We start from the raw sequence: 56516 nt of genomic DNA, 5'->3' as shown, positions 1-56516 counted from the left end.
GGGTTTCAGTGCCTCCGGTGTTTTCGGTGAAGCCGAGACTGATGTTGGCCTGGTTGAACAGCGCATCCGGCGCCGTGCTGGGTGAAGTTGCCGCCACGCCCAACATGTCACTTTTGAGTTCATGTCGATGCGCACGGAACATATCCAGTTGCCAACTGCCGACCGAGCGCCCGCCATCGATCCCTCGCCCCTCATCGAGCATCCGAATGAATTCGCCACGCCCTTCAGGACCACGGAACGTCAGCGAGCCATCGCCACTGGTCCATCCGCCTTCAGCGCCAACCCGTGCCGCCTCGCTCGTCAGTGCGCCCGATTGTTGCGCGTGGTCCCATAACCAGGGCCAGTCACTGCGACTGAAAACGCTGCTGTTCAGCAGGCCGTATCCGCCCGGGTTGAGGATCGTCGTGGTCTCGAACACAGGTCGTCCCAACGGCGTGCTGTCGAACCGCCCAACCGGCCACCAATTGCCTGCGCCATCGCTGCGCAGATGCCACCAGTCACCCGAGCCCATCAGCACAAAAAACGGGTAACCGGCAGCGGCCAGGTGCGTGTGAAATCTGATTTTGTCGGTGCCGGAGGCGCGGACCATCAAACGGGTAGCCGCGTTGTCGACCCGGCGAACGATGACGTCGCGAGTACCCAGTGCGGCATCGGCGGCCGGCAGACTGATGGTCGTCACACCACTGCTGGCATTGACCAACACAAGGCCCAATTCACTGGCCGTCAGTCCTTTAGAGGTCGATACATTGATCACTGAGGAGCCCATCGGACTGGCCAGTGCCAACAGCGCCTGCAAGGCCTTGAGCAGTTGGCGATTGTCGCCTTCGGTGGGCACGAGTCCTGCGCTGGAAACCACATTGAGTATTTCCTCTGTGACGGCATTGCCCCACACCGCCGGAATCAACGACCCCGGCGTACCTGCCACCGGGTTTTCATCGACGAAGCGACCATCGACCAAGCCGACGCTGGGAACGCTTTTTGGATAATCCATAGGTCTTCTGTTCCTCTGAAATAACAAATGAACCGTGCCCCGAGCGCTGCAAGTGCAACCTCGTCCACGGTTTCTTCCTAAAAAAAGCCCACAGTGAAGTGGGCTGTTCTGAAGCAGATTGACGTCCTAACTGACCTGTTGGCTGACCAATTCGCGGATCGCGACAATGGCCTCATCGGCAACAATGCGAGCCAGATCGATCTTGCCCTTGGACGCCTGCGCGCGGATCTGTGCTTTAGCCTTCAGGCGCAAAGTCCGCAGCGTCAGCAAGTGGTCGGTGAGCTGTTCGGCTTTGCCGAGAATCTGCTCGGCGGCCTGTTTCGCCGTGCGACCTTTGACGACCCAGGCAGCGACCGACAGCGGCACTTCCTTCTTCGGGTAGCCTGCGTCCTGATAGGCCTGAGCGTCGGCGGCGGCCTGGGCGTATTCCATGGCTTTGAGCGGATCGCCGGCCAGCACAGTGCGGGCGCTGTCGGCGGCGGTATCGATTTTGGCGCACAAGCGTTCAGTTTCCTGCTCATCCTGAGCAGCCTGTTTATCGCCGTTCACTACCCATTTATCACCATCCCAATCATGGGCGGCAGACGGTTGAGGAAGGCGCATTTCGCCATCGAACTGATGAAGTTCCTGAATAACGATCATCGAATAAGCTCCCACGACAGTTGGACGTTCACGGCTTCACTAAAGTTGATCGGGATACCGGCGCTGTAGTCGGTCAGCGGATGACTCTTTATGCCCATGCTCAGCAGCAGTTCATCGCTGTCGGCAACGGTCTGCCCCAAAGTGTGCTCTGCCTGGAAGCTTTGCCAGACCGAACGCAACTGCGTGTGGTCAAAACTGGCGGCCAGGGTCGATACCGTGACGTCATTGAGGACATTGTTGGTAAACAGTACGCACGGATAGAGCGTCGCCGGATTCCAGCCGCCAGCATTGTTGGCACTCCCCGTCGAAACCGGTGACAGGTAGGAATAGTTGCCGCCGGCCCATCCTGCGCCCGGAAATCCCATAGAGGTGACAGCGGTCGAGGACGGCGTCGGGTTACCCACCACCAATCGCGCAGCACGTGCATGAGGATCCAGTGGTAGAAATACCGCCCCCGTACCGTTGACCGTCTGCGTCCAGCTCAAGCGTGCCCGGTTGTAGATCGGGCGCACCGTCGGCACTGAACCCGGTGCACCGGTGGCGACCCAAGCCAAGCACATGTCCAGCACCGAACTCTGGAAACCACCACCGGCAGCACCGTTGACCGTGCCTTTCAGGCCATCAGGCGTCACGTCATGGATCGTCCCGCGCTGGGTGTAGAAATTCAGCACACCGTCAATCAATTGCGCCCGCAGAAAGTAACTGGAACTGGGCAACAGATCGGCACTGCTCCAAGTCGTGGTCACACAGGTACGCGAGCGTCCTAACTGCCCCGCCACCACTTCCTGGCCGATGCTGAGGTAAATCCCTGCCGGCACCGACACCCGCCCACCACTGGTCGAGGCCGCCGCCGGTGTGATCGGCATGCGGGCATCCGTCGTGGCAACGGTTGGCAAAGGTAATGCCGACAGTGGCAACGCCAGATCCTGATTCCAGCCCTTGGAAGTCACCGACTGAATCGCCTGCAACAACTGATCGTATTTCTTCTCGTCCGGAGTCAACCCGCCTGCGTTGATCACGTTGAGAACTTCCTGCGTAACACTGTTGCCCCACCTCGCCGGAATCAACGACCCCGGCGTCCCCATCAACGGGTTTTCATCAACAAACGTCCCATTCACCAACCCGGCACTGGGCACACTTTTCGGATAATCCATCCCCCTACTCCCTAGTCATAATTAATGTGCACCTTGGTATGCGCCGGGGCGCTGCGGTGGATCAGGCACTCCAGCGCCGAGCCCGGGTTGACGCCGAAGCGTTCGCCCCAGTAACTCGCGCCGAAACGCCGACCCAGCAGCAAGCGGCCGCCGGTGTTGAGCGTCCACATGAACTGCGCTTCCCAGGTGCCCCAGTGCGCCGCACCGAAACGCGAGCGGCCCATGCGCGGGGCTTCGAGTTCGGTGATGGTGGCGTTCGGGTAGCCCTGGGTTCTGGCGATCTCGAGGTAGTAGCCAACCGCTTGGCTGCCGACCGCCAGCAAGCGGCGGCGCACGGCCAGGCGACGGTCATCGAACAGCGGCGTGGCGCCCAGACAGGGGTCAGGCAAGTTCATTACCCGCTCCCAATCCGGCACCAACTCACTGACGCCGGCCGGGTCCATCTCGTTGAGCAGATCGGCGGCGCGGGCGTCGAGTCGGGCCAGTTCCAGGGCAATGCCTTCGAGGACTTCCTCCAGTTCCGGCACCTGCTCCGGGTCCCAAGCGGGACCCGCGGGAAGCAAGGCGCGCAGTTGCGCCTGGTATTGCGCGGCGGTTCTTATGCCCCCCATACGCAACCTCCGAAAGTCAGCAGTTCGCTCTTGCCGGCAGGCACGTCAGCCGCCGGTGAGGTGAGCGTGTGGTCGTACTCGCCGCCGGCGCTGCTGATGGCTTCGCGGATATGGCTGATCAGCAGCGGTACGCCGAGATCGGCCTCGCGGTTGTGCAGATCGCGCAACTGCGCTTCGACCGCCGCGCGCACCGCCGTGGTGTCCGGGTTCACGCTGAGGCTATAGACCACCGGCACCTGAATCGGCCGCTGCACATGCACCTCGGCGGTGACCGGGCGCAGCGGCTCGATGTAGGCCAGAACCTGCGCCAGTTGCTCGTCGTTAGGCACCGGTTGCGGATCGTCGTCACGCATGATGAACACACTGACCGTACCCGGCCCCAACAGGCCGCCACGGCACCACGCACGAGTGACGCCGGGGCATTCCAGCGCCCAGGTTTCATAGTCCTGCGCCGAACCGCCGTGGGGGATGACCCGATAGGAACGGATCACCCGCGAGCGCAGCGACTCGAGACTTTCGCGCGCCACGCCGCCGCTGAGTCCCGGCGCCAGCACGATGAAGCTGCTGCCGACGATGCCGGCAATCGGTTGCACCGGCGTCAAAGCCAATCCGGCATCGGCATTGCCCAGGCTGCCGGCGTCAAGCGCGGCGATGGTGGTGCTGTTGAGGCCGTTGCTGGTAGTGCGCGCGGCGGTGACTTTGTAGGTGCGACCGTCGCTCGATTGCAGCAGCGTGTCGACGTCCAGCACCGCGCCAGCGCTGGCGGTGAAGCTGACGCTACCGCTGGCCGTTTGGGCGACTTTGCGCGGCTGGTTCAGACGCAGTGCGGCGATCCGTTCCAGGGTCGATTCGTCGGCCTTGTCCGGGAGGATCTGCTCGGCGATCCAGTCCAGGTAGCCATACAGGCCATAGGCGGCACCACCGAGGGTTCGGGCCAGCACTTGCGCATCGGACTGGCGCAGCGAATCGCTGGCCAGGTCGCTTTGGGTGCGTTTGATCAGCACCGGCAGCGAAGGGGTTTCAAACGGCATAGATCACCTGCCAACTGTTATCAGGGTTGATGTCCAGGCGCTCGCCGTCGGCCAGGGTCAGGACCGTGCGCAGGTTCAGGCGCTGGGCGTCGAGGCGTTCGCTGATGATGTCGATGGCGCTGCAATGGCCGTCATCGATCAACCATTGCAGCGCCTCGCGGGCATAAAACTCGGCGTCCATCTGGGTTTGCCGGGTCAACTTGACCCGGCGCAGCAGCCACAGTCGCGAGCCGATGCGGTCGTCGGCCACGGAGGGGAAAGTGTCGCCCCACCAGCCGAAACGTTCCTCGTCATCGAGGGCATCGTCATCGGCGGCACGGCGCCAGGTGAACAGGCTGATCAGCACCGATCGGGTCAGTGCTGCGTGGAGGTTCTGGCTGATGAACATTACTGACCTCCCGCCGGCACGCCGGTCTGGCCACTGCCTGCCTGGACGCCGACGTGCACGTGTTTGATCTGGCTGATGCCGCCCGCGACCTGGTCGCCCTGGGAAACGATCTTGCCGGTCTGGGTCAGGGTCGGTGTGTCGATGTTCACGGCGGTGCTGGCGCGAATGTTTAGCGTGGCGGTTTGGATGTCGATGATCCGCCCGCGCTTGAAGTGAATCCTGTCGCCTTCGTCGGTGTAAATCGCCACTTCGCCGGCGGCCAGGGACTGGAGGCGATAGCGGCGGTCGGCGACCACCAGGACGATGGCGTGGGAGCGATCACCTCCCAAAAAAGTGGCGATACCCTCGGCGCCGGCCAGTGGATTACTGGTGAAGCCGTAGGGTTCGAAGTGTTCCATGTCGTCGTTCACTTCGCCGGCGGTAAGGCGCATTTGCAGCGATTGCAGCTTGGATGCCGAGTTGGCGAGCACGACAGTGCCGCGCGCCAGGAGGCGTGTCAGTAGGCTCATTGGGTTTCCTTTAAATCAGGACCGACGCAGACCACTGTGGGAGCGGGCTTGCTCGCGATAGCGGCGGGTCAGGCGACTACAGTGGTGAATGCTCAACCGCTTTCGCGAGCAAGCTCGCTCCCACAGGGTTCGGTGTCAGGCTGAGGTTTTCTTCGCTGGAGTGGGATCGGGATCGAAGGTATGCGGCGGTGCCACTTGCAGCGTTGTCACCGAGCCCTGCGCCGACAGCGAATACGTGACTTTGGAAATCAGCATGTCGCCATCAAAGCCGAGCACTGGATCTTTCACCCGCACCAGCGTGTTGTGGCGCCACAGATCGCCGTTGGCCTGACGCCAGCCCTGCACCTGATAGGTGGTGGTCTGTGCACGGCCCATGCGGGTGGCGCTTTCCCATTGGGCACGCTGCTGCGCCAACTCAAAGGTCAGTTGCGTGCCTTCGTTGATCACCGTGGTGCGGCGACGTTTGAAGGTCAGGTCGGCAGCAATCGATTCGACTTCGCTGACCGCCGCCCCGCTCTTCTTGTCCGAGCCTTTTTGCTGGCCGATCACCCGGTATTCGGAGAACACCTGGCTGTGATCCATCGGTGCGTTGGCCGAGAGAATATTCTTGCCCAACTCCAGCACATCACTGGCCCGACCGCCGCTGCCGGGCTTGGCCAGCACCAGCCGGCCCTGCTCGTCATCGGTGGAAAACACCCGCAGCAGCGAGAGCAAACGGTCGATTGACTGAAACACCGTTTCACCCGGCACGATGGTGTGTTTGGCCAGTCGTGCTGTCTCGGGTATCTCGTTGACCACCGACTGCGAATAGCCCATCGCCAGCGCCTCGACAATGCTCAGCAGCGGTTGCTCCTGCCATTGACCCGGGCGATTGATGGCCGCGCAATCGACCAGATCCTGGGTCTTCGAACTGCCTTCGATGGTCAGACTGATCTGCCGCCCGTCATAGCGGATCGGCGCCTTGAAAACGTAGCCGGTGAGCACCAGATCGTTGCCGATCTTCACCTCGCACGGGTCGCCGGGCTTGATCGGTTTATCCACCGTTTGCCCTGGCCATTGCCAGGTGATGTCGAGTTTGAAGGTACGGAACTGGCGCTCCAGATCAGCCGTGACTTCCACGCTTTTCCAGCCGCCATATTCCAGATTGTTGACCGTCAGCGTGACGCGGTTATCCATCTCGCTCATGGTTCACTCCCCGGGGACTTTCACTTGGTTGGGTGAGAACCCGGGATGATTCGTCGGGTTGCGCTGCTGGATTTCCAGGGCCCGCGTGGCATCGCCCAGGTACTTGTAGGCGATCACCAGCGCCGGCGCGCTTTCCTGAATGGTTTTAGTGACAACCCGTATACCCGAGGACGCAACGGCCTTGAGGTGGGTGACCAACGCATCCTGCAAATCGCTGGCTACCTGGTGATGCGCAGGGCTGGATTTGTTCTTCGCCAGATCCAGCGTGCTGACCAGATTCTTCAGCATCGCCAGCGTATCGTCGGTGGACGGCACGTCCTGATGAGTGATCGGCTGGTTGGCCTGATTGTTAACGGAAGGCGTCGACGGTGTCTTCACCGGTTTGGTGGCCACCGGCATCGACGCGACAAATTGCGCCACTTTGACCAACAGCGTGTCCTGCACCAGATCGGCCACGGCTTGCGCGGCGGCGGTGGTGTCCTTACCGGTGGTGAGCTTCGGCGCATCGGCCTTGCGGATGTCTTCGAGTTGTTGGGAGACATCGGCAATCAAGCCACGATAGCCCTCCTTCGCGAAGTCCTTGAGCGACTTGATATCGCCCAGCAAGCCTTTGAATTCCGCCGCTACTTCCTTGGGCAACTCCTTGACCGCTTTGACCAGATCGGTGATCTGCCGGTACTGCTCGATCAGCGGTTTGAGCTGTTCCTTGATCACGCCATACACCTCGGTGAGGCTGTTGCGCAGATTGGCGATGCCGATCCGCGCCGCCTTGATCAGGGTCATCGCCTGTTCAAAGCGCGCCACCGCCGAACCCAGCAACGTATCGGCTTTGGCCAACAGGACCTTTTGTGTGCTGACGGTCGCGGTCGGGAACGGCAGTGGCTGATCGGGGTAGAACTTCAGGGCGAAGGTCACCAACCCGCCGTCCTGGCGGGTGTGGGTCATGTCGCACTCGCCGACCTTGACCTGCAACCGCCCCAGCCACGGATGCACCAGTTCACCACTGCCCTGCTCCAGGGCCTTGAGCAGCTTGTCGCGCTGCTCCAGGCAATCGGGGCCGACAATGAACGCCGTCAGATCATGGGTCTTGGCCTGCTGGCCCAGGTCCTCGAAAAACGGCAGGTCGCGTTGCGGATATTCGTGCAACTGACCTTTACGACCCACCGGGGTTTTCGCCTGGTCGATCCAGAAACCGACACCGCGAAAGGATGCCGGCAACAAGCGGTCACGCCAGTTCATTGGAACCTCCTGCAGAGAGCGAGCGATAGCCGATGCGCGAAGAGAGCGCCAGCCCCGGTTGATTGGTTTGCGGTTGATCGGTGCGCAGGCCGGCCGGCGCATTTTCGAAGCGCACGGTCAGGCCGCCCTCGAGTTGCGTACGGTTGTTGGCGGCACTTTGCTGGATCAGGGCGCTGGAGTTTTGCGTCAGGGAGCCGGCCTGCAATGCACCGTTCGCCGCCGGCGTCGGGCTCGCACCAAAGAACGCCGGCGCCAGTTCACCTTTGCCTTCGGCATTGGTCTGACGCTGTGCTTCGGTCAGGCCTTCGACTTTTCCGGTGACCTTCGCCACCAGCCCGGCGAAGCCGCCGTCGAAAAGCTCCTTGATCGGTGCGATCACGGTTTGCAGCTTCTGCCACAGCTCGCCGAACCACTCGGTGATCGGTCCCCAGTTCTTGATGATCTGCCCAAGCGGTGTCCACTCGAACATGCCATGCAGAAACGCCAGCACCGGTGCGGCCAGCGCTTGCAACACGCCCCACAGTGCCGAAAACACTTCGCTGATCGGCTGCCAGTTGGCCGCAATTTGCGTCATCGGCGACCACTCGAACACGCCGCTGAAGAAATTCTTGACCACTTGCGCCGAGGCTTGCAGAGCGGCCCACAGCGGATCGAAGAACGCACTGATGGCGCCCCAATTGTTGATGATCATCCCAAGCGGCGAGTAGTCGAACAGCGTGCCGAAGAAATCCTTGATGACCTGGGCCGCCGGCTGAAGGGCCGTCCAGGTCGAACTGAAGAAACCGGTGATAGCGCCCCAGTTGTTGATGATCATGCCCAACGGCGTCCAGTCGAACAGGCCTTTGAGGAAATCAATCACCGGCACCGTCAGGGCCTTGAGCAATTCCCAGATCGCCGAGAACAGACCGGTCAACCCGGCCCAGTTGTCGATGATCATCCCGTAAGGTGTCCAGGAAAAAGCCGTTTTCAGGTAGCCCACCACCGTCGAGGTCACGGCTTCGATGCCCTCCCAGATACTGGAAAAGAACCCGGTAATCGGCCCCCAATTGGCGATCACCATGCCCAGCGGCGTCCAGCTGAACACCTTGCCGAGCACCGCCATCGTGCTCGCGGCGACATTTTTGATGCCGCCCCAAAGGTTGACGAAGAACGCAGAAATCGGCGTCCAGTTGGCAATGATCAAACCGGCGGCCAGGGCAACACCCATGGCAATCAGCATGATCGGATTGACCTTGAGCACCGAGCTCATCAGATCAAAAACCTGGGTCGCCCCGGTGACCGCCGTTTGCATTGCCGAGAACGCGATGGCGGCAGTCGCCAGCGTCTCGACCAGTTTCGGGTTGTCGGCAACCAGGCGCCCTACCCCCGTCAACAATGGCTCCAACCCCACCACCAACGCGCCAACAGCAGGGGCCAATGCCGCGTCAATGGAGGCGGAAACCTTGCTCATCGAATCGCTGAAGACATTCATCGATTGCGCAGCGCTTTGGGGAGCATTCGGAATATCGACGCCTTTTGCAGCCTCACCGACCTCGGCCAGCTTGCCCTTGAACGCGTCGGACGCCTTGATCCCGTCCACGAACGGCGTGATCACACTACCGCCCTTGAACAGACCGCTGATATCCAGTTTGCCGAGGCCGGCCCGTTCAAGGTTGTTTTTGAAGCTGTCGACCTTCGAAACGAGGGCTTTGAGCTTGGGTGACAGTTCATCGATGCCGGTCAACAGCACCGATTTTTTTATCGTGTTTTCGTCTGCCATCACTGCACCTGCTGCATCGCATTGATCCGTTGCGCGTGCTCCAGCGATTCGCGGAGCACATCCAGTGGCCTGGCCATCATCTGTTCGGGGTCAACCTTCCAGAACCAGGCCAGGTCATAGGCGACTGCGATCAGGTCGGTGATGGCTCCGACGCCGCACTCATGAAAAAACTCGCGACAGCCCAGCTCAATGCGTTGAGGTCAGCCAGGTCCAACTGGTTGACCGACGACGGCGGAATACCGGCGCAGACCGCGATGTATTTGGCCGCGACGTCCATGTCGAGGCTGACCTCTTCGCTCTTGTCGATCTTGTACGGCAGCGCCTTGATTGCCCGTACCTCCTGCACCGTCGGACGGCGCAGGTTGAGTTCGGTCAACGGCTCGCCGTGAGCTTCGATCGCAACCTGAAGCTTCACGGCGCCGCTCATTGCCAGGTCCCCTTGATGCCTTCGAACTTCAGTTCGATGGTGGCGTCATCGCCTTTGGAAACCGGCTCTTCGATCAGATAGGCGCCAGCCAGTACGTAGACTTTGCCGTTGCTGAATTCGCAGGTGACGGTCATGTCGGTGCCAGCAATCAGTTGCTTGAGCGGGAAGTCCGCGGTGTGCAGCGCCGTCACTTTGAACGACGGTGCGACGTCGGTTTCCTTGTAGAAACCCGGTACGACGGTTTCGCGTTTGGTGGACATCAGTGGGGCTTCGCAGCCGCCATTGATGGTCAGTTGAGCGCCGTCCACTTTGACGTAGCAGGTGCCCGCAATCAGTTGACCCATGGTGTTTCTCCCTTCAAATAAAAAGCCCACACGGGGTGGGCTGAAATCACATACTCAAACGCGGTTATTAAGCGGCGTCGTCGTACTGCAGGCGGAATTGGTTGAGCAGTGCGAACACGCGCAGACCGTTGATGTAATCCGGCGGGAACAGCACGTTGACCCGGCTCGGGTCCTGCACGTCGCGCTCGACAATCAGGTGCTCGGCGAACAGCTCGGCGTTTTCCACGTGGCCTTCCAGTTCGAGCTTGGCGTACTGGGCAATCAGTTCACCGCGAATGGTGCTCGGGGTGACGATGGGCTGGCCGGCGCCGAAACGGGTGCCGTCGGAAGCCAGTTTGTGGCGACCGTATTTGCTGGTGATCACGCTTTGCAGGCGACGTACGATAAACGCCGACTGGTGCATGGTTTCGCTATCCAGATAGGAGTTGTCGGCTTGGCCGTAAGCGTTCTTCTGATAGGTGGTGATCGAGCGCTGAATGCGCACGTAGCCACCTTCGTAGTACGCGGTGGCGATGCCGTAGTTGAGCAGCGACTGACGCTCGGTCAGGGTGAAACGTTCGCTGGCCGGCGCCGGGTCGAGACCTGGCAGGCTGCCGCTTTGCGTCGGACGGCTGGCGTCGGCGGAGATGAACACTGAAGTGCGTGCAGCCAGTGCCGCAGCCTGAACCCAGAACGGTTGTGGAACGCCCGGCTCCAGCGCCTGAATGGTCATGTGCTGATCGTTGCGCACCTGGCCTGCAGCAACCAAGGTACCGATGGTGCCGCGCTTGGCGCTGTAGACGTGACCGAACAATTGCTTGGCCCAGGACCAACGACCGGTGCTGTCATCCATGACGGCTTGCCAGGTGTTGAGGGTCGACAGGTCCGAGAACGGCATGCAGATGAACTCGAACGGCTCATCGCCCAGCGCTGCCACGGCATCCACTTGATCCGGCACACCGACGCCGCCGGTCATGGCAGTGACGGCGGAGGTCAGGCCGACCGGGGTTTCTTCGCCATTGCTCTTACCCAGGCGATTGAATTGCAGGCTGATGTCGTTGCCGCTGTCGCCGGTCCATTTGGCGCTCAGGGTCACGACGCCTTCGACCGCAACAGCGGACACCGGCAGGTCGGCCGACGCATTGATTTTCAGCGCCAGCGCGGTGGCCGCTTGAGCCGCAGTGAAACCGCTGACGATGGCCGCTTGAACGCGAACGCCGCCGACGTACAGGTTGAGCACACCGCTTTGAGTCGCTGCGCCGGTCAGGGTCACCACACCTTTGGCAATGCTGCCGGTGGTGTTGTGCAGCGGCAGGCACCAGATCTCGCCGATAGGGTCAGTCTTGCGCCAGGTTTCGTACATCGAGGCCAGCATCGAACCTTGGCCGCCAATGCTTTTGGCCAGCGCGACGCTGGACACCAGCACCAGTTTGCCGACATCGGCCGGTGCGATGTTGTCGTTGACCTGAGCGACGATCAAACGACGCATGGCCGACGACGCGCTATTGGCTGCCGAATTGTCCATCTCGGCGTAGAACAGCGGAACACGAATGTCCGCGGGGATGTTGCTGAATCCGATCGCCATTATTTGGCTCCCTGTGGTTTTGCCGCTTTCACGGCTTTGGTAGTGATATCGCCATCGGCCAAACGTCGACGCCACCAGGCGTTGTCCGGCACTTCACGGCCCTCGAGGGGCAACAGATCGCCCGCTTCCGGGTCCGGCACGACACGGCCTGGGGCCGGCAGCACGGTGATGCGTTCGCTCATGGGGTTACATCTCCAGAGAAAGTCAGTTCCAGGCGCCCGTCGGGCCCTGGGCGTTTCAGATGGGGGTCGGCCGGATCGATCGCATCGACCCGCACGGTGACCCCGGTAAAGGACGACAAACCGTCCAGTTCACGCTCGTGCCAACTCTCTGCGGGCTGCCCCGGCAGATTGCGGCCAAGCTGAAATTCGGTGAAAAAGCGCAAGCGGTACAACGCGCGGCTGCTGCTGATGGAAAGCAGTTCGCCGCTTTCGTATTCGATGGCGTCGTAGCCCGCTCCAGGCTTGAAACCCACCAGTGCGCGCCACAGTTCGGCACGCAGGTCGTGCAACAGATCCAGCGCTTTTGTAGCGTCGGTGGTGTCGAGCACCAGGGTCACTTCGAAGCGGTCGCGGATCGGTTGGGTGGTGAGGTTTTGTGCGGTGCTGTTGCTGGCGAGATCGGCCAGTGGTGTGACGTGGGCCGAAGGTGTCGGCAGATTCGGGTCGCCTTGCAGCAACGCCAGATCGACGCCTACCGAAATGTGATTGGCCAGGGTTGGGCATTGCTCACGCAACTGCGTGAGGATCGGAGTGATCTTCATGGAGGTGCTCCAGAAATTAGAGGAGTTAACGCAGAACCCAATGTGGGAGCGAGCCTGCTCGCGAAAGCGCTGGGACAGTCACTATCAATGTTGGACATGCCGGACTCTTCGCGAGCAGGCTCGCTCCCACGGGATGTTGTGCAGGGATCAGGCTTTGGGGTCGAGGCCGGTTGCTTCGATCAGGCAGCGATAGCTTTCCTCGCGCTTGCCACTGGCGGTGACTTTTTGATCGACCAGCGACCGCGCATGAAGTCTGGCCAGGTGTCATCCAGCACCAACAGGCCTTCGGCGGCCAGCAGCGGATCGCCCGGGCAGGTGACCTTCAGCGTGTATTTCTCGCGCAGCATCTTGCGCACTTCGGCTTCGCCGATGGCTTTGGCTTCTTCTTCACTCGCCTGTTTCTGGCGAATGACCTTGTAGGGTGCGGAACCGGTGATCACCTCCTGCAGCTTGCCGACAGCACCGTCCCAGAAGCAGGTCTTGCAACCCTGGTTCTGGGTGCGAGCGGTCTCTTCCAGTGTGGCGCTGATGAAAGCGTGATCACCCGGTCGATTGTTGCTGGTCACCGACAACCTGACGTCCGGTATCACCTGACCCGACAATGATTTGAGCTGCGCCGGTTTCGCCAGTACGTAGAGGTCGTTGTAGGGTTTGGCCACCGCGTCGTATTTGCTCGCCAGGCGTGTGATAAAGCCCATGTCGGTTTCGTTCGACTGGTCGACATGGGCAATCCTGATCAGCGCCAGTTCGGGATCGACGCGCGGTGAAAATCCGTGCCGCAAGACCAGCTCGCGAAACAGTCCGCCAAGGGTTGTCGGGCCATGACTGGCCGTGCGCCGCTCCTTGAATCCGCTCTCGTCCTTGCCACTGAAAGGCGCGGCCGTGGCGACCAGCGTCAGGCGTAACGGGAACAGCGTCGGGGTCAATCGAGTCACCTTGAACTGGCCCTTTTCGACCAGCCCGGACTCCAGATAGCCAACCCGCAGGCCGATGGTTCCGCCCAGGGTCGGCAAGCCTTCGAGGCCTTCCAGGTCGATCACCAGTGTCAGCTGATCGGACTCCATCCCGGCAGCATCAATGTGTTCCCAACTGATCAGGCGCTGGTTCAGCAGCGCATGGTTGGCCCCGTAGATTTCGATCGCCGGTGTAAATCCCTGTGCCATGCAACCTCCTTAGTCCCAGGCCAAAACCGGTTTGATCGCAGCGGGTCTGCTGTCGAGTTCGGGCAGCGTTACCCAGACGCCCGCCGGCAAAACCGGGCCGTATTCGGCCAAGTTCGAATTGAGCTTCCACAACGCTGCTTCGGCCTGATCGTCTGAGCGACCGGCCTCGCGGTAGAGCAACAGATTGACCGAATCACCGGCCACGCTTCGGACCTTACGCATTGTTGAACTCCGCTAATTCGAGTACCCACTTGATCACCATCGCGGTGCCGTCATCGATGACCTCGCTCTGGTTTTCCTGAACGCTGGTGATCCGCCACAAACCCCAGTTGCGACCGATGCCGTCGATCAACGGCAGCGGTATTCTCAAGGCTTGCAGCGCACGCAGTTCATCGAGCCGTTCCATGGCCACGGCGTACATCGAGGTGCCGCCAATGGTCAGGGTTTCGGGCTTCTGCCCGGTCTGATGAGACTTGGGTTTGCTAGTAAGGATCGGCAATTCAGTCCAGCCACCATCGGATTTTCGCGCCAGCGTGCTGTAGGCAAATTCGCGGGACAGGCCGAAGATGAAACTGCCAAGTGCCATTTGTTGTTTCATCAGGCGACTCCATCGGTGAGGGCTGCGTCACGGCGGGTGGCGAGGGGGTTGGTGCTTATCACCGGAACAAACTGGCTGTTGAAATGGTTTTGCATGACCTGCGAGATCATTGCGCCAACCTTCTCGGAACTGGCCACTTCGCTGCCGCTGATCTGTATCGACGGCGCATAGGTGATTTGCTGGTTTTGGGTCTGCGCGCTAGACAGGTCTTTCGCAACCTGCGCCGGTGGCGCGAGTTTGTCCTCAGGCGGTGTCGCCAGTTGCTCCCCCAGATAGGATCCGAGCATTCCACCCAAGGTCCCACCAATGAAAGTACCGATGCCCGGCGCAATGAACGTGCCGATGGTGGCGCCAATAGCGGTTCCAGCCAGTTCGCCGGCGGCGCCTTTTACCGCTTTATCATCGCCCTCTCGCCAGCCTTTCAGCCCCGTGTACGCAGCATGAGCGATGGCCAGTGGCGCACCGACCTTGACGAAGGGCATTGCTTTGGCAATCGAAGGCATGGCCCTTGCGCCAACCCCCTCAGCCAGAGAAGCGAGTTTGACGGCCGGCCCTTTTAGTTTGGAGCTCAGCTTGCTGCCAGCGATGTCATCGCCCCAGAGCTTGAGCCCGATTTTCACCTGATCAAAAAGCGGCGCGACTTTGGCCGTCATACCTGCCAAGCGACCTCCTCCGGTGACGCGTGGGACAGTCGCACGAGCCGGTGCTCTGACCAGTGAGCGTCGACCGGGTCCACGACCTGGGCGTTTCTTGCCCCGGCGTCCATCGCCATCGTCATCGCCGGTAATTGCGTCGGCAATATCAGTCGGTAATCGCGTCGTCGCCAGACGCAACAGCTTTTTGGCAACCAGGTCGAGCACCGACGCCACGCCCAACTTCAACGCGCCGCCCACAAACGGTAAAGCTGCAACACCAAGCAGAACCAGGCCGGCAGTGAGTGCCGGAAGCGCCTCTACTGCGGCGCTCACACCCTTGACCAGCGACGTGAGAACCACCGCCGCGCCATCGGTTAAAGGAGCCAAGGCGTTGCCTAACCCTGCGGACAACCGATCAAGGCTCGCATCCAGTGCATTCCATCGCGCTTGCGATGTATTCGATTGCGCCAGCGAGGCCTGATTAAGCGCGCCCCCCTCTTCACCATGAACCGAACTCGCATAGCTTTGTTTGTCTGCAACCAGAGAAAACGCGCGTTGCACTTCACCGGTGTTCTCCAACAATTGAATAATCGGCCGGTCGACTGTGAACAGCGTCTTTGACAAACCCAATTGTTGACCAGGATTTTGCTGTTTAAGTGCTTCAAGCACCTTCTGGATTGTGTCAGGGGCATTGGCTTTCATATTGGCAGCCAGGGTTTCTGGATTGAACCCCAACTGCACCATCGCCGCCTGTTGAGAGGGCGTGGCCTTATCCCCCAAGGCCAGGGTCGTGGTGATTTTTTCGAACGCCACTCCGGCATCCGCCCGATTGACGCCTGCATTGAGCAACGCCGCAGAAAACGCTGCCGATTCCTCGACTGACAATCCGGCCCGTTTTCCCGACGCACCGTAACTGCCGAGAATCGCGCCGATGTCAGCCATCGGAGCACTCAGGCTAGCGCCGAGCACAGTGACGGCGTCGGCCAAATCGAGCGTTTGTGGTCGTTCAAGGCTCATCGAGGTACGCCAGCCGATCAACATATCGGCGGTGTCCAGTGCCTTCATTCCAAACGCTGTTGCGGTGACGCCTGTGTCTCGGGTGAAGTCCACCAGGTTTTTTCGCCCGGCAACCGGATCAACGTTGCCCTTGCCATCGAGCGGACGCCCCACCCCTGCCCTTGCGGCGGCGAGCTTGACGTCGATCAGATCAAGGGCGGTGGTTCCGCCCGCGGCGACTTTTCCTTCAGTGGCCATTTTCTCCAGCATGACCAACTGAGATTGACGCTGATGATTATCAAGCCCTTCAACCCGGCCAAGCTTCGTCATCGCAGCGTCGAGCTCGATGGTCGTTTGCAAACGCTTAGGCGGAAGATCGCCAGCATCCGCGCTTCGCGGTGTTCTTTGCTCACTGCCAGCGGCCGCAGCGCCCAATTGCGCTTGGCGATCATTCATTGCCTGTTGCAACGAGCGCTGCGAGGTCAACACCTCGTGTATCGATCCCAGCACATCCCTGAGCTGGATCTGTTCTGCCGTCAAATTGCGCAGCTCGACGGTGGCATCGATCAACGCCAGACTCAGCCCGGCAAACCCACCGTCAAGCCTTGCCGCAGCAGCCGGTTCAGCCCCCGCCCCAGACAATGCCGTAGACGTCAGGGCCCCTTGATTGACCTTCGCGAACGTCAACGCATAGTTATCATCTGCCATGCCGCTCTACTCCTGTTTCACGCCAAGGCGAGTGATCGCTATGTCGTAGCGGCGCAACGCCTTTTCGGCGTCCCATTCCAGAATCTCCGCCTCACTTACCGGGTAAATGAGCGGGACGATATCGAGGATTACTTCGATGTCGCGTTCCGAAAGTAGGCCGCCGGCTGGTTTAAAAAATCGTCTATGCGCACCTGCAATTGCGTCCAGTCCGGGACGGTCAGTTGGGCCAGATCGGGGATCATCAGGCCAGCGCAATGAGCAGTGATGAACTCGGCGCGTTCCTTGGCCGTTTTCAGTTTTTTCATCACTTTGGTGGCGCGCAGCACGGGCATTTCCAGGCTCAGCGAGGTGACGGTGCGGCCGGTGACAGCAAGCGGTTGCAGCAGCTGGATCTGATCGGGATCGGCGGATTTTTCCGCGTCTTCGACCTGATCGAGGAAGTACGCCGTCGGACGGGTCGACATCTCGTGCACGTACTGGGCGATGCTCACATAGTCCGGGCGCTTGAGCTGGTCGAGTTCCTTGACCGACAGGCCGGTGGCGAGCAGCGCCAGTTCGAAGAACTGATCGTCTTCGTCATCACCGGCACGTTCCAGCGCTTCTTTTTGCGCGGCGTAGAACAGCGGTTTGAGCTGGATCTGTTCGATCTGCGAGCCGTCATCGCCAGTGATCGGCGACAGCAAATCATGCTTGGGTGGCATCCACGACATGAATGAATTCCTTGGTGATTCTTGAGAGGGGTGTTGCATAGGTAGGCCAGTCAACCGGCCTCAGTGTGGGAGCGAGCTTGCTCGCGAAAGCGGTGTGTCTGGCACATAAATGTTGAATGCGCCGTCGCCTTCGCGAGCAGGCTCGCTCCCACAGGTTTTGCGGTGCAGTGAGGGATTACGGCATCAGCACCGCACGGCGGGCATCACCGAGGATGTCGACGCCGTTGAGCACGAACTTCTGGGTGCGCACGTCGATGTCGATCACCGGCACGCCGTTTTCCAGGCGGTTGTAGGTGCGGCAGGACAGTTCGAGGTTGGTTTTGGGTTTCTCACCCATCTTCACTGCGGTTTCTTCCAGGGATTTCAGCTTGCCGCCGACGGTGTGGTAGGTGAACCAGGTATTGCCGTCCTGGTCCTGACCGGCTTCACGCACGTTCAGCAGGATGTCGTCGCCCAGCTTCACACCCAGTGCGAGCATGACTTCTGTGCCCATGCCTTGCAGGGTCAGCTTGGCGTTAAGGGCTTTGCCGCCCTTGGCCATTTCTTCGACGATGAAGCGGCCGCCACGCATTTCTTCCACGTCGAATTCGATCTTCGGCGGAGTGAATTCCTCAACGGTCGCCGACAACGGCAGGCCTTGCAGGGTGGCCGCGATGGCCTGTCTTACGCGGTTGGTAAACATTAGAGAACGTCCTCCAGGAACTGCTCGATGATTTCATCGCGGGCGTTGAGTTGATAAACCATGTGTTCGTTCGGCGCGTAGCGGCCGTAGTCGATGACCACGTACCAGGTGCCGTTCTTGTACTTCTCGACGCTGTTGAGTTCCGGGTGCAGATAGACGCTGCCGCCAGGAATGGTTTCGTCGGCGACCAGGGTCTGCAGCCAGTCGTTGATGCGCTTGACCTCTTGATCCATGAACGACTTGGTGAGGTTCTTGGCCATGGCTTTCTGGCCGGCCTTGACCAGCTTGCGGCTGATCGCATCTTCCAGACCGACGTAGCTGATGAACTTGCCGGTGATCGAGCGGTTACCCAGCAAAGAGAAGCCGCCGAGCACGGTGCGGGCGTAGTAGCTGACGCCGTAGCGGTTAAGCAGATCGCCTTCGGTGGAGGTGTCGAGAATGTTGTACTCGACGACCCGCGACACGTCTTCGGCATAGGTCACCTGGTTGCCCGGGCTCTCCCATTGCTTGACCTTGGCCAGCGCGGCAATCGCCAGGCTGGAAGGCGACAGAAAGACGTTTTTCTTCGCCGCTTTCGAATACACGGCCGGCATGTTATGCACCACCAGGCAACGGTCGAAACCGAGGTCGGCGCCGCCCAGCTCCTGGCTGTACAGCACTTGATCAGCGACCGAAGCGTCCTTGCCGTCCAGCACCACACGGGCCTTGATGCGCTTGCCGAACGAGGCGAACTCGCTGGCCACCGCTTTGGTGCCGGTGAAGCCCGGCGCGCCGATGATGGTCAGGTCTTCCGGGACACTGCCCAGCGCGGCCAGACCGAGCTTGCGGCCGGTCGCCGGCTCGACGCCGCCGATCACTGCGTTAACGGTGTCGGCCGGGGTCGCGCCCGCTTCGACGATCACCACGTACACCGGCACCTTGACCACTTTGAGAATCTGGTAAACCGCGTGGTACAGGGTGCCCTCTTCCGAACCGGTCGGATCGAGCAACGCGTGGGTGGTGAAGCTGTTGATACGGAACGGCGCGTTACGCGGAATCAGCGGATCGGCCTTCGGCGCGGTGCCGACCAGACCGATGACGTTGTCACCCAGACCACCCATGGCCTCGGGGGATTCAGTGGCATTGACGGTAATGCCGTTGTGCTCGAAGTTCAAAACCTCAGCCATGGTTAGTCAGCCTTCTTGGCAGCGGCCTTTTTGGCCTGAGTGGAGGGAGTTTTCAGTTCCAGTCGACCGGCGAACTGCAAGGCACTGGCCTCGACGTCGAGCAGATCAAGGTCTTGACCGACGCTCGACCAGTGCCCACCGCCGGTGGGGAATGGAACGAGCACGGTGTAGGTTTGGCGGGTTGCCATTTTTCGTTTCTCCATAAACGGGAAAGCCCCTCGTGGGGAGGGGCTTGGCGGGTGTTGAATATTGTTGGGCGGACAAGAAAACGCCCCGGGGTTCGGGGCGTTTATCTTAGATTTTCAGAATCAGGCGACGACGAGTCCGGCCAGCCTTCAGCGAGCATTTCGTCGCGATAGGTCCCCGCAGAGACGGCTTCAAGCAACGTTTTCTCCCGATCAAAACAGGCTTGTACGTGCGTCCGCACCGCCTTCGCGATGTCGATAATTCGCGGAGCACCGATCTCGACGAATCCTCTCACTGTTTTGAAATTACAGCGGTATTCAGGATCAAGGACTACAGACAAACCCATGCTGGCAATCAGAGCTTGGCTATCTCGCGTGGTATCGATCAACAAACTGTCGACGTTGATACCTACCGCTTCGCGTTTGTAGCGTTCAGCGGTGATCAGCTCTGCTGTCGTTGGTAGCTCAGGGTCCAATAGCGTATGCATGACGAGCCAAGCGAGATAGCGCGGATCATCTTCTTTGACCACACCCTGATTGGGCCAAACCTCTTCATCGCATTGGTTCTCACCAAACACGGACCGTATCGCGAGCTGATCGCTATCAGTGAACTGCACAAAAATTTCCACAAACGCTCCTTAGATTGTGTATCCGGTGATAACCACTTCAAAGGTCGCCACGCCACTAGTAGCGGAGAGCACGTAATGAAGCGTCTGCGGCGTTGTTAACGGGATCAGTGGGAACGCACTTTGCACGCCACCGCCAGAGCCAGCAGAAGGGTTACTGCTTATCCCGACGGAGCCAATTCCTGAAACACCGCCTAAACCCGCATAAGAATTTACGCCTGACATTGAGTTTCGAATCGAATAACTCCCCTGGCAGCGCTTTGCATTCAGCGGAACGCTACTGCCGATGGTAAACGGTGAATAATCAGAGCGACCGCCAGTCGTGACGAATACAGGTCCCCCCGTGTAAGTGAAGAGCCCAGCCTCTTGTCGCCCAATCACAAACTGGCCGTTAGCGTTCGTTGGCCACACACTTACCAGCGCCGAGAAGGTGAACCCCGCAAGCGCAGCAGAGTCACCGTTGTACATGACAGGCGCAAGTACAGTCGTAGCATTGACTGCCGCAATCCCTGAAACTTTGGTTTCGGGATTGTAAAGCGCATAAAGTGCGAGGTAGCCAGGCGCAGGGGTTGCACCAACATCCATGGAGCCCAAGCCTTTGATAACGGCAGAAAGATCAATCGGCTTACTGAAATTACGCAGCGTTTTGGTTCTGCCGTTCGCATCTCCGACAACGACTTCATCGACATTGAACGTCGCAGTTGCTGAGGCTAACGGTACCGACATCCTGTCGCCCCGCATGGACCCAACAACAGGTCCGTTCAAACTCAGCATATCGACGAGAGTCGCCAGTGCGGCGATATCGATACTTCCTTGGTTGACCGGGGCGTTCCAGGCTTTGATGCACCACATGACTGCAATGTTTCGAGGTCGTGCCTCTGCTCCACCCGATGCTTTGGTTACGACATCGTCAGTATTATTGTACTGCTGTAGATAATTTCGTCTGACGTCTCCAGCCGCGAAAATATCGGCGATGACATCGTAAGTTGTCGCATGTATGTGGGATTTATTGTCGTCAGCTTGCCAACTACCAATGCCACGTCCTGTATCCACACCACGTCCATGATCCCAGCCACGCAAGAATTCACCGCGTGACTCAGGCAACCGGAAATTCCCGGCGCCCTCATTGCCCTTGTTGTAAGTGGTACCGAGAAAAGCGGCTAGATCCGGATAGGTCGCAATGCTCTGCACACTGCCATCCAGCTCCAGATAACCGGGAGCTACGATTCCTGTCGGGAACGCCAGAACAGCGCCAACCGGAACGGCGGATTTAAGTCGTTCGACTTCCTTGGCCAGTGCGGCTACATCGATGGTTCCCTGATTGACCGGGGCATTCCAGGCTTTGATGCACCACATGACGGCGATGTTGCGCGGCCGTGTTTCAGTTCCACCAGTGCTTCCGGTTACGCCTTGGGCTGCCCGCCAATTTGAAACAGGCACACCGGCACTATTCGCCTGAACAATTTCGCTTCCCGAATACGATGTCGAATGCGTATGCGCCCTTAGCATGTCAGCCTGAACACTGCCCAAATCCCGACCAACATCAACCCCACGCCCATGATCCCAGCCGCGCAAGAATTCCCCGCGAGCTTCAGGTAACCGGAAATTGCCAACACCCTCATCACCCTTGTTGAACTTGCCGCCCAGATAAGCGCTCAAGTCTGGGTAAGTTGCGCTGCTCTTGACGCTGTTATCCAGCTCCAGAAAACCCGGCGGTGGCGAGTCAACCGGGAACGCAACAATCGAACCCACCGGCAACGCCGATGCCTTGGCGATCAGCGCCTCAACTTCAGCCTTGGTGTACGAATCCTTGATGCCAAACCCGGCCAGCGTCTCGGGATTCGCCCCGGCAGTCGCCCGGCCATATTCGTCAACAGTCAGACTCTTGTAAGTACCGGCAGCAATCCCGGTGCGCCCTGCCAGCATCTTGAAGGTCAGCGCGGTAGTGCCGAGGGTGATCGGCGCATTGGTGGTCAGGTGCCACAGCGAATCACCGTTGGCCGTGCCCTCCTCCACCATGACCGTCAGGCCCGGCGTAACCTTGGCGCTGCTGTTGGCATCGGTCGCCCGCACCCAGTCGCCGTTGGCAACGATCCACAGGCCGTTGTCCTTGGCCAGCGTCTGATTCGGCAGCAACACGCGGTCGCCAGCAATCACAGCCACACCGTCAATCTGTTGCGCACCGTTCAATACGATGTTGGTAGAGGCCGCGACGCGCACCGATTGCTTGCCATCCAGTTTGCCAAGCTCTTCCGCGAGGTAACTCATGACCCAGGCACGTGTGGCTTTAACCACCGTGTCATCAATCAACAACGTCACCAGCGATGCATTGCTAGTCTCGAAGATCGAGCGAATGTAAAACTCTTTCCCCGAGCCTGATGTAGCCAACACCGGTTTGAACGACTCCGGATATTTAACGATGGCGTAGAGAACGCCAGTGTCGGTCCACAACCCGGCCTCACGCACGTACCAGCCGCCAACGTCAGGAGGGATGGTCACTTCGGCGAGCAGCCAACTCGGGTTCTTCTCGTCCTGGAAGAGTGCATTGAGCGGCCCGCGCCAGACTTCGCGTTTCAGCGCCGTGGCGGTCGCGGCCGGGTTGTAGACCGAGCCGCCGCCATCGCCGACAGAAATCTGCGTCAACTTGATCGGCGTGCCCGCGGCCTTGCACGCCGTTTCGTAGGCAATCCCTGCGTTGGTGAGCAGGGTGTAATAGTCAGCCATTCAGGCCCCCTGAGGATAAATAGTGGATGTTTCGACGGTGTACATGCCAGCAGCCAGGAACGCCTCTCCCGAGGTTTCGAGCCCTTCGATGAACACCGGATAAACCGTGGTCAGTTCGCCGCAAAATGTCGCTGCGCCGATGTAATGACTGCCGAATGCGCTCAGCCCGACCGAGACCGACAGCACATCGCGTTCGCTTTTGGCATCAGCCAGGCGTCGGTCGAGACGGGCGTCGATTTCTTCGCTGTAGGGTTGGTCGCTGAAGGCACGCACGGAAAAGCTGTAGGGCGTGCCTAGTGGCGTTTGCTCGTACCAGGCGCGGATCTCCGGGCGCAGTTGCAAACCCTTGGCGGCGTTTTCCAGTGCCTTGCGAGTGCCGGCCTGGCGCGCGGTGGGCCAGGCGAGTTCGACGGTGAGGCGTTTTTCCGCTTCCGGTGCGGCGGTGCTCCATTCGGCGACGCCGCGATCCGCTGCCAGATACGGCAAAAACGCGACAGGCGTTTCACTCGGATTCATAAGCTCGGGAAACGGCGGCGCGATGCGATCCAGCAAAGCGCCGAAGCCCAGATCCAGTCCTCGTTCGAGGGCTGAGCTGTTGGCCGGCAGCAGCGTCGGGCGCTGAATTTGCTCACTCATAGGGTCAGCACCTCGACTTCAACTGATGTGCAGTACGGCGCTTGAAAAGCGCTGCACACAACCGGCGTCAGCGGTTCAACAATCTGCAATTGCACGGCGCCGGCGCTGTGCAGCGTGTAGTCGATCCAGCTCGGATCGACCCGGCCTTCGAGGCGATGACAACTGTCGGCATAGGCCTGCAACTGGTGTTGCGCAGCGACCTTGGTCAGGCCCGAATCAGGGCCGGAATTGATCTTGGCGACGACGCGGATTTTATAGCGCTGAATGTCGGCGGCCTGCACGGTGACGAGGTCGGTTTCAGGGCGCACATCCGGCCGGGCGAAGTGTTGGCGGACACCTTCAAGCAACGCCTCGGAAGGCGTGCCATCGCCGTCGCGCGACAGTACCGTGACCTGCACTTCGCCGGGCGCGGTGCGGCGGCCATTGCCGTCCTTGACCTGCGCAGCGAGGCCGTCCGGGTTGAAGGTGTAAGTGACGTTGACTACACCGGCATCGGTGGATTCGACTTTGACCGTCGGCCGTTCGCCAAGGGTGAAGACTTCGCGGCGATACTGCATCCGCGAGCCCGCTGCCGGGGCGTGCGGCGCCAGGTAATAACGCAGACGAGCGTCGTCATCACTTTCATAAATCGCTGGCACCGGCGGGAAGGCCGCCGGGTCGCCCGGATCGAGCAACTGTCGCTCCAGGCCCATGTCCGCCAAGCGCGCATCGAGGTTGCTGCCGGTCGCCCACCACGCCAGCATCTGCTTGATGCGAGCGTTGTATTTGCGTTCGTGGGTTTGCAGCCGAACACAGAAGGCCTCGAGCGCCATTGTCAGCAACTCGCTTTCGTTTTCCAGGCTGGTCTTGAGTTTCGCTGCGCTGTCCGGCGCTCGCGCACCGACGTATTCGATGACGAACGTCTTGAACTCGGCGAGCAGTTCTTCGAAAGCCTCAACGGTGATCAGCGAGGGTTCGGCCAATTGGTTCTGGCCGGGAATCAACATGCTCATGTCACAACCTCGAAAGTCTGTTGGCGATTTTTCCAGGTGCCGGCGAAACGCAGCAGCAGACCGGCGCCCTGACGGCTGGCGACGATCACTTGCGGCTGAAAATCATCGATGCCGTTTTGCTTGTTATAGAACGCTTGCGCCGCATGGCTCTGCGCCAAAAGCAGGACGTCATCGCCGAGGTTCTGCCCCAACAGCGTGGGGATCAGCGATCCGTACAAAGGCCGTTTTTGCCGGGTGCCCAGCGGCGTGGTCAGGGCCCGGGTCGCGCGCTGCACAAACTGCAGCCAGTCGTCGACCGTGGCCCCGCTGTCTCTATCGATTCCGATCATGGAAGGCTCTTGAATCAGGGGCTGATGACGCGGCCCTGGTGATCGACCAATGGGCCGCTGAAGTGCACGCCCGAAGCGTCAATGGTGAGGCCGACGACACCCAATTGCAGGGTGATCAGCTGCGGCGTCATCGTCAGTTGCGCCGGGCCGATATTCATTGCAAGCGACTCGCGAGAACCGCTGAAAGCTGCCGGGCCGTTCTGCCAGTGCAGGATATGAGTGGCGTCGTCGTAGCCGCTTTCGCTGCCGTCCTGATGCACTCGACGGGTCAGCGTCGGCACCGTCGCGGCGGGTGGAAACCGGTCGCTGTTCAAGCCGAACAACGCCACCGATTGCGCACCGCTTTCGCCACTGCCGTAGTTGAACAGCAGGCACTGCTCGCCCACCGTTGGAATCCGCGACTCGCTTTGCGCGCCGGCACTCGGGTTGAAGAATTTGATAGCGGGCGTCAACAAGCCACCGTGACTGACCTGGCAGGTATTGCTGGCGGCATCGACTGACTGGCAAATGCCGATGCGACAAAAACTCTCGGCGCGTCGGTGCAAGTCATCGATCTCCGCCTCCATCTCGGCAAGCCGCTCGATGATCGGGCCGAGTTGCATGCGCAGCATTGCGTCGAACATCGGTCAGCCCTCCAGCGCAGTGTATTGATCGGGATCGTCGATGTTGCTGACTTCCCAGGTTCGGGCAAATTTCGGCGTGCCCAACGGGTCGTCGAGCAAGGTCGGACCGAGGTAAAGCGTCTGATCGAACGTCAAAGTCCAGGCCTTGTATTGCTGGCCCAACAATGACGGCAAACCATCGATATTCATCGGCAGATCACATTGTTCACCGGGCAGACCCCAACGGTTGTCGGTGATCAGATTTTTCAGTACGGCGACCAGATCGCACGCTGCAAACGCGGTCGCAGCAAGCGCCGGGATGACTTGCAATGACAACGTCATGACATGAGCAATACGCCCATCAGCGGGGCGCAATCCAGATGCATTTCGGTCGAAATCGATCAGCACCCAGGCCTGATCGCCAGGAGCAGTGAAATCGTCGTGCTTGCCAACAAAGATGTTGAGCCCCGGGGTGTTGCGCAGCGTCGTCGCGATGGCTGTGAACAGTTGCGACGGCTGCTGGATCGGTGTGGGCATACATGACCTCCTTCTCAATCGTCCACGCGCAGTCCTGCCGCCCAAAGGGCGGCACGAAGAATATTCAAGGTTAAGGCTGGTCGCGGGGTGGAACTTCGCACACACCAATCCGCTTGGCCGCCCAACGCTCATACAAACCGATGGCCACATCCGCGCCGGCCATCGCCGTAAGACAGCCAAACGCGCACGCGGTCCAGATCGACACGCCGGCGGCGTACAGCAACATGATTGCCGAGACCCCGCAGATCACACAGGCCCCGGAGCGCAACGCCAGGCGCCGCAACAGCGCCCAGCCTCGGGCGCCTTCCTTGTCGGCGCGCCACATTTCGCCGGATACCCCGCCCACCAGGGCGAGGACGATGACCAGCCAGATCGGCATGTCCGCTAACGCTTGTTGCTCGTTTGTCATGTCACGCCTCCTGGGGTGATTGATGAGTGGTATGTATTGGATTCAAACGCTTTCTCTTGAGGTAGGCATTCCAAAAAGCCCGGCGCTGGGCCGGGCTTTTCAGTAATGCGCTCTCAGGCTTTTTACTTCAGTAACGACTGTCAGTAAGGGGCTACCGGCCAGATGATGTTTGCCGGATATTCCGACTGTTTATCGATGTCGCTAAGTGCGATCGAGTATTGCTTGTGGGCCAGCAACAGGGCTTGCTCTTCTGCCGTGGCAATACCAATGTCAGATTTAAACTGAAGCGAGTTCATCAGCAGCCAGCTGGCCGCGGAGTTCAGCAGTTGCCACTTCTGTTGCTCGGCTTCGTTGCGCAAGTCCTCATCGGAGGGCGGTGTAAACGTCCATACGCCAATGAAGCTCGCCTTCCAGCCCACACGAATTTCGGTATTGCCGGTGACATCCACCCAGGCGGAAGTCGGCGAAGCAGGCGCGTCAGGGCTGACGTCGGCTTCTTTCAATTGGGTAACTTTGTTGTATTCAACTAATGCATAGAGGTTCATTTTCTGACTCCTGGATTTGTTGTTTGCGATGGATGTTGTGACGAGATCTGGCAGGCATTCCAAAAAGCCCGGCGCTGGGCCGGGCTTTTCAGTAATGCGGTCCTTCGCCTTCCTTTAATCCTGTGTACAAAAAGGAAGCTGACTTTTCGGCGCTACTGGCGCGGTACGAGTCCATTCAAATTGTTTTTCCGACCGCGGTCCCTGCCCGCCGGATAACTGCTTCTGGTGCTTTACGCTGCACACCCGGGTCAGTTGCCAACCCTCTGAACCGTTGAGGCCGGTTCATCGCTGCCTTTGTGGTGGAACTAAAGAGCTTCGTTTCGAGCCGCTTTGTTGAGCGGCTTGGGATACAGAGTATGCATGGATGCATATACAGTCAATGCGTAAATGCATTTATTTATGCGCATAAAATGCACAAACGCATGGAAGCCCCAAAAACAAAGGCGCTGGTGGTTTTATGCAGGCGAAAAAAAACCCGCCGAGGGGCGGGTTTTAGCGGACAGCTATGAGGTTAGCGGGCGTACATGCCCCACCAGAAGACGTGACCGAGGATGACAATCTGCTCTTCCTGGATTTCCTGGAAGGTGTAGTCCTCATCCGGATGCTCATCGCGATTGAAGCTGCGCAGACGGATACCGGTCGGCAGACGATAGAGCTGTTTTACCCGCAACTGGCCGTTATGGTTGATGGCGTACAGGTCGCCATCGACGATGTCGCCAATCCCGCATTTACCGGCGTTCACGCCGACGGTGGCGCCATCGCGCAGCACCGGCAACATGCTGTTGCCGCGCACTGTCACGCATTTGGCCTGGTCGAACTGCACGCCGTTGTGACGCAGACTGCGCTTGCCGAAGCGCAAGCTAGAGCGCTCGCTTTCTTCGATGACGAATCTTCCTGATCCTGCAGCCAATTCAACCTCGCGAAGAAAGGGGACCGACACCTCGTCATCATCGACAGGGGTATCGTCGTCCCACAAGCTTATGTCCTTGAGTTCGGAATGTAGTTGATCGCGCGCAGCAGCGGCGGCCGGCGCGACATCCGCGCGCCCGCGCAACTGATCGGTGCTCACAGAGAAGTACTCGGCAATCTTCGAGATATGTTTATCCGAAGGATCGACGATCTTCCCACTGAGAATCCGCGAGAGAGTGGATTGAGGCACGCCGGTGCGACGGTGAAGCTCCGTGGGGGAGATCCCGTGCTGATCGAGCAGTGCTCTTAAGACAGTAGAAACGTTGCGTTTTTGCATAACGCGAATAGTGCTTGATCTTTTTCCGGAAAACAAATGCTGATATGCATAAAAACGCATGAAATGTGAATAAATGCAGAAATGTGCCACAAGACTTTGATGCCTGCGTCTGGCAGACCGCTCATGTTAACCTTGCGCCCATCGCGGAAAAGCCGGGCCGATGCCCCTCCTTTGCCCTACACCTTTCAACGAGTTTTCCTGATTTCCGATGAATAAAGCTATCTCCGATCTGTCCTCGCACACGCCGATGATGCAGCAATACTGGCGCCTGAAGAACCAGCACCCCGACCAGCTGATGTTCTACCGCATGGGTGACTTCTACGAGATCTTCTATGAAGACGCGAAGAAGGCCGCCAAGTTGCTGGACATCACCCTCACCGCCCGCGGGCAGTCGGCCGGCCAGGCGATTCCGATGTGTGGGATTCCTTACCACGCCGCCGAAGGCTACCTGGCGAAACTGGTCAAGCTCGGCGAGTCGGTAGTGATCTGTGAGCAGGTCGGCGACCCGGCCACCAGCAAAGGGCCGGTGGATCGTCAGGTGGTGCGGATCATCACGCCGGGTACGGTCAGTGATGAAGCGCTGCTGGATGAGCGTCGGGACAACCTGATCGCAGCGGTGCTGGGTGACGAGCGTCTGTTCGGGCTGGCGGTGCTGGACATCACCAGCGGCAACTTCAGCGTGCTGGAAATCAAAGGCTGGGAAAACCTGCTGGCGGAACTGGAGCGGGTCAACCCGGTAGAGCTGATGATCCCGGATGACTGGCCAAAGGATCTGCCGGCGGAAAAACGCCGTGGGGTTCGTCGTCGTGCACCGTGGGATTTCGAGCGTGATACGGCGCTGAAAAGTCTCTGCCAGCAGTTTTCCACCCAGGACCTTAAAGGCTTCGGTTGCGAGAACCTGACCCTGGCCATCGGCGCCGCCGGTTGCCTGCTCAGCTACGCCAAGGAAACCCAGCGCACCGCCCTGCCGCACTTGCGTAGCCTGCGTCATGAACGCCTGGACGACACCGTGGTGCTGGACGGCGCGAGCCGTCGCAACCTGGAGCTCGACACCAACCTGGCCGGCGGTCGCGAGAACACCCTGCAATCGGTGGTCGATCGCTGCCAGACCGCCATGGGCAGCCGTTTGCTGACCCGTTGGTTGAACCGTCCACTGCGGGACTTGACCGTGTTGCTCGCGCGTCAGACTTCGATCACCTGCCTGCTCGACGGCTACCGCTTCGAGAAGCTGCAACCACAGCTCAAGGAAATCGGCGACATCGAGCGGATTCTGGCGCGGATCGGTCTGCGCAATGCCCGTCCTCGTGACTTGGCGCGTCTGCGCGACGCCCTCGGTGCACTGCCCGAGCTGCAAGTGGCGATGACCGAGTTGGAAGCCCCGCACATTATTCAACTGGCCGCGACTACCAGCACCTACCCGGAACTGGCGGCGTTGCTGGAAAAAGCCATTATTGACAACCCGCCGGCCGTCATCCGTGACGGCGGCGTATTGAAAACCGGTTACGACGCCGAGCTGGACGACCTGCAATCGCTCAGCGAAAACGCCGGGCAGTTCCTGATCGACCTCGAAGCCCGCGAGAAGGCCCGCACTGGCCTGTCGCACCTGAAAGTCGGCTACAACCGCATTCACGGTTACTTCATCGAGTTGCCAAGCAAGCAGGCCGAGTCGGCGCCAGCGGACTACATCCGTCGCCAGACGCTCAAAGGCGCCGAGCGTTTCATCACGCCGGAGCTGAAGGCGTTCGAAGACAAGGCGTTGTCGGCCAAGAGCCGCGCGCTGGCCCGCGAGAAGATGCTCTATGAAGCGCTGCTCGAAGACCTGATTTCGCAACTGCCGCCGTTGCAAGACACCGCCGCCGCACTGGCCGAGCTGGACGTGCTGAGCAACCTCGCCGAGCGAGCGCTGAACCTCGACCTGAACTGCCCGCGCTTCGTCAGCGAGCCGTGCATGCGCATCAGCCAGGGTCGTCACCCGGTGGTCGAGCAGGTGCTGAGCACGCCGTTCGTGGCCAACGACCTGAGCCTTGATGACAACACCCGCATGCTGGTGATCACTGGTCCGAACATGGGCGGTAAATCCACCTACATGCGCCAGACCGCGTTGATCGTGTTGTTGGCGCACATCGGCAGCTTCGTTCCGGCGGCCAGTTGTGAATTGTCCTTGGTGGACCGGATCTTTACCCGGATCGGTTCCAGTGATGACTTGGCCGGTGGCCGTTCGACCTTCATGGTCGAGATGAGTGAAACCGCAAACATCCTGCACAACGCCACCGAACGCAGCCTGGTGCTGATGGATGAAGTCGGACGCGGTACGAGCACCTTCGACGGTCTGTCGCTGGCATGGGCCGCCGCCGAGCGTCTGGCGTATCTACGCGCCTACACGCTGTTCGCCACCCACTACTTCGAATTGACCGTGTTGCCGGAAGCCCAGCCGCTGGTGGCTAACGTGCACCTCAACGCGACCGAGCACAACGAACGCATCGTGTTCCTGCACCACGTGTTACCGGGGCCTGCCAGCCAGAGCTACGGCCTGGCGGTTGCGCAATTGGCCGGCGTGCCGAGCGAAGTGATCGTGCGTGCCCGCGAGCATTTGGGTCGCCTGGAAGCCACCGCCCTGCCGCACGAGGTGCCCAAGGCCGTCAAAGGTAAACCGGCTGCGCCGCAGCAGAGCGACATGTTCGCCAGTCTGCCGCATCCAGTGCTGGATGAGCTGGCCAAACTGGATCTGGACGATATGAGTCCACGTCGTGCGTTAGAAATGCTCTATACACTAAAGACACGGATCTAACGCACTTGCGTGCAAGCTGTTAGAATCTCGCGCGGTTTGGGATGCTGCTGGCTAATAGCCTGGCCAGCAGACTATCGCTCCCGAACCTGGCGACCCCAACGTGAAGGGGCTCCGCTGCCGCCGCCTGAGGAGAAAATTAGAAATGACCTTCGTCGTCACCGACAACTGCATCAAGTGCAAGTACACCGACTGCGTAGAAGTCTGTCCGGTGGACTGCTTTTACGAAGGCCCGAACTTCCTGGTGATTCACCCGGATGAGTGCATCGACTGCGCACTGTGCGAACCAGAATGCCCGGCCGTGGCCATCTTCTCCGAGGATGAAGTCCCGGAAGAGATGCAGGAATTCATTCAGCTGAACGTTGATCTGGCCGAAATCTGGCCGAACATCACCGAGAAGAAAGAATCGATGCCTGATGCGGAAGCGTTTGATCGCGTGCTTAACAAATCTGTAGGCAGCAAGCTGAAAGACCTCGAACGCTGATTACCCCGCGTTCTTGAAAAGGCCCCTTGTGGGCCTTTTTGCTTTTCCGGGATTGAAAGATCAAAAGATCGCAGCCTTCGGCAGCTCCTACGCGCCTGTGGGCGCCGCCGAAGGCTGCGATCTTTTGATCTTGCTTTTCTACAGGCAAAAAAAGGGGCGGTTTGACCCGCCCACATTTTTTCCCTATTCCTTGTATTCCTTTTCATCGTCCTGATGAACCGCGTCCTGCGATGTCCTTTCCCCTCTTCCTTGAAGGGCGTGTCTATCCGTCGACACAACCCAGATACTAGAGAATTCCCCGGCAAGAGCAATCGACCGCTGACGCTGAAACTCACTGTCATATGCCGTTAATAAAATTAAATACCTATATAAATCAGCTATTTAAATTCAGCTCACAATTCAAATAGACGACTACCAACCTCTAAAAATACCGAACACTTACGAAAGAGTAAGCCAAGTCTTACAACGCTAGACTACAAACCTGAGCTGGCGTCCTGCCGTTCTCCCAGGCAACAAAAAGCCCCGAACCAGTCGGGGCTTTTTGGTGCCGTTGAGTGAATGCCTTATTGAAACAGCGACTCGCTCGACAGGCCGTTCTTCTCGAGAATCTCCCGAAGGCGTTTAAGCCCTTCCACCTGGATTTGCCTGACCCGCTCCCGGGTAAGGCCGATTTCCAGGCCTACATCTTCAAGCGTGCTGCTCTCGTGACCACGCAGGCCGAAGCGGCGAATCACCACCTCACGCTGCTTGTCGGTCAACTCCGAGAGCCACTGATCGATGCTCTGGGACAGGTCATCGTCCTGCAACAGTTCGCATGGATCGGTTGGACGATCGTCGGTTAGGGTGTCCAGCAGGGTTTTATCCGAATCCGGACCCAGCGAGACGTCGACCGAAGAAACCCGCTCGTTCAGGCCCAGCATGCGCTTGACCTCGCCTACCGGTTTTTCCAGCAGGTTGGCGATTTCTTCGGGTGAAGGTTCGTGATCGAGCTTTTGCGTCAACTCCCGTGCAGCCCGCAGGTACACGTTGAGCTCTTTGACCACATGGATCGGCAACCGGATGGTCCGGGTCTGATTCATGATCGCGCGCTCGATGGTCTGACGAATCCACCAGGTTGCGTAGGTCGAAAAGCGGAAGCCGCGCTCGGGGTCGAACTTTTCCACTGCCCGGATCAGGCCGAGGTTGCCCTCTTCGATCAGGTCCAGCAGCGACAAACCACGATTGACGTAACGCCGGGCGATTTTCACCACCAGCCGCAGGTTGCTTTCAATCATGCGTTTGCGCCCGGCCGGATCGCCACTTTGCGACAGGCGCGCAAAATGAACTTCTTCTTCCGGAGAGAGCAGCGGGGAAAAGCCGATTTCATTGAGGTACAGCTGCGTGGCATCGAGTGCCCGCGTGTAGTCGATGTACTTGTGTTGTTTTAGCGAAGCGGAGTGTTTGGATTTGGCGCGAACGGAAGGTGGAGTAGCCCCTTCATCATTCGACATCGAATCCGTAGCGATGCCGGTCTCCATAAGGAGAACCTCATCGTCGATGTCAAACTCCGGCACTTCTTTACTGAGAGCCATTGTTATAGTCCTTTGGTGAGTTCGACCTCAAGCTCAAGCGGCGCCTTTATCCTTGGCAACGCTGGAGCCTGTTCCCTCTACGTGACGGAACAGGCTGACAACAAATCAACGACGTGGCAGGAATTGCAGCGGATCTACAGGTTTACCTTGTCGGCGAATCTCAAAATGCAGTTTCACCCGGTCTGTACCCGTTGACCCCATTTCGGCAATTGTCTGTCCGACTTTGACCTGCTGCCCCTCCCGAACCAACAGCCTGCGGTTATGTCCGTAGGCACTGACGTAGGTATCGCTGTGTTTGATGATGACTAATTCGCCGTAGCCCCTTAAGCCACTCCCGGCGTATACCACCGTCCCATCAGACGCAGCTAAAACAGGCTGTCCCAAATCCCCGGCGATATCAATTCCTTTATTCAAACTACCGTTTGAAGAGAATTTTCCAATTAATATGCCATTAGATGGCCATCCCCAGCCGGTTGGGGCCGGGCCCGCTGGAGGCAGCGGTGCAGGTGCCGGCTTGTTGGCGACGGACGGTGCAACCACTGCTGTGCTGGTGGTTGTGCCATTTGCCTGACGTCGGATTACCGTGGTTTTCAGCGACGACGAAGGCGTTGAATCGGACGAACTGGCCACCTCCGTCGGCGTTGAACCGGTACGACCATCGAAGCGAATTGTCTGACCCGGATGGATCGTATAGGGCGTAGGAATATTGTTCCGTGCTGCGAGGGCTTTGTAGTCCCAACCGTAGCGAAAAGCGATCGAGAACAGGGTGTCTTTCGGCCGAACGACGTACTGACCCGTGGTCACGGCCGGTCGCTGAGCGACGGCTTTGTTGCGATCCACCACGCCTACGGAACTCGATTTGGTACTGGAGCAACCGACCAGCAACGTGCTCAAGACAAGGCCAGTCACCAGGCGCTGAAAGCTTGTTGTACCCATACGCTGCGCAATGACTGTGAGACTCACCCGCCGCTCCCTTTGTGGTGGCTGAAATTGTGGATTGCCGTGTTCCGGCACGAAATGTCGCAAGTATAACGGGCCGTACAGGCTTTACCTTTAATGAAGCGAAATTGCTTCACGCACACGTTTGCTACCCGCCGATAAATCCCGTTTAACCAATCGATGCCGGAGTAAGACCCGAACAATCGAATAGAATTCAGCGCGCAAAAACAAATGCTCAGGCCAGTGGCCCATGGAGCAACGGCACGAAGCGCACAGCCCCCAGAACACGCCTGGAAAAGCCCTGTTCTTCACGGATGATCAGCATCAATTGCTGGACCTCACCGGAGCCGACCGGAATTACCAGTCGCCCGCCCGGCGCCAACTGATCGAGCAGTGCCTGGGGCACGTCGGTGGCGACAGCGGTGACGATAATGCCGTTATAGGGTGCCAGTGCCGGCCAGCCTTCCCAGCCATCGCCCCAACGGAATACCACGTTGCGCAGGTTCAGTTCGACCAAGCGCTCCTTGGCCCGGTCCTGCAGGACCTTGATGCGCTCCACGGAAAACACCCGTTCCACCAGTTGCGACAGCACGGCGGTCTGGTAACCCGAACCGGTGCCGATCTCCATCACCTTGTCCAGAGGACCTGCCTCCAGCAGCAGCTCGCTCATGCGGGCCACCATATAAGGCTGGGAGATGGTCTGGTTATTGCCGATCGGCAGCGCCGTGTCCTCGTAGGCGCGGTGAGCCAGTGCCTCATCGACGAACAGGTGACGCGGTGTACGGCGGATGACCTCCAGCACCTTGGCGTTGGAAATCCCCTCTTCATACAGCCGCTGAATGAGGCGCTCGCGGGTCCGCTGAGAGGTCATCCCGATGCCGCGACGCAGCATATCGTCTTGTTCACGGCCCATTAGCGCAGCCCCTCCAGCCAGCCATCGAGACTTCTGAAGGCATCGTTGAAGGTGCGATCCAGTTGTAATGGAGTGATCGAAACATAGCCCTGCATCACTGCATGGAAATCGGTGCCCGGGCCGCCGTCTTCGGCGTCACCTGCGGCAGCAATCCAGTAACCGGACTTGCCTCGCGGGTCGACGACTTTCAATGGCGCCGCAGCGCGGGCGCGATGCCCGAGGCGGGTCAACTGTATACCGCGGATGTGGTCCAGCGGCAGGTTGGGAATATTCACGTTCAGCACCGTGCGCGGTGGCAACTGGAGGTCAGCATGGGCTTCGACCAGTTTGCGCGCAAAGTAGGCAGCTGTGGGAAGGTTCTCTACTTGTCGTGAGACCAACGAAAAGGCAAACGAAGGCCGTTCCAGGAAGCGACCTTCAAGGGCCGCCGCCACGGTACCGGAGTACAAAACGTCGTCCCCCAGGTTAGCGCCCAGGTTAATACCGGAAACCACCATGTCCGGTTCGCGCTCCAGCAAGCCGTTAAGGCCCAGGTGCACGCAATCGGTGGGTGTGCCGTTGAGGCTGATAAAGCCATTGGCCAGGGTTTGCGGGTGCAACGGACGGTCGAGCGTCAGCGAACTGCTGGCGCCACTTTTGTCCTGGTCCGGGGCGATAACCACGCACTCGGTGTAATCCGCCAGCGCAGCATAAAGCGCGGCGAGACCGGGTGCGGTTACCCCATCGTCGTTAGATATCAGAATACGCATGGGCTGTCCGTCTGCCCCACCGGCACCAGATCGACGAGTTCGCGCACCAATACGGTGGCGAAGCATCCGGCCGGGAGGACGAATTCCAGTTGCAGAATGTCAGGCTCGGGATAATGCCACGTCAACCCACCAATGGGCAGCCGCAGGATGCGACGTTCGTGGCTCATACCGGCGTTAATCAACCAATCGCGCAAGTCTGCTTCGCGGCTGGCGATTTCCTGCTCCAGTTCATGGACAGCGCCCGTGGCCGGCGAGTCACCTTCGCCCCACTGAGGGCCGGTCGGATGCAGGTCAAGAATCGCCAGGCGCGGATCGCTGCATTCAGCTTCACCGGCCGGAAAGAAGCTGCGACTGTCGGTGAAGGCCAGCAAATCACCCACCAACGCACGCTGCCAGGTGCCATCCGCCACACGCGCCGCCAGCACTTGGTTAAACAGGAAACTGCGAGCGGTGGAGAGCAGGCGCGAGCGAACGTTGCGCTGCTCCGGCAACGCCTTGCGTGCAGCCCAGCCGCGCGCGTCAACGACGTTACCGCCGTCAAACCCAAAGCGCTGGGAGCCGAAATAATTTGGAATACCTTGCTTGGCAATCAATTGCAGGCGTTCTTCGATCGCAGCCTTGTCACCAGCAAACTGGGTCAGGCGCAAGGTGAAGCCATTGGCCGAGTGAGCACCGCGTTGCAGCTTGCGCTTGTGCCGGCCGGTCTTGAGGATCTTCAGCGTGTCGTTTTCTGCTGCCGACAGATCCGGATCGGCCTTGCCCGGCAGTTGCACACTGAACCACTGGCGAGTCAGCGCCTGACGATCCTTCAGGCCCGCATAACTGACGGTGCGCAACGGCACGCCGGCCGCCTTGGCAATCCGTCGTGCGGCTTCTTCGGTGTTCAGACCGCGCTTTTCAACCCAGATCCACAGGTGTTCGCCATCGCCGCTGAGCGGGATATTGAGCACTTCATCGACCTGGAAATCTTCCGCAGTGGCTTTCAGTACCGCCGTGCCGAGGGCTTCGCCATAGGCTCGCGGGCCGAGCAATTGCAATTCGTTCATGCGCGCAGCAACAAGGCAACGGAATGCACGGCAATGCCTTCTTCGCGACCGACAAAGCCAAGCTTTTCGGTGGTGGTAGCTTTCACGTTCACTTGATCCAACTCAACTTGAAGATCCGCGGCAATCAGAGCGCGCATCGATTCGATATGCGGGGCCATTTTCGGCGCCTGGGCGACGATGGTGTTATCCACATTGCCGACTTTCCAGCCCTTGGCGTGGATCAGTGCGACGACGTGACGCAACAGCACGCGGCTATCCGCGCCTTTGAATTTTGGGTCGGTGTCCGGGAAGTGCTTGCCGATATCACCCAACGCAGCCGCGCCGAGCAAGGCATCGCTCAAGGCGTGCAGCAGGACGTCACCGTCGGAGTGAGCGAGCAGCCCGAAGCCGTGTGCAATGCGCACGCCGCCCAGAGTAATGAAATCGCCTTCAGCGAAACGGTGCACATCATAGCCGTGGCCAATACGCATAAAAAAACGCCCCGATTTTTGTCAGGGCGTGATTCTACCTGCTTTGTCGGACATTAGGCGCCTAGAGCGCGCGCATGATGCTGTAAGTGATCGTCGATGAAACTGGCGATGAAGAAATAGCTGTGGTCGTAGCCCGGTTGCAGGCGCAACGTCAGCGGATGACCGGCCAGTTTGGCCGCCTGTTGCAGGGCTTCAGGCTTGAGCTGGTTGGCGAGGAAATCGTCGCGATCACCTTGGTCGACCAGCAACGGTAGCTTCTCGGCAGCCTCGGCGATCAGGGCGCACGCATCCCATTCGCGCCACTTGGAACGGTCTTCACCCAGGTAGCGGGAGAAGGCCTTTTGGCCCCACGGGCAATCCATCGGATTGTTGATCGGCGAAAACGCCGACACCGACTGATAACGCCCCGGATTACGCAGCGCGCAGACCAGCGCACCGTGGCCACCCATGGAGTGGCCGCTGATGCCGCGTTTGTCAGACGCCGGGAAATGCGCCTCGACCAATGCCGGCAATTCCTGCACGACATAGTCATGCATCCGATAGTGTCGCGACCACGGTTCCTGCGTGGCATTCAGATAGAAACCGGCACCCAGGCCAAAGTCCCAGGCGCCATCCGGATCACCCGGCACATCGGCGCCGCGCGGGCTGGTGTCCGGTGCGACGATGATCAACCCCAGCTCGGCGGCCATGCGCATGGCACCAGCCTTGTGCATGAAGTTTTCGTCGGTGCAGGTCAGGCCGGACAACCAGTACAGCACCGGCAGTTTGCCGCCCTGCTCCGCTTGCGGCGGCAGGTACACGGCGAACACCATGTCGCAGCCGAGCACGTCGGAGCGGTGCCGGTAGCGTTTATGCCAGCCGCCGAAGCTCTTCTGGCAGGAGATATTTTCCAAGCTCATGACCGACCTCAGAAATGGATGACGGAACGGATGCTCTCGCCTTCATGCATCAGGTCAAACGCCTTGTTGATATCTTCCAGGCCCATGGTGTGGGTGATGAAGGTATCCAGCGGGATCTCGCCGGTCGCGGCCATTTCCACGTAGCTTGGCAGCTCGGTACGACCGCGCACGCCGCCGAACGCAGAACCGCGCCAGACGCGACCGGTGACCAGCTGGAACGGACGGGTCGAGATTTCCTGGCCGGCACCGGCCACACCGATGATGACCGACTCGCCCCAACCCTTGTGGCAGCACTCAAGTGCCGCACGCATCAATTGGACGTTGCCGATGCACTCGAAGGAAAAGTCGACGCCGCCATCGGTCATGTCGACGATGACGTCCTGGATCGGTGTGTCGTAGTCCTTGGGGTTGATGAAGTCGGTAGCGCCCAATTGCCTGGCAATCTCGAACTTGGCCGGGTTGATATCGATCGCAATTATTCGACCGGCCTTGGCCATGGTGGCGCCGATTATGGCGGCCAGGCCGATGCCGCCCAGACCGAAGATCGCCACGCTGGCGCCCTCCTCCACTTTGGCCGTGTTGAGCACCGCACCAATGCCGGTCGTCACACCGCAGCCCAGCAGGCAGACCTTTTCCAGCGGCGCCTCTTTCGGAATTTTGGCCACGGAGATTTCCGGCAGCACGGTGTACTCGGAGAAGGTCGAAGTGCCCATGTAGTGGAAAATCGGCTGCCCCTTGTAGGAAAAGCGCGAAGTGCCATCCGGCATCAGGCCTTTGCCTTGAGTGGCGCGAATCGCCTGGCAGAGGTTGGTTTTGCCCGACAGGCAGAATTTGCACTGGCGGCATTCCGGGGTGTACAGCGGGATCACATGATCACCGACAGCGACCGACGTTACGCCCTCGCCGATGGCTTCAACCACAGCGCCACCTTCGTGACCGAGGATCGACGGGAAGATGCCTTCCGGATCCGCTCCGGACAAGGTGTAGGCGTCCGTGTGGCAAACACCGGAAGCCACGACGCGCAGCAGGACTTCACCGGCCTTGGGCATGGCGACATCGACTTCAACGATCTCAAGGGGTTTCTTGGCCTCGAAGGCAACGGCGGCGCGCGACTTGATCATGCTGACTCTCCAGTGAATAAAAACGAGACAAGGAGTGTAATACACAGCCTTACGATGAATAATCGGGGCAAATGCAAAATATTATTGCCGTATAGGGATAATCCTAAATGTCAGACAACCGCTGGGAAGGGATCGACGAGTTCGTCGCCGTTGCCGAGTGCAGCCAATTCACCGCGGCGGCTGAACGTCTTGGGGTTTCTTCCTCCCATGTCAGTCGACAAATCGTACGCCTGGAAGAGCGTCTTCAGACGCGGCTGCTGTACCGCAGCACCCGTCGGGTTACGCTGACCGAAGCCGGACAAACCTTCCTGCAACATTGCCAGCGTTTGCAGGATGGACGCGAAGAAGCGTTGCGCGCGGTCGGCGACCTGACCAGTGAACCCAAGGGCATGCTGCGCATGACCTGCGCCGTGGCGTACGGCGAGCGGTTCATCGTGCCGTTGGTGACCCGGTTCATGGGGCTCTATCCGCAGCTTCGAATCGACATTGAGCTGAGCAATCGCCAACTCGACCTGGTTCATGAAGGCCTTGACCTGGCGATCCGCCTCGGCCGCCTGCAAGATTCGCGGCTGGTGGCGACACGTCTGGCACCACGACGCATGTACCTATGCGCGTCACCGTCCTACCTGGAACGGTATGGTCGGCCACACAGTTTGTCGGAACTGAGCCGGCATAACTGCCTCATCGGCAGCTCGGACCTCTGGCAACTGGAACAGAACGGCCGGGAATTTTCCCAGCGGGTGCAGGGAAATTGGCGTTGCAACAGTGGGCAAGCGGTACTGGATGCGGCGCTACAAGGGGTGGGGTTGTGTCAGTTGCCGGACTATTACGTGCTGGAGCATTTGAACAGCGGCGCGTTGATTTCGCTGCTGGAGGCACATCAACCGCCGAACACGGCGGTGTGGGCGCTTTATCCACAGCAACGGCATCTGTCGCCGAAGGTGCGCAAGTTGGTGGATTATTTGAAGGAAGGGTTGGCCGAGCGGCCGGAGTATCGGGGCTAGATACGCTCGCGTATTGTCAGTGACAGGTTTGTTGAACAGACGACCGCCTTCGCGAGCAAGCCCGCTCCCACATTTGATCTCGGGTGGATGCGGGTTCTGGGACCGACGCTATTTCAATGTGGGAGCGGGCTTGCTCGCGAAAGCAATCTGATAGACACCACAGCACTCAGCGGCGATTGGCCCAACGCTGGCGCAACCACTCCAGATCTTCGGGGCGCGTGACTTTGAGGTTGTCGGACCGCCCTTCGATCAGACGCGGAGCCAAACCCGCCCACTCCATCGCCGAAGCTTCATCAGTGATCACCGCATCGGCCACCAGACTGTCGGCCAATGCCCGATGCAACGCGCCGAGGCGAAACATCTGCGGCGTATAGGCTTGCCAGATCACGCTACGATCCACGGTTTCAACAACACGACCGTGCTTATCGACCCGCTTCAAGGTATCGCGCGCCGGCACCGCCAGCAGTCCGCCGACCGGATCATCCGCCAGTTCACTCAGTAACTTATCGAGATCATCACGCGCCAGGTTCGGCCGTGCGGAGTCATGCACCAACACCCAATCCTCATCATCAGCGCCCAGCGCGTGCAAATGCAGCAACGCATTGAGCACCGACCCGGAACGCTCTGCGCCACCCTCAACCCGCTGAATACGAGGGTCAGAGGCACAGGCCAGGTTCGGCCAATAAGGATCATCAATTGCAAGACTGACCACCAACCCCTTCAGGGCAGGATGATCAAGGAAACAGCCGAGGCTGTGTTCGAGAATAGTGCGCCCGCCCAGTTGCAAGTATTGCTTGGGACGGTCCGCGGCCATACGGGCACCAACGCCCGCGGCAGGAATCACGGCCCAGAAGGCCGGTAACGACTGGATCATTGAGCCAACTGGTAAAGGGTTTCACCATCCTTGACCATGCCCAACTCATGACGAGCCCGCTCTTCAACGGTCTCCATGCCTTTTTTCAACTCACTGACTTCGGCGTCCATGACCCGATTGCGTTCCAGCAACCCTTCATTCTCAGCGTGTTGATCCGCGATCTGCTGAGTCAGCTCGGCCACTTGCGCCAGACTGCCATTTCCCACCCACAGGCGGTACTGCAGGCCAGCCAGCAGCAGAAGCAAGATGAGGAACAACCAATTGGGACTGCGCATCGAAATCAGGTATCCAGTGAAAAAAGACAGCCATGCCAAAACTATGAAGCTTCTGATAGCACGAAGCCTGGAAGACCCAGGCTTGTGCTTATAAGGCATCAGATTAGTGGCAAAACCGTCGCTGTCGCGATTTTTTCGACACAATCCGGTGTCTTTTTACTATTTACCACTCAGCCGCGGAACTCGCTGCGGCCGTTGTACTTGGCTTTGCCATTCAACTGCTCTTCGATACGCAGCAGCTGGTTGTACTTGGAAACGCGATCGGAACGGCACAGGGAGCCGGTCTTGATCTGGCCAGCCGCGGTGCCCACAGCCAGGTCGGCAATGGTCGAATCTTCGGTTTCGCCGGAGCGGTGCGAGATGACGGCGGTGTAACCAGCGGCCTTGGCCATCTGGATGGCTTCCAGGGTTTCGGTCAGGGTGCCGATCTGGTTGAACTTGATCAGGATCGAGTTGGCGATCTTTTTATCGATGCCTTCTTTCAGGATCTTGGTGTTGGTTACGAACAGGTCGTCGCCTACCAGTTGGATTTTCTCGCCGATCTTGTCGGTGAGGATTTTCCAGCCAGCCCAGTCGGACTCGTCAAGGCCATCTTCAATGGAGATGATCGGATAACGCTCGGTCAGGCCTTTCAGGTAGTCCGCGAAACCTTCAGCGGTAAACACCTGGCCTTCGCCGGACAGGTTGTATTTACCGTCTTCGTAGAATTCGCTGGCGGCGCAGTCCAGTGCCAGGGTCACGTCGGTGCCCAGCTTGTAACCGGCGTTGGCCACAGCTTCGGAGATCACTTTCAAAGCGTCTTCGTTGGAAGCCAGGTTCGGCGCGAAACCACCTTCGTCACCAACAGCAGTGCTCAGGCCACGGGCCTTCAGCACAGCTTTGAGGTGATGGAAAATCTCGGTGCCCATGCGCAGACCTTCCGAGAAAGACTTGGCGCCAACTGGCTGAACCATGAATTCCTGGATGTCGACGTTGTTATCGGCGTGCTCGCCACCGTTGATGATGTTCATCATCGGAACCGGCATCGAGTAAACACCCGGGGTGCCGTTCAGGTTGGCGATGTGAGCGTACAGCGGCAGGTCCTGGTCCTGTGCTGCTGCCTTGGCCGCAGCCAGGGAAACGGCGAGGATCGCGTTGGCGCCCAGGGAACCTTTGTTTTCAGTACCGTCGAGCTTGATCATCGCGTGATCGAGCGCTTTCTGGTCGCTTGGGTCTTTACCCAGCAGCAGGTCGCGGATCGGACCGTTGATGTTGCCTACGGCTTTGAGTACGCCCTTGCCCAGGTAACGGCTCTTGTCGCCATCACGCAGCTCGAGCGCTTCACGCGAGCCAGTGGAAGCACCGGACGGCGCGCAAGCACTACCGATGATGCCGTTATCGAGAAGCACATCGGCTTCGACGGTGGGGTTGCCACGGGAGTCGAGAACTTCACGACCTTTGATGTCGACGATTTTTGCCATTGTTGTAAACACTCCAAAGTTGACGAAAACGACGCAGCTAGAGGAAATCTTTTACCGTCGGCAAGTGATGTGCAGCGGGCAGGCTTGCGGACGATAAGGCTCAGGCCCGGGGGCCTGAACATTAATTCGTGCGGTACTTTACCGGAGAATTGAGGATTACGCGGTTTCTACCGTCGGAAAACTCTTAACCAGTTCGTCCAAAGCTTTGAGCTGGGCCAGGAATGGCTCCAGTTTGTCCAGACGCAAGGCACAAGGGCCGTCGCATTTGGCGTTGTCCGGGTCCGGGTGGGCTTCAAGGAACAGGCCCGCCAACGACTGGCTGATGCCGGCCTTGGCCAGGTCGGTGACCTGGGCGCGACGACCGCCAGCGGAATCGGAGCGGCCGCCGGGCATTTGCAGCGCGTGAGTCACGTCGAAGAACACCGGGTATTCGAACTGCTTCATGATGCCGAAGCCGAGCATGTCGACGACCAGGTTGTTGTAGCCGAAGCTCGAACCACGTTCGCAGAGGATCAACTGATCGTTACCCGCTTCCACGCACTTGCTCAGGATGTGTTTCATCTCGTGCGGTGCAAGGAACTGGGCTTTCTTGATGTTGATCACCGCGCCGGTCTTGGCCATCGCGACCACGAGGTCGGTCTGGCGCGACAGGAAGGCTGGCAGCTGGATGATGTCGCAGACTTCAGCGACGACCGCAGCCTGTTCAGGCTCATGGACGTCGGTGATGATCGGCACGCCGAAGGCTTGCTTGATGTCCTGGAAGATCCGCATGCCCTCTTCCAGGCCGGGGCCACGGTAAGAGGTCACGGAGGAACGGTTAGCCTTGTCGAAACTGGCCTTGAACACGTAAGGGATACCGAGTTTCTCGGTGACCTTTACGTATTCTTCGCAGACCTGCATCGCCATGTCGCGGCTTTCCAGCACGTTCATGCCACCGAAAAGCACCATTGGCTTGTCGTTGGCAATCTCGATATCGCCTACACGGATGATCTTCTGCGCCATCGGATTTATGCCTTCTTCTGGTGTTGAGTCAACGCTGCTTTGACGAAGCCGGTGAACAACGGGTGACCGTCGCGCGGTGTCGAGGTGAACTCAGGGTGGAACTGGCAAGCGACGAACCATGGATGATCCGGGGCTTCAACCACTTCTACCAGCGCGCCATCACCGGAACGACCGGAGACTTTCAGGCCGGCCGCCATGATTTGCGGCAGCAGATTGTTGTTCACTTCGTAGCGATGACGGTGACGCTCGACGATCACGTCCTTGGCGTAGCAATCGTGAACCAGCGAACCCGGCTCCAGCAGGCAGTCCTGTGCGCCAAGGCGCATGGTGCCGCCCAGGTCGGACGTTTCGGTACGGGTTTCGACAGCGCCGGTGGCATCTTCCCACTCGGTGATCAGACCCACGACCGGGTGACCGCTGGCGCGATCAAATTCGGTGGAGTTGGCGTCTTTCCAGCCCATCACGTTACGAGCGAACTCGATCACGGCCACTTGCATGCCCAGGCAGATGCCCAGGTACGGAACCTTGTTTTCGCGAGCGAATTGAACGGCAGTAATCTTGCCTTCCACGCCGCGCAGACCGAATCCGCCCGGTACGAGGATCGCGTCGACACCTTCCAGCAGCGCGGTGCCCTGGTTTTCGATGTCTTCGGAATCGATGTAGCGCAGGTTGACCTTGGTGCGGTTGCTGATGCCGGCGTGACTCATCGCTTCGATCAGCGATTTGTAGGCGTCCAGCAGTTCCATGTACTTGCCGACCATGGCGATGGTGACTTCGTGCTCAGGGTTGAGCTTGGCGTCGACCACGGCTTCCCACTCGGACAGATCAGCGCCGCCACATTGCAGGCCGAAACGCTCGACAACGAAATCATCCAGGCCCTGGGAGTGCAGAATGCCCGGGATCTTGTAGATGGTGTCGGCGTCTTCCAGCGCGATCACCGCACGCTCTTCAACGTTGGTGAATTGCGCGATCTTGCGACGCGAGGAGATGTCGATCGGGTGATCGGAGCGGCAGACCAGCACGTCTGGTTGCAGGCCGATGGAACGCAGTTCCTTGACCGAGTGTTGGGTAGGCTTGGTTTTGGTTTCGCCGGCAGTGGCGATGTACGGCACCAGCGTCAGGTGCATCAGCATCGCGCGCTTGGCGCCGACTTCGAAGCGCAATTGACGGATCGCTTCGAGGAACGGTTGCGACTCGATGTCGCCGACGGTGCCACCGATCTCGACCATGGCCACGTCGGCATCGCCGGCGCCCTTGATGATCCGGCGCTTGATTTCGTCGGTGATGTGCGGAATCACCTGGATGGTTGCGCCCAGGTAATCACCACGGCGCTCTTTGCGCAGGACGTGTTCGTAGACACGGCCGGTGGTGAAGTTGTTGTTCTGGGTCATGGTCGTGCGGATGAACCGCTCGTAGTGACCCAGGTCCAGGTCGGTCTCGGCGCCGTCGTGAGTGACGAACACTTCACCGTGCTGGAACGGGCTCATGGTGCCCGGGTCAACGTTGATGTACGGGTCCAGCTTCAGCATGGTGACCTTAAGTCCCCGCGCCTCCAGGATGGCCGCCAATGAAGCCGAGGCAATGCCTTTCCCCAATGAAGAAACAACACCGCCCGTGACGAATATGTAGCGCGTCATGAAAAACCCTAGAAGTCTGCGTTAAAGCGGTCCGAGCCGCCGGGGAAAGCGAAGGAAGGCCGAAGCCCCCGATCACCTGCATTAATCACAGTGCATCTTTCAAAAAAACCGCCGCGTTGGGACAGACCGGGAGATGAAACACCGGTGCGTTGCTCGCTACACATTTTTTGGAATCGCCCAGCAAAGACTGCTTGGTAATCGGCAACTCCTGCAATTCAGGCGAATCCACAGAAGTTGTATCAAGAAGGGAGCGTAGTCTACCGGAAAGCCCCTTTCAGCTCAAACCTTGATCTTCGTTCGGTGGCTGCCACTGTAAATCCCAGCCGTCCCGCGCACTGCCGTTTAACCCCCGCAGCCCCGCCACCGCCAGCAAATGCTCACCTCGATAGAGCAGCGGCAATCTGCCACGGGCAAACGGCGGAACACCGCGTTCATTGAGCAAACGCTTGAGGTCGCGGTGCCCGCGATCGGCCAGATCCATGACCTCGCCTCCCTCACGATAAGCGATGTGCAATGGCCCGCAAGGAGTCTGCCCGCTGAACATGACACACCCGTTATCGGGCAAGCGTAGCGCTGAAGATGGCGCCTGCCACTCAGCGCCGATCACTGGCGCGCGCAGCCAGTCGCCACTGAGCCACCACACACGACCGGCGCTGCGATGCAACTGGCCATCGGCCAGACGCCAGAGGGGTGAAGCATCGCCAGCGGCTTCGCACAGACTCGACCAACCCGACCAATGGTCAGTCTCAGGCAGTCGAGTCAACGGCTCGAGCCAATGACCGAGAGCATTTCGCTGGCGGGCTGCGGAGAGCGCTGCGAGCGGCGCCAGCTCAAGCGACGGCAATCCCAGCCATTGGAAATCATGAGCCGTCGCGGCCTGCGCCAGATCGATTTTTGCCAACTCATCAAGCAAGCCTTGCGCCTCACGCAGATGCGCGGCGCTGCGGGCCATGCTCGCCTGCGCTTGCGGCCAGCGCCCGGTCAGCAGCGGCATGACTTGATGACGCAGGTAGTTGCGCGAAAATTGCCGATCCTGATTCGACGGGTCTTCTATCCAGTGCAATTGCTGAGCCTGCGCGTAAGCTTCCAGCTCGGCCCGCGAGACATCCAGCAACGGACGAATCAACGTGCCCTGCCCCACCGGTCGTTGCTTCGGCATCCCTGACAACCCGCGCACACCGGCGCCACGCAATAACCGGAACAACAGCGTTTCCGCTTGATCATCGCGATGCTGACCGGTCAGCAATACATCATCAGCTTGCGTCAACGCACTGAACACCGCATATCGCGCATCCCGCGCCGCCCGTTCCAGACTGGCACCCGGCTGCACCGTCACGCGCTCGACCAGCAACGCTACACCCAGCGCATCACACATCGACTGACAGTGTTCCGGCCACGCATCAGCCACAGCCTGAAGACCGTGATGGACATGGATGGCTTTGAGCGTCGGCAGGGATTCGGTTTTTGCGAGATAAGCGAGAAGGTGCAACAGGACGGTGGAGTCGAGGCCACCGGAGAAAGCGATGCGCCAGGCTTTGGCGTTGCGCCAAGGTTTGAGATTCAGCAGGAGCCTGGCAGGAAGATCAATCATGGACTGACTCATATCGATCACTTCACGCAAATCAAATGTGGGAGCGGGCTTGCTCGCGAAAGCGGCTCAACATTCAACACATTGGTTGCCTGTTATACCGCTTTCGCGAGCAATCCCGCTCCCACATTGAAGCCGAGGTCAGATCAGAGACCGTAGCTCATCAGTCGCTCGTAACGACGCTTGAGCAGCGCTTCGTTGTCGAACTTCTTCAGCATCGCCAGTTGCGAGCTCAGCTCGGCGCGGATCGATGCAGCGGCAGCAGCCGGGTCGCGGTGGGCGCCGCCCAAAGGCTCGCCGATCACTTTGTCGACGATGCCCAGGCCTTTCAGGCGCTCGGCGGTGATGCCCATGGCTTCAGCGGCATCCGGTGCTTTCTCGGCGGTTTTCCACAGAATCGAAGCGCAACCTTCCGGCGAAATCACCGCGTAGGTCGAGTACTGCAGCATGTTCAGTTGATCACAAACGCCGATCGCCAACGCACCACCCGAACCACCTTCACCGATGACGGTGGCGATGATCGGGGTCTTCAGACGCGCCATGACGCGCAGGTTCCAGGCAATCGCTTCACTCTGGTTGCGCTCTTCGGCGTCGATACCAGGGTAAGCACCCGGGGTGTCGATGAAGGTCAGGATCGGCATTTTGAAGCGCTCGGCCATTTCCATCAGGCGGCAGGCCTTGCGGTAGCCTTCCGGACGCGGCATGCCGAAGTTGCGGCGAACCTTCTCGCGCACTTCACGGCCTTTCTGGTGACCGATGATCATTACTGGCTGGTCGTCCAGACGGGCGATACCGCCAACGATGGCAGCGTCGTCAGAGAAGTGACGATCGCCGTGCAGTTCGTCGAACTCGGTGAAGATGTGTTCGATGTAGTCCAGGGTGTACGGGCGGCGCGGGTGACGCGCCAGACGCGCGATCTGCCAACTGGTCAGCTTGCCGAAGATGTCTTCGGTCAGCGTGCTGCTTTTGTCCTGCAGGCGGGAAATCTCATCGCCGATATTCAGCGAATTGTCATTACCGACCAAGCGCAACTCTTCGATCTTGGCTTGCAGGTCGGCGATCGGCTGTTCGAAATCTAGAAAATTCGGGTTCATAGGCGTCCGTCTTGGGTCGACATCCAAGAGAGCTTGGGCCGGCCGGTTGTCTATTCGCGCCCTACCTTAAGGGAGAGGCGCGTTCAGGTCGAGATTAAAAATTGAGTCGAGATCAGGCCATGCTCTTAATGGTAAAGAATGCCACCTGACCGTCAACGGTATTGGAGGAAGACGTTGTCTCGCCCGAACTGGTCACGCAGAGCTTGAATCAAGGCATCCGCCGGGTCGATTCGCCAGGTCTCGCCGAACTGCAGCAAGGCCTTCGCATCGGGACTGGTGTATTCCATGGTGATCGGACACGCACCTCGGTGACGCTTGAACAGCTCACCGAGCCAGCGTAGCTGATCGCCCTTCAAATCCTGGGTCTGCAGCTTCAAGCGCAGGCTTTCGGCCAGGTTGGTGCGCGCATCTTCCATGCTCATCACCCGCTTGACCCGCAGCCGCAGGCCGCCAGAGAAGTCGTCGTTGCTGACTTCGCCTTCGACCACCACCATCGCATCGGTCTGCAACAGCGACTGCGCGGAATGGAATGCCTCGGCGAACAACGACGCCTCGATCCGGCCCGAGCGGTCGTCGAGGGTAATGAAACCCATCTTGTCGCCCTTTTTGTTCTTCATGACCCGCAGGGCGATGATCATCCCCGCGACAGTCTGGGTATCGCGCGCCGGTTTCAGGTCGATGATGCGCTGGCGGGCGAAACGGCGGATCTCGCCTTCGTATTCGTCGATCGGGTGACCGGTCAGGTACAGGCCCAAGGTGTCTTTCTCGCCCTTCAGGCGTTCCTTGAGGGTCAGTTCCTTGGCCTTGCGGTGATTGGCGTAGACATCGGCGTCTTCTTCGACGAACAAGCCGCCAAACAGATCGACGTGACCGCTGTCTTTGGTACGCGCGGTTTGTTCGGCTGCCTTGATCGCCCCTTCCATGGCATTCAGCAAGACCGCCCGGTTACGGTCGATGTTGGCCTGGTAGGCTTTCTGCTCGTCATGGAAGTAAGGACCGAGACGATCCAGCGCACCGCTGCGGATCAAACCGTCCAGGGTCCGCTTGTTGATACGCTTGAGGTCGACACGGGCGCAGAAGTCGAACAGATCCTTGAACGGACCCGCTTGACGCGCCTCGGTGATCGCCTCCACCGGACCTTCACCCACACCTTTGATCGCGCCGAGGCCGTAAATGATCCGGCCTTCGTCGTTCACCGTGAACTTGAATTCCGAAGTATTCACATCCGGCGCGTCGAGACGCAGCTTCATGGTGCGAATTTCTTCGATCAAGGTCACGACCTTGTCGGTGTTGTGCATATCCGCCGACAGTACCGCGGCCATGAACGGCGCCGGGTAGTGGGTTTTCAGCCACGCCGTTTGGTATGACACCAGGCCATAAGCAGCCGAGTGAGATTTGTTGAAACCGTAACCGGCGAATTTTTCCACCAGGTCGAAAATGTTACCGGACAGGTCCGGATCGATGTTGTTAGCGGTGCAGCCTTCAATGAAACCACCGCGTTGCTTGGCCATTTCTTCGGGTTTTTTCTTACCCATGGCCCGACGCAGCATGTCCGCACCACCGAGGGTGTAACCGGCCATGACCTGGGCAATCTGCATCACCTGTTCCTGATACAGGATGATGCCGTAAGTCGGCGCCAATACCGGCTTGAGGCCTTCGTACTGGTAGTCCGAGTGCGGGTACGCCAGTTCAGCGCGACCGTGCTTACGGTTGATAAAGTCGTCCACCATGCCTGACTGCAGCGGGCCCGGACGGAACAGGGCCACGAGTGCGATCAAGTCTTCCAGGCAGTCGGGCTTGAGCTTTTTGATCAGCTCTTTCATGCCCCGGGACTCGAGCTGGAACACCGCCGTGGTTTCGGCTTTTTGCAGCAGCGTGTAGGTCGGTTTGTCGTCCAGCGGGATGAACGCGATGTCCAGTGGCGGCTCATCAACCTTGGCGCGATCGCGGTTGATGGTTTTCAGCGCCCAGTCGATGACCGTCAGGGTCCGCAGACCGAGGAAGTCGAACTTCACCAGACCGGCAGCCTCAACGTCGTCCTTGTCGAACTGGGTTACCAGGCCATCACCGGCCTCGTCGCAATAGATCGGCGAGAAGTCGGTCAGCTTGGTCGGCGCGATCACCACGCCACCGGCGTGTTTACCGACGTTACGCACAACGCCTTCGAGCTTGCGGGCCATTTCCCAGATTTCGGCAGCCTCTTCATCGACCTTGATGAAGTCACGCAGGATCTCTTCCTGCTCGTAGGCTTTTTCCAGGGTCATGCCGACTTCGAACGGAATCATCTTCGACAGACGATCCGCCAGGCCGTAGGACTTGCCCTGCACCCGCGCAACGTCACGCACCACCGCTTTGGCGGCCATGGAACCGAAGGTGATGATCTGGCTTACCGCGTTGCGGCCGTATTTCTCGGCCACGTATTCAATAACCCGGTCACGCCCGTCCATGCAGAAGTCGACGTCGAAGTCGGGCATCGATACCCGTTCCGGGTTAAGGAAACGTTCGAACAGCAGGTCATATTCCAGTGGATCGAGGTCGGTGATCTTCTGTACATAGGCCACCAGCGACCCGGCACCCGACCCCCGACCCGGACCTACCGGCACGCCGTTGCTCTTGGCCCACTGGATAAAGTCCATCACGATCAGGAAGTAACCGGGGAAGCCCATCTGGATGATGATATCCAGTTCGAAATTCAGCCGATCAACGTAGACCTGACGCTTGGCTTCGTAGTCTTCGGTGGTGTCCTTGGGCAGCAGAACGCTCAGGCGTTCTTCCAGGCCATCGAAGGACACCTTGCGGAAATACTCGTCGATGGTCATGCCATCGGGGATCGGGAAGTTGGGCAGGAAGTGCTTGCCCAGCTTCACTTCGATGTTGCAGCGCTTGGCGATCTCGACGGTGTTTTCCAGCGCCTCGGGAATATCGCTGAACAGCTCGGCCATTTCCTCGGCGCTTTTGAGGTACTGCTGATCGCTGTAGTTCTTCGAACGCCGCGGATCGTCGAGGGCCCGACCCTCACCGATGCAAACGCGGGTTTCGTGGGCCGCGAAGTCTTCCTGTTTGATGAAGCGCACATCGTTGGTTGCGACCAGCGGAGCGCCGATTTTCTCGGCCAGGGCCACGGCACCGTGCAGTTGCTCTTCATCGTTGGGGCGGTTGGTGCGCTGGATTTCCAGATAAAAGCGATCCGGGAATACCGTCATCCATTCGCGAGCGAGGGTTTCCGCTTCAACCGGATTGCCGCTAAGCATGGCCAGGCCGATTTCGCCTTCCTTCGCCGCCGACAGCATGATCAAGCCTTCGCTGGCTTCGGCCACCCACTCGCGCTCGATGATGATCGAGCCGTTGCGCTGGCCGTCGATGAAGCCGCGGGAAATCAGTTCGGTGAGGTTGCGATAACCCACGGCGTTCATCGCCAGCAGGCTGATCCGGCTCAGGGCATTATCCGGATCCTTGTTCGACAGCCACAGGTCGGCGCCGCAGATAGGCTTGATGCCCGCGCCCATCGAAGCTTTATAGAATTTGACCAGGGAACACATGTTGTTCTGGTCAGTGACCGCCACGGCAGGCATGTTCATGCCGACCAGGGTCTTGACCAGCGGTTTGATCCGCACCAGACCGTCGACCAGGGAGTATTCAGTGTGCAGGCGTAGATGAACGAATGAAGCCGGCATAGTGATCCTGTCTGTAAACGTGAAAACAACAAGGCCCGGAAATCCGGCGTTTAAAGCTACTGCGCTTGGTAATCCAGCGTTGAACGGCAACTCGAAATGCTCATTGACTAACGTCAACTCCGCTTTCTCGCTGCCGTTCGCCTTGTCTTACCTGCGCTCGTGACGCTTTAAATCGCCGGATTGTACCGGGCCTTGGAAAAAACATCAGCCTCGCGACTAACTCTCGATCAGACTTTCCCGCGCCTCATAAGCCAGGCGGACCGGGGCGAACGAGCGGCGGTGAATCGGGGTAGGCCCCAAACGTGCCAAGGCTTCCAGATGAACGGGCGTCGGGTAGCCTTTGTGGCCACCGATCCCGTAACCCGGGTAAATCAATTCGAATGCGGCCATTTCACGGTCGCGACTGACCTTGGCCAGGATCGACGCGGCGGCGATGGCCGGCACCTTGCTATCGCCCTTGACCACGGCTTCGGAGCGCATGGACAGTTTCGGGCAGCGGTTGCCGTCGATCATCGCCAGTTTCGGCTGAATGTGCAGGCCTTCGATGGCGCGCTGCATGGCCAACATCGTGGCATGCAGGATGTTCAGTTCGTCGATTTCTTCGACTTCGGCCCGAGCGATGCACCAGCTCAAGGCCTTTTCGCAGATTTCGTCGTAGAGCTTTTCGCGGCGGGCTTCGGTGAGCTTCTTCGAGTCGTTCAGCCCCAGGATCGGCCGGTTCGGGTCGAGGATCACCGCAGCGGTGACCACGGCGCCGCAGAGCGGGCCGCGACCGACTTCGTCGACACCGGCAACCAGCTCTTCCAGTTCGGCGACCAGTGTGAAGTCGAGGCCCATCTGCATAGTTTTGCTCATTGTATTTTGCCGATCAGGTTCAGTACGGCATCTGCCGCCTGGTTGGAGGCATCCAGACGCAGGGCCCGGTGAATTTCATCGAAGCCGCGAGTCTGCTCTTCGCCACCCTCGATCAACGGAGACAAGGTCTGGGCCAGGGCTTCGACGGTCGCATCGTCCTGCAACAACTCAGGCACCAACAGGCGCTGGGCCAGCAAGTTCGGCAACGAGACGTAAGGGCTTTTCACCATGCGCTTGAGAATCCAGAACGTCAGCGGCGCCAGGCGATAGGCAACCACCATCGGGCGTTTGTACAACAACGCTTCAAGCGTCGCCGTTCCGGAGGCGATCAACACCGCATCGCAGGCTGCCAGGGCCAGATGAGACTTGCCATCGAGCAGGGTCAGCGGCAGATCGCGCCCGGCCAGCAGCTCTTCGAGCTGGGCACGGCGTTCGGGGCTCGCGCATGGCATGACGAACCGAATGCCGGGACGCAGGGCCTGCAGGCGCTCGGCGGTATCAAGGAACAACGCACCGAGACGGCCCACTTCACCACCACGGCTGCCAGGCATCAGCGCGACTAACGGACCGTCTGGCAAACCCAGTTCAGCCCGCGCCGCCGCGCGATCGGCTTCAAGCGGAATCGCATCAGCCAGGGAATGCCCGACAAACCGCACCGGCACGCCCTTCTCTTCGTAGAATTTGGCTTCGAACGGGAACAGCGTCAGCATCAGGTCGCAGCCTTCGCGAATCTTCAGCACCCGCTTCTGCCGCCAGGCCCAGACCGACGGGCTGACGTAATGCACAGTCTTGATCCCGGCCTGACGCAGCTTGAGTTCGATATTGAGGTTGAAGTCCGGGGCATCGATGCCGATGAACACGTCCGGTTTCTCGGCGATCAGGTCCGCGACCAGCTTCTTGCGCCGAGCCAGCAGCTCACGCAATCGACCCAGCACCTCAACCAGGCCCATGACCGAAAGGCGTTCCATCGGGAAGTACGAGGTCAGACCTTCGGCCTGCATCAGCGGACCGCCGACACCAATGAACTCCACCGCCGGGTGCTGCGCCTTGAGTGCACGCATCAGACCGGCGCCCAGAATGTCACCGGAAGCCTCACCCGCTACCAGCGCAATACGCAGATTAGCCATGATTAACGAGTGATGCCGCGAGTCGAAGACTGGATGGAATCACGGAATACCGCGACTTCCGGAAACTGTGCCGAGGGTTCGGCCAGTTCGGCGAGCGCCTGTTCGACCGTCAGGCCCTGGCGGTAAACCACCTTGTAGGCACGACGCAGGGCGTGGATGGCGTCTTCGCTGAAACCGCGACGACGCATCCCTTCAAAGTTCATGCTACGGGCTTCGGCAGGGTTACCGAATACCGTGACGTACGCCGGGACGTCCTTGCCGATGGCGGTGCCCATGCCGGAAAAGCTGTGGGCGCCAATATGGCAATACTGGTGAACCAGAGTGAAACCGGAAAGGATCGCCCAGTCTTCAACGTGCACGTGGCCAGCCAACGCAGTGTTATTGACCAGGATGCAATTGTTGCCAATAACGCTGTCATGGCCAATGTGGGCATAGGCCATGATCAGGTTGTGATCGCCCAGAGTGGTTTCCGAACGGTCCTGCACGGTGCCGCGGTGAATCGTTACGCCTTCGCGGATGACGTTGTGATCACCGATGACCAGGCGGGTTTCTTCGCCTTTGTATTTCAGATCGGGCGTGTCCTCACCTACCGAGGAAAACTGGTAGATGCGGTTGTGCTTACCGATTCGGGTCGGGCCCTTGAGAATCACATGCGGCCCGATCACTGTTCCCTCGCCGATTTCCACACCTGCGCCGACGATCGACCAAGGGCCGACCTCGACGCCGTCGGCCAGGATGGCCGTCGGATCGATGATTGCGCGAGGGTCAATCAAACTCATACTTTTTGTTCCGCACAGATGATCTCGGCCGAGCATACCGGCTTGCCGTCCACCGATGCCTGGCATTCAAACTTCCAGATCTTGCGCTTGCAGCTGATGAACGTGGCTTCAAGGATCAACTGGTCGCCTGGCTTGACCGGCTGACGGAAACGCAGTTTGTCCGAGCCTACGAAGTAGTACAGGGTGCCATCGGCCGGTTTCAGGTCCAGCATCTTGAAACCAAGGATCCCGGCAGCCTGAGCCATCGCTTCGATGATCAGCACGCCTGGCATGATTGGATGCGCAGGGAAGTGACCATTGAAGAACGGCTCGTTGATGCTGACATTCTTGTAGGCGCGAATGCGCTTGCCTTCCACATCCAGATCCACAACCCGGTCCACCAGCAGGAACGGGTAACGGTGAGGCAGGTATTCGCGAATCTCGTTGATGTCCATCATTTCGGGGGGAAGCCTATGTAAAGATTGGAAGCGCGCGACTGAAGCGCGCCCCTCTAGCAAATCAAGGAGGCAGTCTAGCGGCTGTGCTTACTTGATATGGAAAATGGTATCAGCCATCTGATGAAGCATTACCGTCAGGGGTCACTTCCCCTACACGCTTTTCCAGCTGTCGCAGACGCCGCGCGATGTCATCGAGCTGACGGATGCGTGCCGCGCTTTTGCGCCACTCGGCAGCCGGTTGCATGGCTGTACCGGAAGAATAGGAACCCGGCTCGGTAATCGAATGGGTCACCATGGTCATCCCGGTCAGGAAAACGTTGTCACAAACTTCGATATGCCCCACCAGCCCGACGCCACCGGCCAGCATGCAATGCTTGCCTATCTTGGTGCTGCCGGAGATACCTACGCACGCCGCCATGGCGGTGTGATCTCCAACCTGGACGTTGTGAGCAATCTGAATCTGATTGTCGAGCTTCACACCGTTGCCGAGGATGGTATCAGCCAGTGCGCCACGGTCGACGGCGGTATTCACGCCAATCTCCACGTCGTCACCCACCAGCACGCCACCGATCTGGGCAATTTTCTGCCAGACACCTTTCTCGTTGGCAAAACCGAAACCTTCGCCACCGAGTACGGCACCCGACTGAATCACTACACGCTTGCCGATACGCACATCGTGATACAGCGTGACCCGTGGAGCCAGCCAGCCGCCCTCACCGATCTCGCAGCGAGCGCCGATGAAGCAATGAGCCCCGACGGTCACACCCGCAGCAATTCGCGCCGCACTTTCAATCACCGCAAAGGCACCGATGCTCGCCGCCGGATCAACCACCGCGTCCGCTGCCACCACCGCTGTCGGATGAATACCGGCAGCCGCCTTTGGCTTGGGATCGAACAGGTGGGAAATTCGCGCGTAAGCCAAGTACGGATCAGGCACGATCAGCGCATTACCGACAAAACCTTCAGCGTCAGCGGCCTTCAGCAACAGGGCTGCGGCCTGACTGTCCGCCAGGTATTTACGGTATTGAGGGTTTGCCAGAAAGCTCAACTGAGCTGGGCCAGCCTCTTGCAAAGTGGCTAGCCCAGTAATTTCTTTCTCCGGGTCGCCACTCAGGGTGGCGCCGAGGAACTCGGCCAATTGGCCAAGCTTTATAGTCGCTGTCATGGATTACTTCAGCTGATTCATGCGCTCGATAACCTGGCGAGTGATGTCGTACTGAGGTTTGACATCAATCACTGCGCCACGCTCGAAGACCAGGTCAAAAGCACCTTTTTTGATGACTTCTTCCACAGCGCTGTCCAGTTTCGGCTTGAGCTGCTTCAGCATTTCACGGTCAGCAACGGCTTTGGCTTCGTTCAATTCCTTGGACTGGAACTGGAAGTCACGAGCCTTTTGCTTGAATTCAAGCTCCAGACGCTCACGCTCGCCTTGCTGCATCTTGTCGCCACCGGCTACCAGACGGTCCTGGATACCTTTGGCACTGCTTTCCAGCGTCTTGAGCTTGGTCAGCTGCGGGCCGAACTTTTTCTCGGCATCCACGGCGTACTTCTTGGCCGCGTCGGATTCCAGCAGGGCCATCTGATAGTTCAGTACAGCGATTTTCATGTCGGCAAAAGCCGGACCTGCTACCAGTACG

General features: G+C 59.4%; 57 protein-coding genes and 1 pseudogene (2 of these 58 only partly in view). 3 read left to right on the top strand and 55 right to left on the bottom strand.

What is annotated here, in order from left to right; genetic code table 11:
• The 33 genes and pseudogenes from JFT87_RS10860 to JFT87_RS10700 form a co-directional block, all read right to left on the bottom strand.
• Positions 1-991, bottom strand: the 5' portion of a protein-coding gene (locus tag JFT87_RS10860; RefSeq protein WP_201201167.1) for a phage tail protein. It extends 44 nt beyond the left edge of the window; only the first 991 of its 1035 coding nucleotides appear in the window; the start codon lies at positions 989-991; its stop codon lies beyond the left edge, outside the window.
• Positions 992-1117: 126 nt separating this feature from the next.
• Positions 1118-1633 (bottom strand): phage tail protein, encoded by a 516-nt coding sequence (locus JFT87_RS10855; RefSeq protein WP_201201160.1) that lies wholly within the window; start codon positions 1631-1633, stop codon positions 1118-1120.
• On the bottom strand, positions 1630-2787 hold the full coding sequence (locus JFT87_RS10850) for a phage tail protein (RefSeq protein WP_201201158.1): 1158 nt from the start codon (positions 2785-2787) through the stop codon (positions 1630-1632). The genes JFT87_RS10855 and JFT87_RS10850 overlap by 4 nt, the downstream gene beginning before the upstream one ends.
• An 11-nt stretch (positions 2788-2798) precedes the next feature.
• Positions 2799-3398 (bottom strand): YmfQ family protein, encoded by a 600-nt coding sequence (locus JFT87_RS10845; protein ID WP_201201157.1) that lies wholly within the window; start codon positions 3396-3398, stop codon positions 2799-2801.
• Entirely contained in the window at positions 3386-4429 is a 1044-nt protein-coding gene (locus tag JFT87_RS10840) for a baseplate J/gp47 family protein (protein WP_201201155.1), read from the bottom strand. The genes JFT87_RS10845 and JFT87_RS10840 overlap by 13 nt, the downstream gene beginning before the upstream one ends.
• Complete coding sequence (locus JFT87_RS10835; protein WP_201201153.1) at positions 4419-4817, bottom strand: phage GP46 family protein; 399 nt, start codon at positions 4815-4817, stop codon at positions 4419-4421. The genes JFT87_RS10840 and JFT87_RS10835 overlap by 11 nt, the downstream gene beginning before the upstream one ends.
• Positions 4817-5326 carry a phage baseplate assembly protein V gene (locus JFT87_RS10830; RefSeq protein ID WP_201201151.1) on the bottom strand — a complete coding sequence of 170 codons (510 nt, stop codon included), beginning with the start codon at positions 5324-5326 and terminating at the stop codon, positions 4817-4819. Before JFT87_RS10830 ends, JFT87_RS10835 begins: the two co-directional genes overlap by 1 nt.
• Positions 5327-5461: 135 nt before the next feature.
• On the bottom strand, positions 5462-6511 hold the full coding sequence (locus JFT87_RS10825) for a phage baseplate assembly protein (protein WP_201201150.1): 1050 nt from the start codon (positions 6509-6511) through the stop codon (positions 5462-5464).
• A 3-nt stretch (positions 6512-6514) separates the two neighbouring features.
• Positions 6515-7750: a DNA circularization protein gene (locus tag JFT87_RS10820; protein WP_201201146.1), complete on the bottom strand. Its 1236-nt coding sequence runs from the start codon at positions 7748-7750 to the stop codon at positions 6515-6517.
• Positions 7737-9509, bottom strand: a complete 1773-nt coding sequence (locus JFT87_RS10815; protein WP_201201144.1) for a phage tail protein — start codon at positions 9507-9509, stop codon at positions 7737-7739. The genes JFT87_RS10820 and JFT87_RS10815 overlap by 14 nt, the downstream gene beginning before the upstream one ends.
• A 130-nt stretch (positions 9510-9639) precedes the next feature.
• A complete protein-coding gene (locus tag JFT87_RS10810) occupies positions 9640-9936 on the bottom strand; it encodes a phage tail assembly protein (RefSeq protein WP_054047093.1) in 297 nt (98 codons plus the stop codon).
• A complete protein-coding gene (locus JFT87_RS10805) occupies positions 9933-10280 on the bottom strand; it encodes a phage tail tube protein (RefSeq protein WP_201195460.1) in 348 nt (115 codons plus the stop codon). Before JFT87_RS10805 ends, JFT87_RS10810 begins: the two co-directional genes overlap by 4 nt.
• A gap of 67 nt (positions 10281-10347) precedes the next feature.
• Entirely contained in the window at positions 10348-11844 is a 1497-nt protein-coding gene (locus JFT87_RS10800) for a phage tail sheath subtilisin-like domain-containing protein (protein ID WP_201201142.1), read from the bottom strand.
• Positions 11844-12026 (bottom strand): DUF2635 domain-containing protein, encoded by a 183-nt coding sequence (locus tag JFT87_RS10795; protein WP_201201140.1) that lies wholly within the window; start codon positions 12024-12026, stop codon positions 11844-11846. Before JFT87_RS10795 ends, JFT87_RS10800 begins: the two co-directional genes overlap by 1 nt.
• Entirely contained in the window at positions 12023-12607 is a 585-nt protein-coding gene (locus JFT87_RS10790) for a phage tail terminator protein (RefSeq protein WP_201201138.1), read from the bottom strand. The genes JFT87_RS10795 and JFT87_RS10790 overlap by 4 nt, the downstream gene beginning before the upstream one ends.
• 147 nt (positions 12608-12754) lie before the next feature.
• Positions 12755-13770: pseudogene (locus tag JFT87_RS10785) on the bottom strand (phage late control D family protein).
• Between the two features lie 9 nt (positions 13771-13779).
• Positions 13780-13992: a tail protein X gene (locus JFT87_RS10780; protein ID WP_201201136.1), complete on the bottom strand. Its 213-nt coding sequence runs from the start codon at positions 13990-13992 to the stop codon at positions 13780-13782.
• Positions 13985-14368 carry a phage tail protein gene (locus tag JFT87_RS10775; protein ID WP_201201134.1) on the bottom strand — a complete coding sequence of 128 codons (384 nt, stop codon included), beginning with the start codon at positions 14366-14368 and terminating at the stop codon, positions 13985-13987. Before JFT87_RS10775 ends, JFT87_RS10780 begins: the two co-directional genes overlap by 8 nt.
• Positions 14368-16707 (bottom strand): phage tail tape measure protein, encoded by a 2340-nt coding sequence (locus tag JFT87_RS10770; protein ID WP_201201132.1) that lies wholly within the window; start codon positions 16705-16707, stop codon positions 14368-14370. Before JFT87_RS10770 ends, JFT87_RS10775 begins: the two co-directional genes overlap by 1 nt.
• Positions 16708-16835: 128 nt before the next feature.
• Positions 16836-17417 (bottom strand): phage tail assembly protein, encoded by a 582-nt coding sequence (locus JFT87_RS10765; protein ID WP_201201130.1) that lies wholly within the window; start codon positions 17415-17417, stop codon positions 16836-16838.
• Positions 17418-17592: 175 nt separating this feature from the next.
• Complete coding sequence (locus JFT87_RS10760) at positions 17593-18099, bottom strand: phage major tail tube protein (RefSeq protein WP_085697357.1); 507 nt, start codon at positions 18097-18099, stop codon at positions 17593-17595.
• The gene (locus tag JFT87_RS10755) at positions 18099-19265 is read right to left on the bottom strand and encodes a phage tail protein (RefSeq protein ID WP_150604687.1); all 1167 of its coding nucleotides are present in this window, start codon (positions 19263-19265) and stop codon (positions 18099-18101) included. The genes JFT87_RS10760 and JFT87_RS10755 overlap by 1 nt, the downstream gene beginning before the upstream one ends.
• A 2-nt stretch (positions 19266-19267) precedes the next feature.
• Positions 19268-19453 carry a hypothetical protein gene (locus JFT87_RS10750; protein WP_201201129.1) on the bottom strand — a complete coding sequence of 62 codons (186 nt, stop codon included), beginning with the start codon at positions 19451-19453 and terminating at the stop codon, positions 19268-19270.
• Positions 19454-19554: 101 nt separating this feature from the next.
• A complete protein-coding gene (locus JFT87_RS10745) occupies positions 19555-20079 on the bottom strand; it encodes a DUF4376 domain-containing protein (RefSeq protein ID WP_342367171.1) in 525 nt (174 codons plus the stop codon).
• A gap of 9 nt (positions 20080-20088) precedes the next feature.
• Positions 20089-22800 carry a phage tail-collar fiber domain-containing protein gene (locus JFT87_RS10740; RefSeq protein WP_201201128.1) on the bottom strand — a complete coding sequence of 904 codons (2712 nt, stop codon included), beginning with the start codon at positions 22798-22800 and terminating at the stop codon, positions 20089-20091.
• Entirely contained in the window at positions 22801-23436 is a 636-nt protein-coding gene (locus JFT87_RS10735) for a phage tail protein I (RefSeq protein WP_201201127.1), read from the bottom strand.
• Positions 23433-24428 (bottom strand): baseplate J/gp47 family protein, encoded by a 996-nt coding sequence (locus tag JFT87_RS10730; protein WP_201201126.1) that lies wholly within the window; start codon positions 24426-24428, stop codon positions 23433-23435. Before JFT87_RS10730 ends, JFT87_RS10735 begins: the two co-directional genes overlap by 4 nt.
• Positions 24425-24757, bottom strand: a complete 333-nt coding sequence (locus tag JFT87_RS10725; RefSeq protein ID WP_016985063.1) for a phage baseplate protein — start codon at positions 24755-24757, stop codon at positions 24425-24427. Before JFT87_RS10725 ends, JFT87_RS10730 begins: the two co-directional genes overlap by 4 nt.
• A 14-nt stretch (positions 24758-24771) precedes the next feature.
• Positions 24772-25380: a phage baseplate assembly protein V gene (locus JFT87_RS10720; RefSeq protein WP_201201125.1), complete on the bottom strand. Its 609-nt coding sequence runs from the start codon at positions 25378-25380 to the stop codon at positions 24772-24774.
• Positions 25381-25383: 3 nt separating this feature from the next.
• Positions 25384-25896, bottom strand: coding sequence for a hypothetical protein (locus JFT87_RS10715; RefSeq protein WP_201201124.1), 513 nt, complete (start codon positions 25894-25896; stop codon positions 25384-25386).
• A 70-nt stretch (positions 25897-25966) separates the two neighbouring features.
• Positions 25967-26305: a phage holin family protein gene (locus JFT87_RS10710; RefSeq protein WP_201201122.1), complete on the bottom strand. Its 339-nt coding sequence runs from the start codon at positions 26303-26305 to the stop codon at positions 25967-25969.
• 140 nt (positions 26306-26445) lie between these two features.
• Entirely contained in the window at positions 26446-26850 is a 405-nt protein-coding gene (locus JFT87_RS10705) for a tail fiber assembly protein (protein ID WP_201201120.1), read from the bottom strand.
• A 511-nt stretch (positions 26851-27361) separates the two neighbouring features.
• Complete coding sequence (locus JFT87_RS10700) at positions 27362-28096, bottom strand: LexA family transcriptional regulator (protein ID WP_201201119.1); 735 nt, start codon at positions 28094-28096, stop codon at positions 27362-27364.
• Between the two features lie 220 nt (positions 28097-28316).
• Here JFT87_RS10700 and mutS point away from each other — a divergent pair, with 220 nt between their 5' ends.
• Together mutS and fdxA are read left to right on the top strand one after the other, a co-directional pair.
• A complete protein-coding gene (mutS, locus tag JFT87_RS10695) occupies positions 28317-30884 on the top strand; it encodes a DNA mismatch repair protein MutS (protein ID WP_201205155.1) in 2568 nt (855 codons plus the stop codon).
• A 142-nt stretch (positions 30885-31026) separates the two neighbouring features.
• Positions 31027-31365 carry a ferredoxin FdxA gene (gene fdxA / locus JFT87_RS10690; protein ID WP_201201117.1) on the top strand — a complete coding sequence of 113 codons (339 nt, stop codon included), beginning with the start codon at positions 31027-31029 and terminating at the stop codon, positions 31363-31365.
• Between the two features lie 563 nt (positions 31366-31928).
• Here fdxA and rpoS read toward each other — a convergent pair.
• The 8 genes from rpoS to JFT87_RS10650 form a co-directional block, all read right to left on the bottom strand.
• Positions 31929-32936, bottom strand: a complete 1008-nt coding sequence (gene rpoS, locus JFT87_RS10685; protein ID WP_201201115.1) for an RNA polymerase sigma factor RpoS — start codon at positions 32934-32936, stop codon at positions 31929-31931.
• A gap of 105 nt (positions 32937-33041) precedes the next feature.
• Positions 33042-33899 carry a peptidoglycan DD-metalloendopeptidase family protein gene (locus tag JFT87_RS10680; RefSeq protein ID WP_201201113.1) on the bottom strand — a complete coding sequence of 286 codons (858 nt, stop codon included), beginning with the start codon at positions 33897-33899 and terminating at the stop codon, positions 33042-33044.
• Between the two features lie 211 nt (positions 33900-34110).
• Positions 34111-34746 (bottom strand): protein-L-isoaspartate(D-aspartate) O-methyltransferase, encoded by a 636-nt coding sequence (locus JFT87_RS10675; RefSeq protein WP_201195881.1) that lies wholly within the window; start codon positions 34744-34746, stop codon positions 34111-34113.
• A gap of 41 nt (positions 34747-34787) precedes the next feature.
• Positions 34788-35537, bottom strand: coding sequence for a 5'/3'-nucleotidase SurE (gene surE / locus JFT87_RS10670; protein WP_201201111.1), 750 nt, complete (start codon positions 35535-35537; stop codon positions 34788-34790).
• Positions 35525-36583 (bottom strand): tRNA pseudouridine(13) synthase TruD, encoded by a 1059-nt coding sequence (gene truD, locus JFT87_RS10665; protein ID WP_201201109.1) that lies wholly within the window; start codon positions 36581-36583, stop codon positions 35525-35527. Before truD ends, surE begins: the two co-directional genes overlap by 13 nt.
• Entirely contained in the window at positions 36580-37053 is a 474-nt protein-coding gene (gene ispF, locus JFT87_RS10660) for a 2-C-methyl-D-erythritol 2,4-cyclodiphosphate synthase (protein WP_137808032.1), read from the bottom strand. Before ispF ends, truD begins: the two co-directional genes overlap by 4 nt.
• A gap of 53 nt (positions 37054-37106) precedes the next feature.
• The gene (gene fghA, locus JFT87_RS10655) at positions 37107-37952 is read right to left on the bottom strand and encodes an S-formylglutathione hydrolase (protein WP_201201107.1); all 846 of its coding nucleotides are present in this window, start codon (positions 37950-37952) and stop codon (positions 37107-37109) included.
• An 8-nt stretch (positions 37953-37960) separates the two neighbouring features.
• On the bottom strand, positions 37961-39073 hold the full coding sequence (locus JFT87_RS10650; RefSeq protein ID WP_201201105.1) for an S-(hydroxymethyl)glutathione dehydrogenase/class III alcohol dehydrogenase: 1113 nt from the start codon (positions 39071-39073) through the stop codon (positions 37961-37963).
• A gap of 107 nt (positions 39074-39180) precedes the next feature.
• On the opposite strand from JFT87_RS10650, the gene JFT87_RS10645 reads away from it, so the two are divergent.
• Positions 39181-40077: a LysR substrate-binding domain-containing protein gene (locus tag JFT87_RS10645; protein WP_201201103.1), complete on the top strand. Its 897-nt coding sequence runs from the start codon at positions 39181-39183 to the stop codon at positions 40075-40077.
• A gap of 166 nt (positions 40078-40243) precedes the next feature.
• Here the strand turns inward: JFT87_RS10645 and ispD are convergent, their stop codons facing one another.
• The 14 genes from ispD to JFT87_RS10575 all read right to left on the bottom strand — a co-directional run.
• Positions 40244-40951 carry a 2-C-methyl-D-erythritol 4-phosphate cytidylyltransferase gene (gene ispD, locus JFT87_RS10640; protein ID WP_201201101.1) on the bottom strand — a complete coding sequence of 236 codons (708 nt, stop codon included), beginning with the start codon at positions 40949-40951 and terminating at the stop codon, positions 40244-40246.
• Positions 40948-41226: a cell division protein FtsB gene (gene ftsB, locus JFT87_RS10635; protein ID WP_201195494.1), complete on the bottom strand. Its 279-nt coding sequence runs from the start codon at positions 41224-41226 to the stop codon at positions 40948-40950. The genes ispD and ftsB overlap by 4 nt, the downstream gene beginning before the upstream one ends.
• A gap of 170 nt (positions 41227-41396) precedes the next feature.
• Positions 41397-42686: a phosphopyruvate hydratase gene (gene eno, locus JFT87_RS10630; RefSeq protein WP_201201094.1), complete on the bottom strand. Its 1290-nt coding sequence runs from the start codon at positions 42684-42686 to the stop codon at positions 41397-41399.
• A gap of 156 nt (positions 42687-42842) precedes the next feature.
• Positions 42843-43688, bottom strand: a complete 846-nt coding sequence (gene kdsA / locus JFT87_RS10625) for a 3-deoxy-8-phosphooctulonate synthase (protein WP_092272409.1) — start codon at positions 43686-43688, stop codon at positions 42843-42845.
• 5 nt (positions 43689-43693) lie between these two features.
• Positions 43694-45325: a CTP synthase gene (locus tag JFT87_RS10620; protein WP_201201093.1), complete on the bottom strand. Its 1632-nt coding sequence runs from the start codon at positions 45323-45325 to the stop codon at positions 43694-43696.
• Positions 45326-45599: 274 nt separating this feature from the next.
• Positions 45600-46928 (bottom strand): tRNA lysidine(34) synthetase TilS, encoded by a 1329-nt coding sequence (gene tilS, locus JFT87_RS10615; RefSeq protein WP_201201092.1) that lies wholly within the window; start codon positions 46926-46928, stop codon positions 45600-45602.
• Positions 46929-47059: 131 nt separating this feature from the next.
• The gene (locus JFT87_RS10610) at positions 47060-48007 is read right to left on the bottom strand and encodes an acetyl-CoA carboxylase carboxyltransferase subunit alpha (protein ID WP_201201085.1); all 948 of its coding nucleotides are present in this window, start codon (positions 48005-48007) and stop codon (positions 47060-47062) included.
• Between the two features lie 152 nt (positions 48008-48159).
• Positions 48160-51681, bottom strand: coding sequence for a DNA polymerase III subunit alpha (dnaE, locus tag JFT87_RS10605; RefSeq protein ID WP_201201083.1), 3522 nt, complete (start codon positions 51679-51681; stop codon positions 48160-48162).
• 216 nt (positions 51682-51897) lie between these two features.
• Positions 51898-52524, bottom strand: coding sequence for a ribonuclease HII (gene rnhB, locus JFT87_RS10600; RefSeq protein ID WP_201205153.1), 627 nt, complete (start codon positions 52522-52524; stop codon positions 51898-51900).
• Between the two features lie 8 nt (positions 52525-52532).
• The gene (lpxB, locus tag JFT87_RS10595) at positions 52533-53663 is read right to left on the bottom strand and encodes a lipid-A-disaccharide synthase (protein ID WP_201201081.1); all 1131 of its coding nucleotides are present in this window, start codon (positions 53661-53663) and stop codon (positions 52533-52535) included.
• A gap of 2 nt (positions 53664-53665) precedes the next feature.
• Entirely contained in the window at positions 53666-54442 is a 777-nt protein-coding gene (gene lpxA / locus JFT87_RS10590; protein ID WP_201201079.1) for an acyl-ACP--UDP-N-acetylglucosamine O-acyltransferase, read from the bottom strand.
• A complete protein-coding gene (gene fabZ / locus JFT87_RS10585) occupies positions 54439-54879 on the bottom strand; it encodes a 3-hydroxyacyl-ACP dehydratase FabZ (RefSeq protein WP_201195505.1) in 441 nt (146 codons plus the stop codon). The genes lpxA and fabZ overlap by 4 nt, the downstream gene beginning before the upstream one ends.
• 109 nt (positions 54880-54988) lie before the next feature.
• Positions 54989-56044 carry a UDP-3-O-(3-hydroxymyristoyl)glucosamine N-acyltransferase gene (gene lpxD / locus JFT87_RS10580; RefSeq protein ID WP_201201077.1) on the bottom strand — a complete coding sequence of 352 codons (1056 nt, stop codon included), beginning with the start codon at positions 56042-56044 and terminating at the stop codon, positions 54989-54991.
• A 3-nt stretch (positions 56045-56047) separates the two neighbouring features.
• Positions 56048-56516, bottom strand: the 3' portion of a protein-coding gene (locus JFT87_RS10575) for an OmpH family outer membrane protein (protein WP_054047181.1). Its footprint extends 35 nt past the window's final position; only the last 469 of its 504 coding nucleotides appear in the window; its start codon lies off the right edge, out of view — the gene reads right to left on this strand; it ends in the stop codon at positions 56048-56050.

This window comes from Pseudomonas sp. TH15, assembly GCF_016651105.1.
Classification (GTDB): Bacteria; Pseudomonadota; Gammaproteobacteria; order Pseudomonadales; family Pseudomonadaceae; genus Aquipseudomonas.
Note: the sequence above shows the minus strand (reverse complement) of the source record. Positions and strands in the feature narration are given on the sequence as shown.

What these genes read in the sequence shown, in the direction of transcription:
- JFT87_RS10730 (WP_201201126.1), bottom strand. Translation starts at nt 24,428, where the DNA reads ATGAGCATGTTGATTCCCGGCCAGAACCAATTGGCCGAACCCTCGCTG.
- JFT87_RS10820 (WP_201201146.1), bottom strand. Translation starts at nt 7,750, where the DNA reads ATGAACTGGCGTGACCGCTTGTTGCCGGCATCCTTTCGCGGTGTCGGT.
- JFT87_RS10815 (WP_201201144.1), bottom strand. Translation starts at nt 9,509, where the DNA reads ATGGCAGACGAAAACACGATAAAAAAATCGGTGCTGTTGACCGGCATC.
- JFT87_RS10645 (WP_201201103.1), top strand. Translation starts at nt 39,181, where the DNA reads ATGTCAGACAACCGCTGGGAAGGGATCGACGAGTTCGTCGCCGTTGCC.
- fabZ (WP_201195505.1), bottom strand. Translation starts at nt 54,879, where the DNA reads ATGATGGACATCAACGAGATTCGCGAATACCTGCCTCACCGTTACCCG.
- JFT87_RS10765 (WP_201201130.1), bottom strand. Translation starts at nt 17,417, where the DNA reads ATGTCGTGGATGCCACCCAAGCATGATTTGCTGTCGCCGATCACTGGC.
- JFT87_RS10760 (WP_085697357.1), bottom strand. Translation starts at nt 18,099, where the DNA reads ATGTTTACCAACCGCGTAAGACAGGCCATCGCGGCCACCCTGCAAGGC.
- JFT87_RS10715 (WP_201201124.1), bottom strand. Translation starts at nt 25,896, where the DNA reads ATGCCCACACCGATCCAGCAGCCGTCGCAACTGTTCACAGCCATCGCG.
- JFT87_RS10840 (WP_201201155.1), bottom strand. Translation starts at nt 4,429, where the DNA reads ATGCCGTTTGAAACCCCTTCGCTGCCGGTGCTGATCAAACGCACCCAA.
- fdxA (WP_201201117.1), top strand. Translation starts at nt 31,027, where the DNA reads ATGACCTTCGTCGTCACCGACAACTGCATCAAGTGCAAGTACACCGAC.
- tilS (WP_201201092.1), bottom strand. Translation starts at nt 46,928, where the DNA reads ATGAGTCAGTCCATGATTGATCTTCCTGCCAGGCTCCTGCTGAATCTC.
- JFT87_RS10835 (WP_201201153.1), bottom strand. Translation starts at nt 4,817, where the DNA reads ATGTTCATCAGCCAGAACCTCCACGCAGCACTGACCCGATCGGTGCTG.
- JFT87_RS10705 (WP_201201120.1), bottom strand. Translation starts at nt 26,850, where the DNA reads ATGAACCTCTATGCATTAGTTGAATACAACAAAGTTACCCAATTGAAA.
- lpxA (WP_201201079.1), bottom strand. Translation starts at nt 54,442, where the DNA reads ATGAGTTTGATTGACCCTCGCGCAATCATCGATCCGACGGCCATCCTG.
- JFT87_RS10700 (WP_201201119.1), bottom strand. Translation starts at nt 28,096, where the DNA reads ATGCAAAAACGCAACGTTTCTACTGTCTTAAGAGCACTGCTCGATCAG.
- surE (WP_201201111.1), bottom strand. Translation starts at nt 35,537, where the DNA reads ATGCGTATTCTGATATCTAACGACGATGGGGTAACCGCACCCGGTCTC.
- JFT87_RS10855 (WP_201201160.1), bottom strand. Translation starts at nt 1,633, where the DNA reads ATGATCGTTATTCAGGAACTTCATCAGTTCGATGGCGAAATGCGCCTT.
- JFT87_RS10750 (WP_201201129.1), bottom strand. Translation starts at nt 19,453, where the DNA reads ATGGCAACCCGCCAAACCTACACCGTGCTCGTTCCATTCCCCACCGGC.
- JFT87_RS10620 (WP_201201093.1), bottom strand. Translation starts at nt 45,325, where the DNA reads ATGACGCGCTACATATTCGTCACGGGCGGTGTTGTTTCTTCATTGGGG.
- JFT87_RS10650 (WP_201201105.1), bottom strand. Translation starts at nt 39,073, where the DNA reads ATGATCAAGTCGCGCGCCGCCGTTGCCTTCGAGGCCAAGAAACCCCTT.
- JFT87_RS10790 (WP_201201138.1), bottom strand. Translation starts at nt 12,607, where the DNA reads ATGAAGATCACTCCGATCCTCACGCAGTTGCGTGAGCAATGCCCAACC.
- JFT87_RS10780 (WP_201201136.1), bottom strand. Translation starts at nt 13,992, where the DNA reads ATGCGTAAGGTCCGAAGCGTGGCCGGTGATTCGGTCAATCTGTTGCTC.
- kdsA (WP_092272409.1), bottom strand. Translation starts at nt 43,688, where the DNA reads ATGGCGCAGAAGATCATCCGTGTAGGCGATATCGAGATTGCCAACGAC.
- rpoS (WP_201201115.1), bottom strand. Translation starts at nt 32,936, where the DNA reads ATGGCTCTCAGTAAAGAAGTGCCGGAGTTTGACATCGACGATGAGGTT.
- lpxD (WP_201201077.1), bottom strand. Translation starts at nt 56,044, where the DNA reads ATGACAGCGACTATAAAGCTTGGCCAATTGGCCGAGTTCCTCGGCGCC.
- JFT87_RS10845 (WP_201201157.1), bottom strand. Translation starts at nt 3,398, where the DNA reads ATGGGGGGCATAAGAACCGCCGCGCAATACCAGGCGCAACTGCGCGCC.
- JFT87_RS10720 (WP_201201125.1), bottom strand. Translation starts at nt 25,380, where the DNA reads ATGTTCGACGCAATGCTGCGCATGCAACTCGGCCCGATCATCGAGCGG.
- truD (WP_201201109.1), bottom strand. Translation starts at nt 36,583, where the DNA reads ATGAACGAATTGCAATTGCTCGGCCCGCGAGCCTATGGCGAAGCCCTC.
- ispD (WP_201201101.1), bottom strand. Translation starts at nt 40,951, where the DNA reads ATGATCCAGTCGTTACCGGCCTTCTGGGCCGTGATTCCTGCCGCGGGC.
- JFT87_RS10755 (WP_150604687.1), bottom strand. Translation starts at nt 19,265, where the DNA reads ATGGCTGAGGTTTTGAACTTCGAGCACAACGGCATTACCGTCAATGCC.
- JFT87_RS10740 (WP_201201128.1), bottom strand. Translation starts at nt 22,800, where the DNA reads ATGGCTGACTATTACACCCTGCTCACCAACGCAGGGATTGCCTACGAA.
- JFT87_RS10805 (WP_201195460.1), bottom strand. Translation starts at nt 10,280, where the DNA reads ATGGGTCAACTGATTGCGGGCACCTGCTACGTCAAAGTGGACGGCGCT.
- ispF (WP_137808032.1), bottom strand. Translation starts at nt 37,053, where the DNA reads ATGCGTATTGGCCACGGCTATGATGTGCACCGTTTCGCTGAAGGCGAT.
- JFT87_RS10825 (WP_201201150.1), bottom strand. Translation starts at nt 6,511, where the DNA reads ATGAGCGAGATGGATAACCGCGTCACGCTGACGGTCAACAATCTGGAA.
- JFT87_RS10725 (WP_016985063.1), bottom strand. Translation starts at nt 24,757, where the DNA reads ATGATCGGAATCGATAGAGACAGCGGGGCCACGGTCGACGACTGGCTG.
- JFT87_RS10735 (WP_201201127.1), bottom strand. Translation starts at nt 23,436, where the DNA reads ATGAGTGAGCAAATTCAGCGCCCGACGCTGCTGCCGGCCAACAGCTCA.
- JFT87_RS10850 (WP_201201158.1), bottom strand. Translation starts at nt 2,787, where the DNA reads ATGGATTATCCGAAAAGTGTGCCCAGTGCCGGGTTGGTGAATGGGACG.
- JFT87_RS10830 (WP_201201151.1), bottom strand. Translation starts at nt 5,326, where the DNA reads ATGAGCCTACTGACACGCCTCCTGGCGCGCGGCACTGTCGTGCTCGCC.
- lpxB (WP_201201081.1), bottom strand. Translation starts at nt 53,663, where the DNA reads ATGGCTAATCTGCGTATTGCGCTGGTAGCGGGTGAGGCTTCCGGTGAC.
- JFT87_RS10675 (WP_201195881.1), bottom strand. Translation starts at nt 34,746, where the DNA reads ATGACCTCTCAGCGGACCCGCGAGCGCCTCATTCAGCGGCTGTATGAA.
- JFT87_RS10770 (WP_201201132.1), bottom strand. Translation starts at nt 16,707, where the DNA reads ATGGCAGATGATAACTATGCGTTGACGTTCGCGAAGGTCAATCAAGGG.
- JFT87_RS10810 (WP_054047093.1), bottom strand. Translation starts at nt 9,936, where the DNA reads ATGAGCGGCGCCGTGAAGCTTCAGGTTGCGATCGAAGCTCACGGCGAG.
- JFT87_RS10610 (WP_201201085.1), bottom strand. Translation starts at nt 48,007, where the DNA reads ATGAACCCGAATTTTCTAGATTTCGAACAGCCGATCGCCGACCTGCAA.
- fghA (WP_201201107.1), bottom strand. Translation starts at nt 37,952, where the DNA reads ATGAGCTTGGAAAATATCTCCTGCCAGAAGAGCTTCGGCGGCTGGCAT.
- JFT87_RS10775 (WP_201201134.1), bottom strand. Translation starts at nt 14,368, where the DNA reads ATGAAACAACAAATGGCACTTGGCAGTTTCATCTTCGGCCTGTCCCGC.
- ftsB (WP_201195494.1), bottom strand. Translation starts at nt 41,226, where the DNA reads ATGCGCAGTCCCAATTGGTTGTTCCTCATCTTGCTTCTGCTGCTGGCT.
- dnaE (WP_201201083.1), bottom strand. Translation starts at nt 51,681, where the DNA reads ATGCCGGCTTCATTCGTTCATCTACGCCTGCACACTGAATACTCCCTG.
- rnhB (WP_201205153.1), bottom strand. Translation starts at nt 52,524, where the DNA reads ATGCAGATGGGCCTCGACTTCACACTGGTCGCCGAACTGGAAGAGCTG.
- JFT87_RS10800 (WP_201201142.1), bottom strand. Translation starts at nt 11,844, where the DNA reads ATGGCGATCGGATTCAGCAACATCCCCGCGGACATTCGTGTTCCGCTG.
- JFT87_RS10710 (WP_201201122.1), bottom strand. Translation starts at nt 26,305, where the DNA reads ATGACAAACGAGCAACAAGCGTTAGCGGACATGCCGATCTGGCTGGTC.
- JFT87_RS10795 (WP_201201140.1), bottom strand. Translation starts at nt 12,026, where the DNA reads ATGAGCGAACGCATCACCGTGCTGCCGGCCCCAGGCCGTGTCGTGCCG.
- eno (WP_201201094.1), bottom strand. Translation starts at nt 42,686, where the DNA reads ATGGCAAAAATCGTCGACATCAAAGGTCGTGAAGTTCTCGACTCCCGT.